Raw genomic sequence first — 57,671 nt, 5'->3', positions numbered from 1 at the left:
CGATGTGCAATTGGATGAGGTTTCCACCGCAGCCCGCACGCTGCTGACTTTGGTCGGTGCTGAGCTTTGGTATAACGACACACCTGCCGCCGCCGGATCGGTCGAACGGCGGCGTCACAAGGCGCTTGAACTGTTGTCTGTGTGGAATGGTGCGATGAATGAACATTTGCCTGAACCGCTGCTCTATGCAACATGGATGCGCCACCTTCAGGATCGTCTAATTCGGGACGAACTTGGGGATCTCGCAGATGAATTCACAAGTCTCGAACCCCTCTTCATCGAACGGGTTTTCCGCGACATCGATGGTGCATCTCGCTGGTGCGATGTGGTACAATCCACCGTGATTGAGACCTGCCCTGAAATCGCTCAAGCCGCATTAGACGAGGCCCTTATCTGGATTGACGAGAACATCGGCGGTACGCCTGAAAGCCAGCGTTGGGGTGACCAACATGAGGCCCAGCAAGATCATAAGGTTTTGGGAACAAACCCATTCTTAGGTTGGGTGGTCAATATCAGGCAATCCACCAGTGGTGGCGACGAAGCATTGATGCGTGGCCGAATGATTGGCAGTGGCGAAACCCCCTATGCCAATATTCATGCGGCGGGATATCGTGGTGTCTATGATTTCGCAGATCCAGATAGCTCTGTTTTCATTCTGTCAACCGGCCAGTCCGGCCACCCATTTTCCCGCTTTTATGATAATCTTGGGGAATTGTGGCGGCGCGGCGAATACATCCCGATGTCACTGGATCCAGCCCTGGCGCGCGCCGCAAACGCAGGCATTATGACGCTAATACCGAACGTTTCGCCATCAGAATAACGCATTTATTAGAAAGGGTTATCGCGAGGCCTTAAAGCTCGCGATAACGTTTCTTTTGACGCGCTGTCCAGAGAAGATCGAGATGAAACCCGTCTTCTTCCTGACGCTCAGCCTCAATCACGCCCTGATCAAACAACCAAGCCCGCTTACGCCCATCAGCCCAGGGCAGCACGATTGTTTCCTCGGTCTTTGGATCGGTAAGCCTGTTTGAAATCGTCTCAAGCAGCGCGTCCAAACCTTCCCCGGTTAAAGCCGAGACGGCGAATGTTTCCTCGGATCGGTCTGCACGGATCTCAAGGGCATCTCGAACCGCATCCTCAACAAGGTCAAGCTTGTTCCAGACTTCAACGCGTTTCACATCCTGCTGGATCCCAAGCGTTGTCAAAATCTGTTCAACATCCTTGGCTTGGGTCTCTGAATCTGGATGAGATATATCGCGTACATGCACGATCAAATCTGCGCTCAGCACCTCTTCCAACGTTGCACGAAACGCAGCAACCAATTCGGTCGGCAGTTCAGAAATGAACCCAACGGTATCGGACAGAATTATGTCGCGCCCGGACGGCAGCTGGACAGACCGCATGGTTGGGTCAAGCGTGGCAAAAAGCATGTCTTTCGCCATGACCTCGGCACCGGTCAAGTAATTGAAAAGGGTCGATTTCCCGGCGTTGGTATAGCCAACCAAAGCCACAATCGGATAGGGCACTTTTGCCCGCGCCGATCGGTGTAAGTCACGGGTTTTCACAACCTTTTCCAACTGACGCCTCAAACGCACGATTTGGTCATCAATCGCGCGACGGTCAGCCTCAATCTGGGTTTCACCCGGACCACCAACAAATCCCAAACCACCACGCTGGCGTTCCAAGTGGGTCCAAGCGCGCACCAAACGGGTTCGCTGATAGGATAAGGCGGCCATCTCGACCTGTAACACACCCTCGCGGGTTTGCGCCCGATCAGAGAAGATCTCTAAGATCAGACCCGTGCGATCCAAGATCTTGAGGCCCCAAGCCTTTTCAAGGTTGCGTTGCTGAACTGGGGTCAATGGGCCATCAATCAGGACCAACTCGACCTCGTTCTCAGCCAAAAGGTTTCCAAGTTCATTGGTTTTACCTGACCCAAACAAAAAGCCCGGCCGCGTTTTCGGCAGAGGCACAATTGTTTGACCGATGACTTCAAGTCCTGGCAAGGCAGACGCAAGCGCGACACCTTCGCCAATGGCGTGCTCAGGACTGCGTCGTCCGCGCCGTAAACGCGAGTCAGATGATTTTATATCGGGATGCAAAACCCACGCGCGCGTGGGCTGTTCCTGGCGATCAATGGTCAAAAGTTATTCTTCTTCGCCTTCATAGAGACTGATCGGTTGGGACGGCATGATTGTAGAAATTGCACCTTTGAACACCAACTGTGATTGCCCGTCGCGACGTAGCAACACACAAAAATTGTCAAACCAAGAGATAACCCCTTGAAGTTTAACACCATTAATCAGGAAGATGGTCACAGGCACTTTGGATTTGCGCACATGATTCAGGAAGGTTTCCTGGAGATTTTGCTTGTCGGCAGCCATAGGTTTTTACCTTTTTATTTTTCTCGCCGGCCTAGCATCAAGCAACATGTTGATACGAAAGGCACATATTTCTGGTCGTTACGGCACACGCACAGGAAGCGTTTTTGCCACATGTTGCAATTCAGCCTGAAAACAACGTGATATGCAACATACTTTTACAGTTTTTCTTCACAGGTTCGTGCTATCGGCGCCAGAAACCGGGGTTCAGCAGCGCGATAACTGCAAGGGTTTCCATACGCCCAAGGACCATGGCGGTTCCCGCAATGGCTTTGCCAATCCCTGACATATCGGCCCAAGACAGCGGCTGGTGCATCGCAACGCCAGGCAATGGGCCGGTGGTCGACAGGGAAGAGACCGCAAATATGAACGAGGTTTCAAAGTCCAACCCCGTCAGCGCAAGACCCAAACTGGCCAGCGCAATACTAACGGCCATAAGCATGAAAAATATCCACGCCATATAAGCCCCCTGACGCCCAAGGTGGCGTGAGTTCTCGCCTGAACCAGAGACAATATGCGGATGAACCAAGGTTTCCATTTCCTGGACGCCGTGGCGATAAAGCGCAAATACCCGCAGTAATTTCACGCCGCCAGCAGTTGTTGCGACCCCCCCACCCACGGTCGCCAATCCCACCATAATCAATCCCGGCGTGGGAAGCCCAGACCACCCGCGCGCATCTGACCACGCGGTGCTTTCAAAGCCAGTGGTGGTTAGAAAGGACAAAACCGTAAAAGCTGCGCCCCAAAATGCGTTGAATGCCGCAGTGGTGTTTTCTTGGTCATTAAATTCGAATGCCCCCCACCAATGGCGTAGGAACAACAGTGTTGGCACCGCAAGAACCAGCAAGATCCCCATGAGGAATTCTGGATCAGATGACAGACGTGTCAGGCTGTTACGTTGTGTTTCTGGTGCGAACGTAAGGCGTGAAATCGCGAAGAACAAAAAGATGAAAATCAACGCTTCGCTTGCAAAACTGTTATTGCCACCTGCAAGCCCCCCGACCGGTGATATCCCACTGGTCGAAAGCGTTGCCATCGCGTGGCAAATCGCGATGAAGGCGTTCTCTCCGCTGACGAATAGAAAGAACGCGAGTGCTGCGGTTAAACCGCCGTAAATCGGTGCGAGATGTGCCGCATGATGGGACAGTCTTTTTGCCGGAGACGCCTCGCGACCGATCCAGTTGAAGTAATTTCCGGTCCGACTAAGTCGGGATCGTGCAGTGACTTCAAAACCACCTAAATTCAGCGGCGCAAGGATCGAGATTGCAACAACCCAGATGAAAAAACCGCCCATCCAGCCGACAAGACTGCGCCAAAAATGCAGAGTTCGTGACAGGCGGTCTGGATCGTCAAACAGCGTTGCTCCGGTGGTCGTGAAGGCGGATAACATCTCAAAATAGGCGTTCAGAAAGGCCGTGTTGCGCAAGGATTCGTAGAATGGAACCGCCAACATGATGGGCAACAACGTCCAAGCACCAGCCAAGGCCAGAAGGTGACTTTGCAACACGGATCGGGATTTGTTGTGTTCCGTGGCGATCGCGATCAAAGCGGTCAGGATCAGGAACAAAATGCCGCCGTAAAGGAACACGCGGGCCTCGCGACTGTCGTTAAAATATACGCCAACCATGGCCACCGGAAACATCAGTAACGATGCGATCCCCATCAGGATGACCATAAACGGCAGGGATAAAATGCGTGTCATCATAATTAGAAGAAATCAACCGAGACCTGCAGGAGCCTCTCAACCTCTGAAACATCTGCAGACATCGCAAATAACACAATAACGTCGCCTTCATCAATGCGGGTTTTTCCGGTTGGGCGTTGCACATTGTTTCCTTTGCGCAACGCGCCAATCAACACCCCCTCAGGAAAGTCGATATCCCGGATGCTGTGGCCACAAATCGGTGATGTTGAAAGAACTTGTGCTTCGATAATCTCGGCTTCGGCATTGCCAATCGAATAAATCTCGCGCACGCGCCCATGCCGAATATGTCGCAAAATTGAGCTAACGGTGGTGACACGCGGGTTGATATACGCATCAATTCCAAGTGGTTGCATCAAAGTTGTCAAGGTTGGGTCATTGATCAAGCAGACGGCCATTGGGCAGCCTTCGGCCTTTGCACGCACCGAGGTCAACAGGTTCACTTTATCGTCGTCGGTCACGGCAAGGATCGCGTCTGCAGATGAAATATTCGCTTCCGCCAGCAAATCGGCGTTCATACCATCGCCGTTTAATACGATGGTTCGCTCTAGGGCGTCAGCAGCGATTTCCGCGACCTCCCGGTCCATTTCAATCATGCGTGCGCGGACCCGGCTTTTGTCCTGTTCCAAAGCATGCGCAACCGCAAGTCCAACATTGCCACCACCAACGATCACCACGCGTTCTTGTTTGCGCGATGATTTACCAAAAACATCCAACGTACGGGCAAGATCGCTTTGCAGTGTGAACAGATAGATCTCGTCACCCGCGAACAGCTGATCCCCCGCTTCTGGGGCGAATAATGTGCCTTCACGGCGCACCCCCACAACGGTCGCGGCGAGCGTCGAAAACAGATCCGTTAGCTGGCGCAATGGCGTGTTTAGAACCGGGCAATCTTCATCAAGGGTGATGCCAAGCATATCCACAGCGCCGTCAAGGAAGCTTTCGCGATCAAACGCGGATGGTGCTGACAAACGTTTAAGCGCCGCTTTCGCGACCTCACGTTCCGGGCTGATCACAACATCAATCGGCATGTGATCACGCCGGTATAAATCAGAATAAATCGCGTCCAAATAGGACTGACTGCGCAGTCGAGCGATCTTACGAGGGATGGCAAACACGGAATGGGCAACCTGGCAAATCACCATGTTCACCTCGTCCGAATAGGTCGCCGCGATGATCATGTCAGCATCGCGCGCCCCTGCCCGCGTCAAAATATCAGGATATGACGCGGAACCATAAATACCCTGTACATCCAGTGTTTCTGTTGCCCGATGCACAAGTTCTGGGTTGTTATCAACAACCGTTACATCATTGTTTTCACCTGACAAATGACGTGCAATTTGCCAACCGACTTGCCCTGCTCCGCAGATGATAACTTTCATGTCTCATTCCTTTGTGCACAGCAGATCCCTGCCCGTTTCACAGGCATATCACCCCACGACAGTAAGCAAAAGCCTCGTCGTTTCGTTGGCAAAGCTGTCATAACTGATCTGCCCAAGATTACTCGGACAGCTCATCTTCGCTTACATGGGCAACACGTGCCCCTGCTTTGCTTGAAGTGACCACATTTAGGGATTTCAATTTACGGTGCAGCGCGGAACGTTCCATGCCGACGAAATTCGCAGTTTTGGAAATATTGCCGCCGAAACGGTTGATCTGCGTCATCAGATATTCACGTTCGAACAACTCACGGGCTTCGCGCAATGGCAGTGTCGCCAAGGACCCAGACAGGATTATACGCCCGTTATCGGCAGGCTGATCCGCGCTTTGGGGCAGTTCAGAGGGCGTGATCTCGCCAGTGTTTTCACCAAGAATAAGAATGCGTTCCAGCAGGTTTTTCAACTGTCGCACATTTCCCGGCCACAGGCTTGTTTGCAACAAGGCAATGGTGTCGTCCGACAGCGTGCGTAACGGGAGGCCTTGACTCGCGTTTAGGCGCGCAATGAAATAATTGGCCAGTTCGGGCACGTCTTCGCGACGTTCTTCCAGCGATGGAACCACAATCGGCACAACGTTCAAACGATGGTAAAGTTCTTCGCGGAACGTTCCGTTTTGGATTTCCATCTCAAGGTTTTTATTTGTGCTCGACACAACGCGTACGTCAACCAGAACCTCTTGAGATCCCCCGGTACGAACGAATTTCTGATCGACCAAAACACGCAAAATCTTTGACTGCGTCCCCACAGGCATATCCGCGATTTCGTCGAAAAACAGAACCCCACCATTGGCTTGTTCAAGCAGGCCTTGCTCAATGCTGCCGTCGGGATTTTCATGACCAAATAGCACCTCTTCCATCCGGTCAGGCTCAACCGAGGCCGAGTTCACCGAGATAAAGGGCGCATCACTTCGGTTGGATTCAGAGTGGATATAACGGGCTGCGATCTCTTTTCCTGATCCCGCAGGTCCAGTCAACATCACGCGTCCGTTCGATTTCGTCACTTTGTCGAGCTGTGATTTCAGGGTTTTGAACGCCGTACAGGACCCGACCATTTCGTCAACGCTGTCGTCTTGGCGCTTCAATTCTTGGTTTTCATGACGCAATTGCGAGGCTTCCATCGCGCGACGCACAACCACCATCAACTGATCAATATTGAAGGGCTTTTCAATGAAATCATATGCACCCTGTTTGATCGCGGCGACGGCAATTTCAATATTGCCGTGACCCGAGATAATCACAACTGGGATGGTTGGGTTTTCCCGTTTGATGGTCTTGAGGATATCAATCCCATCCATATTGCTGTCTTTCAGCCAAATATCCAACACCATCAATGCTGGCGGCTGTTCTTCCACCAATTTCATACAGTCATCGGAATTTCCGGCCAACCGGGTGGAATATCCCTCGTCCTGTAGAATGTCGGATATCAACTCGCGAATGTCACGTTCATCATCCACAATAAGAATGTCGCTCATAGGAACCTCATCTGTTTGTCTCTTTTTTTGACGCCGCATTTCCGGCCAGTGGAAGGCTTAGAATTGCCATCGCACCTTGGTGTGTGCAGCCGCTGAATTCATTCGCATCGGTCAGCACAAGTGTGCCGCCGTGCTCTTCAATTATCTTTTTCACGATCGGCAGACCTAGGCCCGTTCCGCTGTCACGTGTCGTCACGTAGGGCTCAAACAATCGAGACCGATCTTCTGGCAGACCATTGCCATTATCACTAATCTGAATCTGAACATGATCCGCTTCACGCATTATCTCAACATGTACGCGTGGCTTATAACCGGAGGTGGCACGCCCATTTTCCACAAAGGTTTCCGTGGCTTCACCGGCATTTTTTATCAAGTTTGTAAGCGCTTGCGAGATCATCGTATGATCAATCATGATCTCAATCGGGTCGCTTGGAATGTCAGCCGTGATTTCGACCTGTTCTTGCCCGGCTTGTTGCAGCGTGACAGCGTCGCGCACCAGCGTGAGAACATCTGTCTCACGACGAACGGGTTCTGGCATGCGTGCAAATTGCGAAAACTCATCAACAATGCGTCGCAGATCACCCGTTTGGCGGATAATAACATCCGCCAATTGCCCCAATGTGTCACTGTCATCCTGCGCCAATTTGGGTTGATATTTCCGTTTCATGCGCTCAGCTGACAGCTGAATGGGGGTCAGTGGGTTCTTGATTTCATGGGCAATGCGCTGTGCAACATCCCCCCAGGCGGCCATCCGTTGCGCTGCAACTAGATCGGTCACATCGTCAAAGGCCAACACATAACCTTCGCTTTCATCCCGGTCGTTCCGACGCACCGCCATTCGAACCAGAAGATGTTCCTGTTTGCCATCACGCGTGACGCGAATTTCGTCTTGGACCACATCGCGGCCACTGTCGCGCAGCTGGTCAAATAGTGACGAGAACTCAGGAACGGCGACAGCAAGCGCATCCGGTGCGGCATCTTCTGCGTCACTAGGGTCCATAGATAAAATACGGGTCGCGGCGCGGTTCACAAAAGCAATATGCCTATCACTGTCGAGACCAATAAGCCCCGCCGTGACCGACGACAAAACAGAGTCAAACAACCGACGTCGACGTTCAATCTGTCGGGTGTTTTCGACGAGGTTTTCGCGCTGCCCCTGCAACTGCGTGGTCATTTGGTTGAAAATGCGACCAAGCATAGCGATTTCATCATCACTATCGATTTCGCGCACATGAACATCAAAATCCCCGGCACCCACCTTTTGGGCGGCCGCAGCCAACTGGCCCACTGGCCCCGACAGACGTTCCGCAAACCACAGGCCAAGCCAAATCGCGGCCAAAATCATGATGACGGAAAACCCAAGGTACAACAGACCAAATTCGAACAACAGCCGGCCTCGATCGCTTTCCAACTGTTGATAAAGCACTGCGGTTTCGCGCGTGTCATCCAGCAATGCGAGAAGTTCGCCGTCAACCACACGGCTGACGTATAGGAAATGATCGGGATAGTTGCGCAAAGCTACTAAGGCGCGGAATTCGTTATTTTCCCAATCCTGAATAACAGGTACTTCATCCGTCAGCGCAATTTCCAGCACTTGTGGGGGAATGGGTTCAAAGTCGAACAAATAAGATTGATTGCCCCGACTGCGCAACTCACCGTTACCACCGACAACAAAAGCTTCTTTCAACCCCCGCTGCACTTGCGCCTGCCCACGCGACAATACCGCTTGTATCTCGCCGTCCGACAGCAACACGCCGACGCGCCGACGTTCGTCTTCAAGAAAACGCCCCAGCGCACGGGCATCGCGTGTCAGATCACGGCGATGTTCTGCTTCATATGCTTCGGCAGCCCCAAGGGACGTGCCAATGACGGTCCGCACCCGTTCGGAAAACCAGCCCTCTAGGCCAAAATTAATGGTAAGGGCGGCAAAAACCGCAACCAACACAGTGGGAAGAAGGGCAACAAGGGCGAAAACCCCAGTCAGTCTAAGGTGTAAACGAGACCCCGCAGATTGCGCACGCCGCGCCGAGATCATCTGCGCAATGCGCTGCAAGATCATTGTCGCAATCGAAAGGACATAGATGAAATCAAGCAAAAGAACAGGACGCAACCATCTATCGTTGCTTAGAACCTCAAGTGGGCCCAACACAAGAAATGTAATAATTGCCAGAATTGGGCCAAGAATAACCAACCCAAGCGTCGCAATGGTTTGCACCTGACGTCGCTTGCGCAGTTTGTTCAATCTCTCCAGCGTTGCGCGTTTGCCCCGCAGCCGCATATTCAAACCCTATTCATGATGGGTCATGCAGGTAGATCCCACATGACAACCGCATAGACCAAAGGCTTCCATGGTAACAATGAAACTTTTTGGCCACTCTCTGTTGCGGTATTACATCATTTTCCGACCGCGTGTCACGCGAATATCGAGTCCGGTAAGCTTCTTGCGCAAGGTATTGCGATTGATCCCCAGAAGTTCGGCACATTTTGCCTGATTTCCTTGGGTTGCCTCTAAAGCGATTTCGAACAGTGGGATTTCCACCTCTTTCAGGATCCGCTGATACAATCCGGGCGGCGGCAAAGAATCTTGGTGCAAATCAAAGTACCTACGCAAATGATACCCCACGGACTCTGCCAGTTTCTCTCTCTGTGGCGCGGGTTGCTCGGCGTAATGCGCTGGGGGCGCAAGCCCCGTCGATCCAGGCGAAACATTGCCGACACCGGCCACATTAGGCATCGCGTCGCCTGCAACCATGGCGCCCCGATCCCCCATGTAGCGATCCAGTGGCAGTTTCAACGTCAATCGCACATCAACATCTGTGATGATCGTGCCACTGCTGACGGCGACCAGCTGCCGAACCACGTTTTTCAGCTCGCGCACGTTTCCAAGCCAAGGGTGTTGACGCAACAAGGCCTCCGCCTCAGGTGAGAAAGCACGCGCGGTTCCGTTGCTTCGTCCAAGCCCTGGTCCACGTTCATCGAACTCGTCGCTGCTGAGGAATTCTTGCGCAAACACCAAAATATCAGAGGGGCGCTGCGCCAAATTGGGCACATGCAATTCGATCCCTGCGAAGCGGTAATATAGATCCTGGCGGAGCTGCCCCGATGACATCACCTGCATCAGGTTCTTCTGACTGGTCGTCACAATGCGCGGCGCAGTGTTCTGGGTTTCCGCCCCCATTCGCCCCAACAAACGGTTCAGGCGTGTCTGTTCCTCATCGGAATAATCGGCGGGGTCCTCAATCACCAATGTGCCGCCTGCCAGTTTGGCCAAAAGCTGGTCTTCATTTTCCTGCCGCCCCAGAAGGCTTGGGTCCAACACAGCCCAATTCCGATTGCGCCGCTCCCCCAGCTGATGCACCGCACGCGCAATTTGGGTTTTACCGCATCCACTGTCGCCGGTGATAAGCACCGAGATATCAGAATTCATAACGCGTGCGATCGTCTGATAGATGTGCTGCATTTCGGGTGATCGGCCAGACAAGGCAAACTCGGCGCCATCCGTGCGTTGAGGCATCACATCCATAGGTGCGCTCGTGGCCGCCGCAGACGCAACGACCGATGTAACCTGACGGGTTTCTTCCAATGCACGCGCGGAACGACGCATAAGTTCAGGAAGATCAAAGGGTTTTGGCAGGTAATCCCAGGCTTCAGCTTCGGTGGCACGAATGGCGGTCATTACGGTGTTTTGCGCTGAAATCACGATAACCGGAAGACCCGGGCGCAATTCTGAAATACGCGGGATCATTTCAATACCGTTGCCGTCAGGCATGGCAACATCCGTAATCACCAAGTCCCCGCGTCCCTCAGCCACCCAGCGCATCAATGTCGTCAAAGACGAGGTCGCGTGAACCTGCATCCCTGCCCGCGTCATGGCTTGGCTCAGAACGGTTCGGATTGTGCGATCATCATCGGCGATTAAAACTGTGCCATCCATTTATCGTTCTCCTTCTTTGGGGTTCGCCACAGCTGCGGCGTCATCCATGGGTGCGACCGGCAAGGAAACCCTGAAACTGGTTTTTCCAGGGCATGACGTCAGGCGTACAAGCCCGCCATGTGCCTCAATAATATGACGAACCAGCGGCAAGCCAAGCCCGGTGCCATTGACCCGGCCCGATACAAATGGATCGAAGACCTCGTCGTTGATATGCGCGGGAATACCGGGACCATTATCAATCACCTCAACGTGAAGCGGCAGGTTTTCCACGCTTCCATCTTGGTTTTGACGACGCAAGCCCTGTTCATAGAAACTGCGCAACACGATCTGTGGCACATCCGTGTCGGGTGCACGTCCAAGCGCCTCTGATGCGTTTTTCAGCAGGTTCAAAAACACCTGAACCAAACGGTCACTGTCACCAAAGGTCATCGGCAAAGAAGGATCATATTCCCGCTTGATCTCGATGCCGGTTGCAAAGCCAAGACTGGCGGATTGAACCGCGCGATCCAGCACATCATGCAGGTTGACAGATAATGTTTCTGGCGGCTGCAAATTGCCAAAGTCTTCGACTTGTGACAGCAGCTTTACTATTCGTTGGCATTCCTCAACGATCAAATCTGTCAGTTCCTTCGTGTCACGATCCGGCGACATTTCAATAAGTTGCGCCGCGCCTGAAATCCCCGCGAGTGGGTTCTTAATCTCATGCGCCAACATATCAGCCATGCCGACAGCAACCCGCGCAGCACTGTCTGGGCTGGAAATAATATGAGGCAGGCTTTCGGTTTCATCGGGTTGAAACACCAATATAAAATCAGCGCCAACCCGATTGATTTGCAACCGACAAAAGATCGAAGACCTGTTGCGAAATGACAGACGCAGATCATTCACAGCGATTGATGGCCGCCCGTCTGAGAACCGGGCCAGCAAATCTGAGACTGACGGCGCAATTTCCATGATTTGATCTGGATTTGCATTCTGAAGGCCGCGTTGGGACTGGTGAAAACAGGCCTGCGCCGCAGGATTGCTTCCGATGATCTGCCCCGCTTCATTCAACATCAACAAGGGCAAAGGGAATATGTCCCAAAGATCACCGTGGATCACGGATGGTGTCTCAGCCATGTGGCACCTCACAATGGTCCGCAGACATCGCATCAGGCAGCAGATCTATCACCGCATTCGGATCGCGTTCTGTCAACACAGCGCGGCGCAAATCCATGGGCGTATGCGCTTGATCCATGTACCAACCCAAATGTTTGCGCGCGGTTCGGTTTCCCAGGTCTTTGCCATAGAATCCCAGCATGTCTTGATAGTGACCAGAAACCATCGCCGCGAGGTCGGCCCCCACAGGAACTTTGGGGGCTGCGGTCCCGAACAGCTGTGATGACACTTGGGCCAAACGCCAAGGTTGCCCCTGAGCGCCACGACCGATCATTACGCCATCGCCAGAAGAAAGTCTCATTGCATCAATGGCATCTTCTGCATTCTTAATGTCACCGTTGGCAATAACAGGAATAGAAACTGCGTCTTTCACCAGTTTGATCGCAGCCCAATCTGCATGACCTTTATAGAATTGACAGCGGGTTCGACCATGAATGGTGATCATCTGAATGCCCGCGCTTTCGGCCCTTTTTGCAAGCTCTGGTGCGTTCAATAAAGCGTCGTCCCACCCAAGCCGGGTTTTCAATGTGACGGGCAAAGACGTTGCCGCGACGACTGCCTCAATCAAGTGCAATGCGTGATCAAGATCTTTCAACAAAGCCGAGCCAGAATACCCATTCACGACCTTCTTTGCAGGGCACCCCATGTTGATATCGATGATCCGCGCGCCATTGTCTTCAACAACTTTCGCGGCTTCTGACATCCAATGGGCCTCGCGTCCGGCCAGTTGAACTGCGGTGTTGGCAAGTTGAAGTCCAAGCTCTGCCTTTTCGCGCACGCCTGGTTTTTGCTGTACCATTTCTTGGCTTGCAACCATTTCACTGACAACCAGTCCAGCACCAAACCCAGACACGAGATTGCGAAACGGTAGATCTGTGATCCCCGCCAACGGCGCCAACAGCACCGGAGCTTCAACAGTTATATCGCCGATTGTAAACGTCACAGTTCATCCCTTCCGCCCGTCAAGACCACTCTGCCCCCATCTGAGGCAATCACCCACTAACGCAAATACCTAGAAACACCACAGTATGCATAATTTTAATGCAGTGACGACAGTTCTTGCACAATAATTGTGCGACACATGGAAGCCGATTGCCCCGCGCGTTCAAAATGCCTAAAGGTAATGCATAGTTTTTCGACAACGACAGCGGCCCTAGGATGCAGAACCAAAAAACCGCGGCGATCATCGTTGCTGCAGGCACTGGCACCCGCGCCGCCTCGGGCCGATATCGTATATTGCCGAAGCAATATCAAACACTTGCATCGAAGTTGGTGATCGATCACAGTTTGCTACAATTTGCCCAACACCCGGATATCGATCATATCGTCCTGGTTATACGCCCGCAAGATCGTGAATTTGTTTCGACCGAAGTTACGTTGCCAGACAACATCCCTGTTCAGATCGTGGACGGCGGCGCTGAGCGTGACCAATCCGTAGGTGCAGGTTTACAGGCCATCCCAGACGAATTTAGTCGCGTTTTAATTCATGACGGCGCGCGCCCGATGCTTACATCTACTTTGATTTCTAGGGTTTGCGACGCATTGAATACATCTGCCGCCGCCGCACCAGCGGTGCCCGTCACTGACGCATTATGGCGTGGCTGTGATGGGGTCGTGCGGGAAACGGTTGATCGCAGCGGCCTGTGGCGCGCGCAAACCCCGCAGGGATTTCACCTTTCGGTGATCCGTGCGGCACACGCCAATAACACAACCATTGCCGCGGATGATGTCGAAGTCGCCCGGGCAAATGGCGTTGAAGTCCAAATCGTTCTGGGCGATGAAGATAATATCAAGATCACCCATCCCCAAGATTTTCGGCGTGCCGAGACCTTATTAAGCAAAGCAAAGGACGAACCGATGGATATTCGTGTTGGCAATGGCTATGACGTGCATCGTTTTGGCCAACGTGATGACGGCGCAAATGATCACGTCGTGATTTGTGGCGTTAAGGTTCCCCATGATCAGGGCATGCTTGGGCATTCTGATGCAGATGTAGGTATGCATGCCCTGACGGATGCGATCTATGGGGCTTTGGCCGAAGGCGATATTGGCCAGCATTTTCCTCCGTCTGACATGAAATGGAAGAACGTCGAAAGCCATATATTCCTATCACATGCTGTTGAATTGGTTGCTAGAAAAGGGTTCTCGATCAGCAATATGGATTGCACCCTTGTCTGCGAATTTCCCAAAATCGGCCCCGTCTCCAACGCAATGCGGGAACGCTTGGCCGAGATCTGCGGCATTGACGTTGATCGCGTTTCAGTCAAAGCAACAACTTCAGAAAAACTTGGTTTCACAGGGCGCGGCGAAGGCATCGCAAGCCTTGCAACGGTTTCCTTGATCAAACAATAAGATAAGGTCCAACACCCATGCAAAAATTCATTGCCAGATCAATCGCGGTCTTTTTTGGCGCGGGCCTAATCCGCCCCGCACCCGGCACTTGGGGGTCATTGGCGGCCATTCCAGCGGGATTGGGTCTGCATGTGCTTGGCGGGCCAGTCTTGCTGGCGATTGGGGCTTGTGTGGCCTTTTTCGTTGGCTGGTGGGCGACGCTTGTGTCAACGCACGGACAGGATGATCATGACCCATCAGAGATCGTAATTGACGAGGTCGCCGGACAATGGATCGCCCTTATCCCTGTTGCAATTGGTGCAACCCATTCCGGCGCATCGATCTTGGCCCTTTGGCCCGGTATTCTGACTGCCTTTGCCGCATTTCGGTTCTTTGATATCCTCAAGCCAGGCCCTGTTGGTATGGCGGATCGGCGACATGATGCGTTCGGCGTGATGCTGGATGATGTCATTGCCGGTATTTTGGCCGCATTCGTTGTTATGGGGGCCGCTTGGATCAGTCACGGACTGATCGGCGTATGACAAACGCCTCAGACATTGACGCAATACTGCGACTTGCAACAGAACAAAACCTGGTGTTGACCTGTGCAGAAAGCTGCACCGGTGGCATGGTGGCTGCTGCCCTAACCCATGCACCTGGATCATCAAAGATGTTTGAATTTGGTTTCGTGACCTATTCAAACATGGCCAAGATCAAGCTGTTGAACGTTGCGCCAAGCACCGTTGATACTTTCGGCGCGGTCTCTGAACCGACCGTTCGTGAAATGGCATTGGGGGCGCTAGCACAATCCGGGGCGGATATCAGCGTCGCGATCAGTGGGATCGCAGGGCCTGGTGGGTCAGATCACAAACCAGAGGGGCGCGTGTGTTTTGCCCTGGCTCGGCGTCAAAAACATGCCCCAGCTTCCGTATCCGCCGAAACCAAAGAGTTCGGCGCCTGTGGTCGCGACAAGGTACGCTTACGTGCACGCGACTATGCCTTACGGTTGTTGCGCTGTGAACTGGCCTAACCGCACGTTTCTAAGGCAACTAAGGCCAAAAACTGCACATAAATTATGCAAAGACCAAAAAACGCTTGGCATTCTCATACATTCTGGTCCTTCATAGAGAAACGAACAGTGTGTGGTGAATTTCAGCGGTTGTTAACGCTTTTTCCGACTTCATCGGATCCTCTCCTGCCATATAATCTATCGTCACTTATGCGCGTCTCGACGTTCCGTCGGCCCTTCTCTCTCTCTTGGGCGCGCGACGGGTCTTCTTTATCGCTTTGAAGAAGGCCCGTTTTTCTTTCAGATCAACCGTATAGAACCTTTGCGCGTGCCTCATAGGCGCGCACGATACGTTGCATCGCTTCGTTAAAAACCACACCGATCAGCTTTTGCAGCACGATGTTCTTAAACTCAAAATCAACATAGAATTCAACGTTACAGCCTGCATCCCCTTGATCTTGAAATTGCCAATAGGATTTAAGGTAGCGGAATGGGCCGTCAAGATATTCCATCTCAATCCGGTGTTGGTCAGGGTAAAGATGCACACGGCTGCCGAAACGTTCGCGAAACAGTTTGAATGAAATCACAAGGTCCGCCTCCATCACCTCGGCGGTTTCATCGCCGGGCAAAGGTTTACGGCTGCGAATGCGCGCGGCGGAACACCAGGGCAAAAACGCGGGATAAGAGGCAACATCAGCGACCAGATCATACATCTGATCGGCAGAATATGGCAGGAATTTTGTTTCACTGTGCTTAGGCATGGCCGATGTTTAAAACCACAATGAAAAAGATACCAGGACAAAAACGCCGCATTGCGCCAGAATGGTTGACCCTGGCCCATGTGAATGGCTAAACCGGGCCTGATCAATACAGCAATCCTTTGGAAGGACGAAATGTGACCAACCCTGCCCCCGAATATGTCATCGATCAGATGATTTCAGCCAAGTCCATTGCCGCACGGATCGAAGACCTCGCGTGCGAAATTCAAGATGAGTTCAAGGGCACGGATAAACTGGTTGTGGTTGGTCTGCTGCGGGGGTCCTTTGTGTTCATTGCCGATCTGGTACGTGAACTTGATCTTCCGGTAGAGGTCGATTTCCTTGAGGCATCGTCTTATGGCGATTCCATGGAAAGTTCGCGCGAAGTGCGTATTCTAAAAGATTTGCGCGGCGAAATCGGCGGGCGTGATGTGCTGTTGGTTGAAGATATCGTCGACACGGGTTTTACGTTGAAACATGTAACCGCCCTGCTGCATACGCGTAAACCCAACAAACTGCGTACAATCGCCTTGCTAGATAAACCGTCTCGGCGCGAAGTTGAAATTCGTGCGGATTGGACAGGCTTTGAAATCCCTGATGAATTCGTAGTCGGTTACGGCATTGATTACGCTCAGAGAAATCGCAATCTTGGGTATATCGGCAAGGTGCGTTTCACCGATACCTAAGCCCCTATCAAAATGATAGCCATGATGAATCGCATGGTAAAAAGCACGCATGGGAATATGTCTTGCGTGCTTTTTACTGTTCCCCTTAAGCTTTGCCGAGCTTTTCCAACCGTGCCGCACGCAATTGCGCAAAATCATCGCCCGCGTGATAGCTGGATCGCGTCAAAGGCGTGGCAGAAACCATCAAGAACCCTTTGCCATAAGCGGATTTTTCATAGGCTTTGAATTCATCCGGTGTCACAAAACGGTCAATCGCGTGGTGTTTCGGCGTTGGCTGTAGATACTGACCGATGGTTAAAAAATCGATGTCAGCCGCACGCATGTCTTCCATCACCTGCATCACAGATTGACGGTTTTCACCCAGCCCCACCATGATGCCAGATTTTGTAAACATCGTTGGATCAAGCTCTTTCACCCGTTGCAACAAGCGCAATGAATGGAAGTAACGCGCGCCAGGACGCACTTCTGGATACAGGCCAGGCACGGTTTCAAGGTTGTGATTGAATACATCAGGTTTGGCGGCGACCACAACTTCCAAAGCTTCCGGCGCACAGCGAATAAAGTCAGGTGTCAGAATTTCAATGGTCGTGGAGGGCGATTGTTGGCGCACGGCGCGAATGGTTTGCGCGAAATGTTCCGCGCCGCCATCTTCAACATCATCACGATCCACAGATGTAATCACCACGTGATTCAAGCCAAGTTTTTTAACCGCACTTGCCACACGACCAGGTTCAAACACATCCAGATCTTCTGGTGGTTTACCCGTGGCAATATTACAGAAAGTACAGGCGCGCGTGCAAACCTCGCCCATAATCATCATAGTCGCATGGCCCTGAGACCAGCATTCGCCAACATTAGGACAGCCCGCTTCTTCACAGACGGTCACCAACCCATTGTCACGCATGATTTTATGGGTTTCGGCATAGCCTTTGCCACCAGGGGCCTTTACCCGGATCCAATCCGGTTTCTTCACACGCGCGGTGCTTGGATTCTTGGCTTTTTCCGGGTGGCGTTCGGCTGGTACTTTAAGATCACGCATATCAGGCATCCTTGTCAGAATTGCCCTAGTGCTAGCGAATTATTGCCCGATTGGCCACCCCCGCATCAAAGCAAATCGATATCGATACAGATGAGATTGATCAGAACTTAGAATCGTTTTAAGTGCATTCAAGAATGACATGGTCAGCCACCGCCAGACCGTACAAAACACAAAGGATATCGATATGAAAGCCGGACAAAAACTGCCCGAAGTTACCTTCAAAACACGTGTACGCGACGAAAGCATCGGCGGCGACAACCCATTCCGTTGGGAAGACAAAACAACTGCTGACTATTTTTCAGGCAAACGCGTTGTTCTTTTCTCTTTGCCAGGCGCGTTCACACCAACCTGTTCCACATACCAACTTCCAGGCTTTGAGAACGGATTTTCTGATTTTCAAGCTGAAGGCGTTGATGAAATCTATTGCATGTCCGTCAACGACAGCTTCGTGATGAACAAATGGGCGCAAGCACAAGAGATCAGCAACGTAAACGTTATCCCAGATGGTTCCGGTGAATTCACCCGTAAAATGGGCATGCTGGTTGAGAAGAATAACCTGGGCTTTGGCATGCGTTCTTGGCGCTATGCCGCTGTCATCAAAGACGGCGTTGTAGAAGCATGGTTCGAAGAGCCAGGCCTTGCAGACAACCACGGCGAAGATCCATACGGTGAATCTTCACCAGAAACAGTTCTGAACTGGCTCAAAGAAACCGCATAATCTAAGCGCCTTCGTTTCTAAGCAATAAAGAAAAGGCCCGCCATTTGTGCGGGCCTTTTCTCATTTCTCATTCAGCCGATCATTGGGCCAAATTTGCCATGTGTTTCGTCGTAATGACGCTTTAGACGTTGCAAGGCGATGCGCAGAACAACTTTGCCTGATCGTGCCGACCAGCCCATGCGTTTCTCGGCCGCTTCCATGCCCTCAAGGTAACAGCAGCACCGCAGAACAACGTCCCCCAACCCCGGCCCTAGATGTTCCAGTGCGCCCGAAACGCGACGCCGGGCCTCTTCTGGACCATGCCCAACGCCACTGTCCGCCGCAAATCCACCACGACCACCACCGGTCAAGAACCGTTCCCAATTCTGTGCAACACGCGGGCCCATTTGAGCCAATTCAAAATCCTCGCGCAGACGTTCTCCCACATGCACAAGATCATCGCTTAAAAAGGGTTTTCCATCCTTATCCCGACGCCTTGCAAGGCCCGCCAATGGGCTTTCAGCAATGTTGTAACGGATGTGTTTTGGCTGCTCTTGCTCGCATCCGCTGGCCAGCTGTTTCTCACCCCACACGCGGTGCTGATCCCCAAAACTGGCTTGCATATCAGAAAAGCCCGGTTGCGCCGGATCACCTGTGCTGATCATTCTTTTCAGCGCAGCACGGCCCGCCGTTGTAATCTTATACTGCGTAACTTTGCCTTTGGCCGCGCAACTGATCAAATCCTTCAACGCCATAGATTGCGCGACTTCCCGTTCAACGACCGCAGTTCTTGCGGATTTGCCCCCAGGCAAGCTGCGCACAACAACAGCCTTGTCCAAATCGCCAGCAACCACAAGCACCGCGCCGTTTTCAGACAAGCGCGTCAAAACACGACGTTCGTCTTTCTCACGACGCAGCTTCTTAGGATTTGGCGCTGTGGTAGATTGATCGTTGCAGGCAGCAAACTGAGATTGGTCGTCGGCATCAGAGTTGCGCATTTGGGCGGAGGTTGAGTGCGGAATAGTCATTTTAGTGGCATCCTTTTTATTTTGCTCAGCAGATGAGCGGGATACCTGAAGATATGTCTGGCCCAGTCGACTTAGGGCTTCGTCAACCAAGATGTCGTCACGCTGACTTTCGATACGGTGTACTTGCCGCATCACAGTGGACGCGTGACAGTCACAGATACGAGCAAGCTTACGAATTGAAACGCCCGTGACCGTATGTAACAGGTAGTTCCTTGCAGCCCCGGGAACCCATTGGGGGAGTTCAGCAACACCAACATCAATCGTATCAGCCTGCTTTTTCATTCCCTTTGCGCCCTTTCTTTCTAACCCTATAGGACATCAGCTACACACAACTTAAGATTGCATTGGTTACTTGTTGATTAACATATTCAGGTGTCACTATCATTGATTTCAACTGTTAAACAGTTAAGTAACCCATCGAACGGTGCCTTAGGCAACACGCAACACCCGCATAAGTAGTGTCACCCTTGATCACGCCATAACCAAAAAAGGGGCTCAGACATGACCGACCTTATGACATTTCTCAATACACTTCGCCGACCACGCCTGCTTATCCGTGCAGCACGTTTTGGCTTAACCAGCTACAGCCGAGAACGTGACCTTTTGCGTCTTGTGAACGACGAAAAACTACCTGGGCCCGGACGTGCCGTGACGCAGCTTATGAATGTCGAAGGCGATATGGAGGAACGACGCAAAACGGGCGATGCTTCCTATAGCATCGCCCGTCATGTTGAATTGTTGATTGCACTTATGGCCGAGATTCAGATCCTGCGGACCCGATGCGCGTCATAGGCAACATCTGTTAATCACATAAACGCGTCAGGCTCTGCCGCTTTTTTACGGGCGACATATTCGTCCAATGCGTCTTTAATTGCAGGGTCCATCGCTGGTTGCTGATAGTCGTTCAACTGTTTTTCGACGCGAGCTTTGGCCAATGCGACGGTGTCACGTGCACCTTCTTCATCCCAGGTTTCAAACGGTTTGTAGTCCAGCAAATCGGTACGCCAAAACGCGTCTTTATAGTTGGCCTGGGTGTGTTCACATCCAAGATAGTGACCACCTGGCCCGACCTCACGCATGGCGCCCATTGCTTGGCCATTCTCTGACATGTCAACGCCCGCAGCCAAATGGTGCAGAACGCCAAGCTGATCGGCATCCATGACGAATTTCTCAAAGGATGAAACAAGCCCGCCCTCAAGCCAACCGCAAGAATGCAACATGAAGTTCACACCACCAAGCAAGGCGGCATTATGCGTATGCGCAGTCTCATATGCTGCCTGTGCATCAGGCAATTTGGACCCACAAAGGCCGCCACCAGATCTAAACGGAAGCTTAAGGCGACGGGCCAACTGCCCTGCCCCGTAAAGGATTTGGGAAGCTTCTGGTGTGCCAAATGTTGGCGCGCCTGAATTCATATCGATGGATGTCACGAAGCAGCCAAAGATCACTGGCGCGCCTTTGCGCACAAGTTGGCTATATGCGATGCCCGCGAGAACCTCAGCGAGAACCTGCGTCAACGTGCCAGCAACCGATACCGGCGCCATCGCACCGCCAACGATAAAGGGTGAGATGATGCAGCCCTGGCCCGCTTTCGCGTAGATATCCAAAGCGCCAACCATGATCGGATCAAATGTCAAAGGCGAGTTAATGTTGATCAATGACGTCATAACCGCATTCTGATCAACGAATTCGTCACCAAACAGGATCTTCGACATCTCAACCGAATCCTGCGCACGAGAAGGCTCAGTAACGGAGCCCATATACGGCTTGTCGGACAAGGTCATATGGGAATACAGCATGTCCAAGTGACGTTTGTTCACGGGGATATCTGTAGGTTCGCACACTGTACCACCGGAATGGTGCAGCCATTTGGACATATAGCCCAGTTTTACGAATTTGTTGAAATCATCCATGGTCGCATAGCGACGGCCACCGTCGGCATCACGCACAAAGGGCGGGCCATAAACAGGTGCAAGCACCAGATTATTGCCGCCGATGACAACGGATTTCTCTGGGTTGCGTGCATGTTGCGTATAGCTTTGCGGAGCGGTTTTGATCAGCTCACGGCACAGACCACGTGGGATCCGTACACGTTCGCCGTCGATCTCAGCACCCGCTTCACGCCACAATTCAAGCGCCTCCGGGCATTCAACAAAGTTAACGCCGATCTCAGCGAGAACGGTTTCCGCGTTTTCTTCGATGATCGCCAAAGCCTCTTCATTCAGAATCTCTAGGTTCGGAATGTTGCGTTCAATGTATTTCGCGGTCTCGATGTTAACGGCTGTGCGTTCTGCACGGCGCGCCGCACCACCACCACCACGAGCACGTCTGCGAGCTGTTTCTGCCATGGATCTTCCCCTGAATGTCGTTTGATCCATGTTTAGACCGGGAAAATGTCGCGTATGAGAGAAAATACGGCCTCTGACAGGCGAAAGCGACATTTGCGGCTTGGTTTTCAATAAATGTTGAAAACTATTCGCCTATGATGCCATCTCGAATGGCATTTCAAGGTCATGGGCCTTGGGAGAGGACAAGCTATTTAACACGATTTGTGCTTCAAACGGTTTCATCACAGGCAACACAGTTGGTCCATAACTGGCGTCATCGGTTTCAAGGTCTGGGAAAAGCTCAAACAGCTCTGCGCGAACATCATTCGAAAGTGCGTCCATTGACACTGTACCTGGGTAAAAGGATTCACACATCAAACCACACACATTTAGCATCTCGTGCTGATCAAACATCATGTGAAAATAAGTGACCTCTTGAACATCTTGGTTCTGTTCCACCCCCGTGCGGCCCAACACCGCCTTGGCAGAAGTTAACATCACGGGGTGTTCCATCAACATCTCAAGTGCGCCAGACGTCACGGCAATCCGATGCTGCGGTGATAGGTGAACATCTTGTGTGGGGCTGTTGCGGCCAAAACTATGGGCGCCAATCCGTATCGGGCGTAAATGCGGCGCGTCTTTCAGATCATCTGGCGACAGCACGCGCTTGCCGATCCAACGAATAGGTTTGACACTGCCATTTGCCAACACAACTAAATCGCCCGAGGTTAATGTATCAATGCGTCGTGCCCCAGCAGGCGTTTCGATAAGCGTTTCCGCCGCAAAGCAGACAAAGTCAGGAAGCGTCGAATAATCAGTTGGGCCGGCGTTGGGCGCGGGTCCGTTTGCTGTGCCTGTAATAGTTTGACCGACGCTGACCGAACCGCCGGTCAGCACCATATAATCAATGCCGCTCCATTGCAGCAGAGTAAAGGTCACAGGCGAACCGTTCACAAAACCAGATCTACTCTCAAACACTTGAAAGTTAACAGAGTTGTTTAGCCCGGGAACCGAACTTACATCCAGCTGAGCGGAGCCACTTGGAAGTCCATTGTCATCTGAATGCTCAAGTAGATTGTCATCGTCAACGATATCTACCGTATACGCATTCGTTACGGTAACGTTGGTCAAGCCAAAAGGATCGCCGCTGAGGGCGTATAGGACAATAGTATTCAATTTTTCCGCCCGCCTTCCGCTTCCCCTTTCTGGGGTAAGCAAAAATTGCTCATTTTTTTTAATTTAGGGAAAACTAACTCAAAAATCAAATTAATTGGGTGAATTTGGTTAACGGAATGCAATTTGTGATTGAATTGTCATCATTTTCATACCCCAAGCGCCGCTTGGTCTTTTTTACTGTGAAACGTTTTGCACCTTGCTTCACCCCGGCGCACAATTTACAGGATGCACATGACACAGCACCATGAAAACCTCCTGATCATCGACTTCGGCAGCCAGGTCACGCAGCTTATTGCGCGTCGCCTGCGTGAGCTCGGGGTTTATTGCGAAATTCATCCTTACCAAAGCGTCGACATGGCGTTTGTTAAGGAATTCGCCCCCAAAGCCATCATCTTTTCTGGCGGCCCAGACAGTGTGACCCGCGAAGGGTCGCCGCGCGCGCCGCAGGAAATATTTGACTATGGCGTGCCGATCCTAGGGATCTGTTACGGCCAACAGGTCATGATGCACCAGTTGGGCGGCAAAGTAGAAAGCGGTCATGGCACCGCTGAATTTGGTCGTGCTTTTGTCACGCCTGGAAATACGCTTGATATTCTGGACGGTTGGTTCACCGATGGTGATGAACAAGTCTGGATGAGCCACGGCGACCATGTCTCTGAAATCGCACCTGGCTTTGACGTTTACGGCACATCCCCGAATGCCCCTTATGCGATCACAGCAGATGCGTCGCGTCATTTCTATGCGGTGCAATTTCACCCTGAGGTTCACCACACCCCGCGCGGTGCGAAACTATATGAAAACTTCGTTAAACTCGCTGGATTCTCTGGCGATTGGACCATGGGTGCTTATCGCCAGCAAATGATCGACAAGATCCGCGAACAGGTTGGCGACAAGAACGTGATCTGCGGCCTGTCCGGTGGCGTTGACAGTTCTGTTGCGGCTGTTTTGTTGCACGAAGCAATCGGCGATCAGCTGACCTGTGTTTTCGTGGACCATGGCCTTTTGCGTCAGGGTGAAGCGGAAGAAGTTGTCGCCATGTTCCGCGACAATTACAAAATGAAGCTGATCCACGCGGATGAGCAAGAATTGTTCTTGGGCGAGTTGGACGGTCAATCTGATCCAGAAACCAAACGCAAAATCATCGGCAAATTGTTCATTGATGTATTCCAGAAATACGCCAATGAAATCGAAGGCGCTGAGTTCCTTGCTCAGGGCACGCTTTACCCAGATGTGATTGAATCTGTGTCCTTTTCTGGCGGTCCAAGCGTGACCATCAAATCGCACCACAATGTTGGCGGCCTGCCCGAAAAGATGGGTCTGAAACTGGTTGAACCCCTGCGTGAGTTGTTCAAAGATGAGGTCCGCGCCCTTGGTCGTGAACTTGGTCTGCCGACATCATTCATCGGTCGTCACCCCTTCCCAGGACCTGGCCTTGCCATTCGTTGCCCTGGTGAAATCACCCGTCCAAAATTGGAAATCCTGCGCAAAGCTGACGCGGTTTACATCGACCAGATCCGTAAACACGGTCTGTATGATGAGATCTGGCAAGCTTTTGTCGCGATCCTTCCGGTGAAAACCGTTGGCGTGATGGGCGATGGTCGCACCTATGATTACGCCTGTGCCCTGCGCGCGGTGACATCTGTCGACGGCATGACCGCGGATTACTACCCGTTCACGCATGAATTCCTTGGTGAAACCGCAACGCGCATCATCAATGAAATCGAAGGCATCAACCGCGTGACCTATGACATCACGTCGAAACCTCCCGGCACGATTGAATGGGAGTAATCCTCAAAGCCCTTTGAGGACCACAGAACGAAGGACCTGCGCCATGAAAATCCAACTCAACGGTTACATTCTTGTTCCCGATGATCGTATGGATACTGTGCGCGCGGGTCTTGTTGACCATATCCGTCTGACCCACGCGGAACCTGGCTGCATTTCCTTTGACGTGACCGAAGATCCTGAGATTTCCGGGCGTTTCAACGTCGCAGAAATATTTACGGATCAATCATCATTTGACGCCCACCAGACCCGCACGAAAGCATCTGTCTGGGCAGAGATCACAGCAGGCATCCCCCGTGAATATAGCATCACTGAGGTCCCTGATTGATTAAACTGTTCCGCCGCGTTCTGGCATTTTGTGTTCTTACATTTGTATGTCTTCTGATTTTCATTCCGACATTTTCCTGGCTCCAAGATATTTCTGAGCCTAGAGAATTCACACAGGCTGACGTGATCATGGTCTTTGGCGCGGGCATGGATGCCGATGGCACACTGCACCAATCCACAATATTGCGCGTTGAAAAAGGCGTCGCCCTCTACAATCAAGGCACGGCCCCCCAAATGCATATGTCCGGTGGCATGGCACGCGCGGGCGGCCCTTCTGCTGGGGATCAAATGCGCGATCTTGCAGTCTCGCTAGGAGTGCCCCGCGACGCAATTACAAGCGAAACGCGATCACTTTCCACACTGCAAAACGCTTTGTTTTCATTGCCTGATCTTCCTCAGACAGGGCGCATCATTGCCGTATCCGAAGGGTTTCATTTGCCGCGTGTTTGGGCCTCGCTTAAATGGGCTGGTTGGAATGATGGGCGCAGTTTTGATATTGCGCTCGCCAATTCCGAACTCTTTCGCAGCACCAGTCCGCATCTGACGTGGCCCCAAGGTAAAATGGTATGGCGCGAAGTTCTTGCCACGGGTTTCAACAGTCTGCGCGTCATTGCCTGGCAATCCGGCAAGCTGTTCGGGGCGGAAAATCTGGATGCTTGGCTCGAATAGGCTTGCAACCAGGCCTTAAAACATCACTCATGCCGCTATGACACAAACACCTCAACGCCCCGCCATTCTGACCGCCGCTTTGTGGATGTCCGGTTCCATCGTCTCATTTACCTTGATGGCTATTGCCGGGCGCGCGCTGGCCAGCGACATGGACACATTTGAGCTGATGTTATGGCGTTCAGTCATCGGCATGATCATCGTTCTCAGCATCGGCGGCGCGGCGGGCACTTTAAACCAGGTCAACACACGTGATTTTGGCAAACATATGCTACGCAATATTGCGCATTTCATTGGTCAAAACCTGTGGTTCTTCGCCCTGCCCTTGATCCCGCTCGCGCAGGTCTTTGCCCTTGAATTCACCGTCCCGGTTTGGGTCATGATTTTGGCGGCGCTGTTCCTGGGCGAAAAAATGACACAAACGCGCATCATGGCGGTGCTTTTAGGGTTTTCGGGAATTCTTTTGGTTGCACGACCGGACACAGCAACGATTTCACCAGGCTTTATCGCCGCTGCATTTGCCGCGATCGGTTTTGCGGTCACCACCATTTTGACAAAACAGATGACCAAAGGCGACAGCATCACAAAGATCATGTTTTGGCTGGTGACACTACAAACCGCTTTTGGTCTTGTGACCGCGGGCTATGATGGGCAAATCACGCTGCCATCACTGAACACCGCACCCTGGCTGATTTTGGTTGGCATTTGCGGCCTTCTGGCCCATTTTTGCATTGCAAGGGCCCTTGCCGTCGCACCTGCCATGATCGTGTCGCCCATCGATTTTGCACGCCTCCCCATCATCGTTGTGGTCGGAATTGTTTTATACAATGAGCCCCTGCAATGGACTGCAATCCTAGGTGCGTTAATCATATTTGCGGCGAACTACCTGAATATATTGTCAGAATCTCGAAAAATGACCTGAATTGTGTACATTTTGTTACGTTCAGGCAACTTTCTTAGGTTACGTTTGGTAAAGAATTGACCGATAGGATGTGATCGGCAAAACTTTGCTTAATCATAAAAAACAAAACAGGGATGGAAAAATGAACAAATTGATGAGCACAGCAGCCTTGCTGGCCCTGACCTCAACCGGAGCCCTCGCTGGCGGAATTGATCGTTCGGGCCAAGGTGTAGGTATCATTTTTGAAGAAGGTAACCGTGTTGAGCTTTCTTTCGGCACAGTTAGCCCCACTGCGTCTGGTGTCGATGTCGCTAATCAACCAACGGGTAATGTTGCGTCTTCCTTCACTCAGGCGAGTCTTGCATATCGTCGCCAATTGACAGATTCCTTGTCACTTTCACTGATTGCAGATTCTCCTTTTGGCGCAGATGTGTCCTATGGTCCGACAAGCCCTGTTTTGGGTGGTACATTCGCCCGTGCTGACTCAACCTCTGTGTCCGGGATTTTGCGTTACAAAATGTCAGATCGTTTCAGCGTCCATGGGGGCATACGTGCACAGCAAGCCTCGGCTGAAGTCACCTTAAACGGTGCTGCATATGGTCCTGTTGCCGGATACAATGTCAAAATGGATCAAGATATTGCCTATGGATATACGATCGGCGCTGCGTATGAAATTCCAGATATCGCGTTGCGTGTTGCATTAACCTATCATTCTGAAATCGACCATAGCTTCCAAACAACAGAAAGTATTGGGCCGTCTTCTGTTACCAAAGTCACCACCCCCAAATCAATCAACCTTGATTTCCAAAGCGGTATCTCGCAAAATACCTTGCTGTTTGGTCAGATCCGTTGGGTGGATTGGTCTGCTTTGCGCTTTGACCCAGCGGCGTTCGTAGGCGCAACGGGAGGGGGCCTTATTGATCTTGAAGATAGCACCACATACACTCTTGGTGTCGGGCGCAAATTCAATGATAGCTGGTCTGGTGCGGTATCCATTACATACGAAGACGCAGGTAAGCCACTGGTGTCGCCTCTTGCTCCGACCACCGGAAAACTAGGCTTAACACTTGCTGGTGTCTATACCGAAGGCAACACCGAACTGACGATCGGTGTCAATTACACTAAGCTTGGCGATGCTCAGCCCGAAACAGGTACGCCTGATGTTGCACGGGCCAGCTTTTCTGGAAACTCTGCGATTGGTGTAGGTGTAAAACTTGGGATAGCTTTCTAAACAAAATTCACTAACGCAAGGAAAAAGCCCCGCATTCATGTGGGGCTTTTTCTTTGGCGTGTTGACGCCCGCCAGCCCGCTGGTTACCAACGGTAAAAGACGTAATGAGGTTCAGATGCAGTATTCTTCCGGTCAGGACTGGCTGAAATCCGACAATAAACAGGCGATGCTTTTTGCCATGTCGGGACTTGGAAAAACTTATATTTCCAATATGTTGCGCGAGGCTGGCAACTGGTTTCACTATTCCGTCGATTACCGCATCGGCACGCGATACATGGGCGAACATATCGTTGATAATTTCAAACGCGAGGCGATGAAAACGCCGTTTCTGGCGGAACTTCTGCGCTCAGATTCCATTTATATCGCGTCAAATATCACATTCGAGAACCTCGATCCGCTGTCAACCTACCTTGGCAAACCGGGAAACAGCGACCATGGTGGCATTGCGATTGAAGAGTATCTAAAGCGTCAAGAACAACATCGCCATGCAGAAGTCGCATCCCTGTTGGACACGCAACATTTCATTGCCCGCGCTCGCGAGATCTATGGTTATAAAAACTTCATCGGCGACAGCGGCGGTTCCATCTGCGAAGTTGTGGATCCCCATGACGACGATGATCCGGTACTGAAATCTCTGTCGGAAAACCTGTTGATGGTCTGGATCGAGGGATCTGATGCCCATACACAGGAACTGACCCGTCGGTTCGATAAATCACCAAAACCGATGTATTATCAGCGAGATATCCTGAAAGATGCATGGTCAACATATCTTAATGAAAACAACACTCAACCGGGTGATGTTGATCCAAACGCGTTCATCCGATGGGCATATAAACGTGCCGTCAGTCATCGCCAGCCGATCTATCGCGCAATGGCTGATAATTGGGGTGTCACCGTGTCCGCGGATGACGTCTCCAAAATCCGCAGTGAAAGCGATTTCAATGAATTGATCGCAAAGGCAATAGACGCGCGAATGTGATGGGGCTGCGACTTGTTCGTAACGCCCCCGTTGCTTATCTATCGTCTATACATGCCTGAGGTCACATAATGCCTATAAAACTTCCATCCACCCTGCCCGCATATAAAGTCCTTTCCGAGGAAGGGGTTATGGTCATTGGTGAAGGTCGTGCTGCCAACCAAGACATTCGGCCGTTGAAGATTGCTTTGCTCAATCTGATGCCGAAAAAGATCCAAACGGAAAATCAATTCGCCCGTTTGATCGGTGCCACCCCCTTGCAGATTGATCTGCATCTTATTCGCATGTCCGAACACCAAACACGCAATACCGCCGCCGAGCATATGGAAGAATTTTATCGCCCCTTTAGCGAGATGAAAGATCAAAAGTTCGACGGGCTCATCATCACCGGCGCACCGATCGAACATATGCCCTTTGACGATGTCACTTACTGGCAAGAGCTGACCGAAGTCATGGAATGGACCCAAACCAATGTGCATTCAACATTTGGAGTGTGTTGGGGCGGCATGGCGATGATTAACTATTTCCATGGGGTGCAGAAACACAAACTCGATCATAAGGCATTTGGCTGCTTTAAACACCACAACCAAGCACCGACCTCGCCCTATTTGCGTGGGTTTTCCGATGAATGTGTGATCCCGGTCAGCCGCTGGACAGAGATGCATCAGGCCGAGATCGACGCCAATGGCCGTCTTCGCACGCTACTTTCTTCAAATGTATCAGGGCCTTGCTTGATTGAAGACCCTGACCATCGCGCGCTGTATATCTTCAACCACTTGGAATATGACAGCGGGACACTGAAGGAAGAATATGATCGCGATGTCGCCAATGGCACCCCGATCAATGTGCCAGATAACTACTATCCGGATGATGATCCTGCCAAGCCACCACACAACAGATGGCGCAGCCACGCCCATCTTTTATATGGCAATTGGATCAACCAAATTTACCAAACCACATCCTATGATATGTCGCTGATTGGGACAGATCAAAGCTAGCCCCAGATGTTGCCATTGACCAAATTGCGCCGCATAAAGGGTAAAGTGACGGAGATTAACATGACCAACTTGCCCTTTGATGGCGCTATCAGCACATTTTTCAATGATGAAGCGCCCAAAGACCTGCGCGATGCCATCAATAATTCTGGCAAAAAAGATATCCTGTCGGACAGTTATCCATACAAAACCCAGATGAAACGCGCCGAATACGACAGTAGAATGGAAGCGTTACAGGTCGAACTGGTTAAGCTTTTGGCGCATATTAAAGACAGTGGTGAACGCATTGCTGTGGTGTTCGAAGGCCGTGATGCTGCCGGAAAAGGTGGCACAATCAAACGGTTGCGCGAAAACCTTAATCCTAGAAGTGCGCGCGTCGTCGCCTTATCCAAACCCAGTGATCGCGAGGCCGGTCAATGGTATTTTCAACGCTATGCCAAGCATCTGCCGACCGCTGGAGAAATGGTGCTCTTTGATCGATCTTGGTACAATCGCGGCGTCGTTGAGAAAGTCTTTGGCTTCTGTGAAGATGAAGACCGGGAACGTTTCTTTGATCAATTGCCAGGATTTGAACATCAGATCACCTCGGAAGGCATCCACTTGTTTAAATTTTGGTTGAACGTCGGGCGCTCTGAACAGTTGAAACGCTTTTTAAAGCGTGAGGAAGACCCGCTAAAGCAATGGAAATTAAGTTGGATTGACGTTGAAGGCTTGAAGCGGTGGGATGCGTATTCCCAGGCGATCAAAGAAACATTTGAGCGCAGCCACACCGAGGCAGCGCCTTGGACCGTCATCAGAAGCGACGACAAAAAACGCGCGCGCCTCGCGGCAATCGAGTGCATCTTGCAAGCCATAGATTACAAAGACAAAAACCTGAATGTCATTCAGAAACCTGATGACAAAATCTGTGGCTCTCCCGCATTGTGGGATATGGGGTAAATGGTCAAAAAACGCGGCTATCACCACGGGAATTTGCGTGCCGCCTTGGTTGAGGCCACCCTATCGTTGATCGAAGAAAAAGGGCCAACGGGGTTCACACTTTCAGAAACGGCAAAACGCGCGGGCGTAACGCCGGCCGCCGTTTATCGCCATTTCGAAGGGCGCGAAGATCTAATCGCAGAGGCAGCTCGACAAGGATATGAGATATTCGCTGATCTGCTCGAATATGCTTGGACCAAGGGTGATGTCACAGATCTCGCACGTTTTGAAGCAACGGGACGTGCCTACTTGGCATTCGCGCGGCGCTATCCAGGCCATTATGTTGCGATGTTTGAAAGCGGTGTACAGGTGAACCGATCACCAGCTTTGGCAGAAGTCGCCAATCGTGCGATGGGTGTTATGGAATCCGCGGCGGACAAATTAATTCAACAAATTCCAGCAGATAAGCGACCTCCTTCACGTATGTTTTCCGCACATATTTGGGCGATGTCCCATGGGGTCGTTGAACTTTTCGCCCGAAATGCACCTGGAACCGCATCACCATTTTCGCCAGAAGACCTGCTGGAAAGCGGGATCGGTGTATATCTGCGCGGCCTGGGTTTGATCACCCCCGATCAGTAATCATCCAAATCATCTAGATCGCTTGGATCCAACGGATCAGGTCCTTTCCTTTTACGGAACTTTCGAAAAAAGCCAAAGATCGCACGCCCGGCATCAACGGGTTGAGGAAGACCAAACCATGCTGAAATGCGCTCGGTGCCGCGCCCAACCCCCCAGACCAACATGACAATAACGCTGATAATAAAATAAGCTAAGATCATCGACCTAGGGCCAAGATTTGGCGTCAACAGAAAAAACTGTAACGAGATGCCAAGCAAAAACCCCCCAAGGAAGTATGCCAAAACCTGCATAGGTTTGCGCTTTTGCATGATCGCAGTGATCGGTTGCGCCATTAATATCGCGGCAAACACGCCGGAACGGATACCATAGGACAATCGAACAGCGAGCTCGGGGTTTTCAATCATGGCCAACCGGATAAACACTGCATCTGCAAGCGTTCCCCCGACCACAGCCAACACCAAAGTCACAAAGTGACGGGCAAAACCATCCTGACGCACCGTGCCAGGTTCCTTGGTTTCCAGGATCATATCATCGTTAAACATGCCAAATTTATAATGCCGAAATAAGGAGAAATTTGGTCCATCGTTCAAAAACCTTACGAGACCGCGTGATTATTATACGAACCATATCAGGCCTTTAAAGCGAAAGGTATTTCGGACAGGTCATTTGACCTGCCTTCACAGGGAACAACACCCACCGTCGGTGAGACTATGCCAAGCTTAAAAACCGAAAATTCAAATGGTGGTCCCAGCTGGATTCGAACCAGCGACCTCTCGCTTCGGAGGCGAGCACTCTATCCAGCTGAGCTATGGGACCCCCGGTTTGCTTGCATATGAATGCAACCAACGCTGCGGGCTTATTACGAATAAGTCCTTCACCCAATCCGACGTCTTTATATGCCCTTTTGCAGACATCCAACACGGACGGGATGCGCTGGTTTTAGGGCAAAGATGTGAGGGCTGCAATTGCTAATTTGCGCGATCATCAGCGGAAGCGGCACCAAACGCAAACCCCGCCGTTTTCCATACCAACTGGACGTCGCACCTTACGGTTTCAATCCCCCGGAAACAGCCGCCCCTTTCACCAGCATTGCGACGGTTCAGGCGAATAATTCGTGGCAAAGCTCTAGCGCGCTGACAAGGGTGTCGACCTCAGCCTTTGTATTATAAAGACCAAATGAGGCGCGTGCGGTCGCGGGAACCCCGAGATGTTGCATCAAGGGTTGCGCACAATGGTGACCTGCACGCACCGCAACACCACGCTTATCGAGAACCGTAGACAAGTCATGCGCGTGGGCAGCCCCTTCCATGGTGAAGGAGAAAATCGCGCCTTTGGTCGCGGAATTTCCCTGCACATTCAACCAGTTCAGCCCATCAAGCTTGGTCCGGGCATAATCACGCAAATCACGTTCATGTTGGGCGACATTGTCCATTCCCAGATCCATTAAATATTCAAGCGCGGCGCCAAGGCCAATCATTTGAACAATGCCTGGTGTCCCGGCTTCGAACTTCATCGGTGGATCATTATAGGTGATCACATCCTTGGTCACTTCCCGGATCATGTCGCCACCGCCCATAAAAGGCTGCATTTCAGCCATGCGTTCCTTGCGGATGAACATCGCACCGGAACTGGACGGACCATAGAGCTTGTGCCCTGTGATCGAGAAGAAATCACACCCGATATCGCGCATATCTACGGGCATATGAACGGATGATTGTGATCCATCGACCATCACAGGAATGCCCCGGCCGCGTGCGAATTCACAGATCGATTTCACATCCACAACGCTGCCCAACACATTGGACATCTGGGTGATTGAGATCAATTTTGTTTTTTCGGTCACGGCATCAATGACACGTTGCGGATCCAGATCACCATTGCTGTCAATGTCGACCCATTTGATCACCACGCCCAGTCGTTCGCGCAGAAAATGCCATGGTACAATATTGGCGTGATGTTCCATGACCGACAGGATGATCTCATCACCGGCGCGCAGGTTCGCAGCCCCCCAACCATAGGCAACCATATTGATGCCCTCAGTCGTGCCCGAATTCATGACGATTTCGTCTTCATCCGCCCCTAGGAAACGCGCAATGGTGCCCCGTACGGCTTCGTATTTTTCAGTCGCCAGGTTGGACAGGAAATGCAGACCGCGGTGCACATTCGCATATTCTTCCGCATATCCACGTGTCACCGCATCAATCACAACTTGGGGTTTCTGGGCCGATGCGCCATTATCCAAGTAAACCAACGGCTTACCATTCACTTCACGGGACAAGATCGGGAAATCACCCCGGATTTTTTCGACGTCATACATCTGTTCAGATACCTTCTAGCGGGACCAGCCCAAGGGAGATCAACACAATACTTAGGACAATGCTGATCACAAATATTGCGGCAACGCCACCAAAGAACACTTGCAGCGCGGACTTAAAGCCATGAATCTCTGCTACGAAATGGCACAGCTGCCATGTCACGATGATCATCGCGCCAAGGCCAAATAGACCAGCCCCCGCCGGAAGCACCAACGCGATACCGAATTGAATGAGGTTCAGCGCAAGCAAGATGATCTGTTGGAGGATCACCAATGCAAGAACATCATCAAAACTGCCCTGCCCGCCTGCGATATTTCCGGCAAAAAATGACGCCAAAAAGATGAGGATCGCCTGGCTGACAAGCATCAATCCAGCCAGAAAGAACGGGCTTGGGCGAAAGATCTGTGTGTTATCCGCAAGTTCAGGTGTTGGCAGCAACAAACCAGTGACATAACTGACGATCACCGATACCGCGCAGCTGAGAGCAAGCAAAAGCCACAGGGTTGGACGTGGCAATTGAAGGGATGTCACCTCGGATATTGCGCCGCGTGGATCCTGAAAGCTGCGCAAAATCAACGACTTTAAGCCATTTATCGAACGTTCCATCAAGCTGTTCCCATGTTGCGCGACGCGATGCGAAGGCCGATTGTAAAAAAAGCCAAAAACGCGATGAACCACAACACAAATACCAAATAGGTTTCCGTGCCCGGCCCAATCAAGCCTTGCGTCAATCCAAGCAACAACCAAAGCGGCATTGCAGCCAGAAGCGACCAAAACATGCTGAGACGAATATCAAGGCCGCTGACCCCCGCCAATGCCCGAAGCGGGAACCAAATCAGCGCCGCCAATATGTAGAAAAATAAGGGAAAAACAAAGACCAACACAAGAAAGCCACTATAAACAAGGCTGGCAAAATTTCCCAGTTCAGGCAGCAATTCGGCCTGACGGGACCAAACCGGAAGCTGACCAACGAAAGCCAGCAAACCAGCGATAATCGCATAGGTCAGCACCAAGCCTTCATCGCCCGACATGCGGCGTTCAAACACCTCACGCGGACGACGATAGCAAGCAAGAATATCGCGTGTAACGGACATTGTAGTTCCTTATGCGCGACGGCGCGCCAGCCAAGATTCAAGACGCACAGTCAACAGGTCACGAATGGCTTCATCCGCGACTTCGTCAATTGCTTCCGCCAAAAACGCCAGAACCAAAAGATCCTGCGCTTCGGCCAAAGGTACACCACGCGAACGCAAGTAAAACAAGGCCGCATCGTCAATTGCGCCACAGGTGGACCCATGGGAACAAATCACGTCATCCGCGTAGATTTCCAGTTCGGGTTTGGCAAGAAAGTTGCTGTCATCATCCAACAACAAACCCTGAGAAATCTGATAACCGTCGGTTTTCTGGGCATCAGCTTTCACCAAGATTTTGCCTTGGAAAACCCCCGTCGCACCATTGCGCAACACCTTTTTGAACACCTGACGACTTTCGCCATTCACCGCATCATGGGTGATAAAGATGGTGTCGTCGTGATGGAAACCTTGATCCGTCGCCCCGTCACCCGCAACAACACCTGCGATATGGGCAAGTGTGTTGTCACCGTTGATCTCTATCACCGCTTCATTGCGGGTCAGTGTACCGTTCACAGTCATGGTAAAGCTGCGGAACTGGCTTTCCTCACCAAGACGCGCAAACATATGGGTGACAGCATGGCGCACATGTTGACGGCCTTGCGTGCGCATATGATGGAATGACGCGCGATCCCCAACGTCAACTTCCATCACCGTATTGAAACGCGCGGCTGCTGGTCCGTTCTCAAGAATTGTGATTTCCGTATCCTCAGCAAGTTTCACAACATGGTGTAACATCGCATCGGAATTATTTGATTCATAAAGATAAATCATGGATACGGGCTTTGACACTTTACCCGTTACATTCAACAGAATACCATCTGTCGCAGCAACGGTATTGGCCGTGGCAAGGGGGCGTGAAACCGGGGTTTGCCCATTGGCTTCAAGCACACCATACAGACCTTGTGCCCAATGAATGTCTTTATCGGCAACCCCAGCAAGACGTTCAATTGTAACGCCTTCTAGGGACAAATCATCAGATTGATCGGCGTCAAACACACCGTCAACAAAAACGATTTTCAGGCGATCAACTTCTGAAAAAACCGGGGTCTCTTCATAAGAAACGAACTTGCCTTCTGGGGCTTGGGCTTGGGTCAGCGCATCGGGACGGGTGTATTTCCAATACTCATCGCGACGCCCTGGCAAGCCAGCAGCATTCAGCCGTGTCAGCGCATCTTCGCGTGCCTTCAAAGACCAACCACCAGAAACAGGCGCGGTCACAGCAAGCTGTGCGTTCTTCTGTTCTGCAACAGCCATTATGCATACTCCGCCAACAGGTCGGCATAGCCGTTGTTTTCAACTTCAAGCGCCAACTCAGGGCCACCGGTTTTGATAATGCGACCTTCCGCCATGATATGCACAACGTCAGGTTTGATATGGTCCAGAAGGCGTTGATAATGCGTGATAACCAGGAAAGAACGCCCCTCGTCACGTAGGGCGTTCACGCCTTCAGACACCAGCTTCATCGCATCCACATCAAGGCCGGAATCGGTTTCATCCAAGATGCACATCTTTGGCTCAAGCATGGCCATTTGCAGGATCTCATTGCGTTTCTTTTCACCGCCAGAAAAGCCAACATTCACCGGGCGCTTCAGCATATCCGCGTCAATTTTCAGGGTTTTCGCCTTGGCGCGAACGACTTTCAAAAAATCAGCTGCGGACATTTCATCTTCGCCGCGTGCTTTGCGTTGTGAATTCACAGCGGTCCGCAGGAAAGTCATGTTGCCCACACCTGGGATCTCAACCGGGTATTGGAACGCCAAAAACAGGCCTGCGGCGGCGCGTTCTTCAGCTTCCATATCAAGGATATCTGCACCGTCAAGTTGGGCTGTGCCTTCGGTCACTTCATAACCCGCGCGGCCTGATAAAACGTAAGACAATGTGGATTTGCCAGAACCGTTTGGCCCCATGATCGCGTGCACTTTGCCGGCCTCAAGGGTCAGATCGACACCTTTCAGGATCTTTTTGCCGTCATCTTCAAGTTCAGCGTGCAGATTTTTAATTTCAAGCATGGTTTTCTCTTTTCGTCAGCGTGTGTTCACGCGGGGTTATTAGAAAAGTAAAGATCCGGCGCGCAGCAATGCGACCGGATTTACTGTGAAGCGGAAACGCCGATTGCCCGCGAAACGGGCTAAGCAGCATTCGGTTTTCTATGGTATTTAAAGGTTTTGCGCCGCCACGATGGGTTGTACGGGATCCGTGCCCTCGGTCGGTATGACCGGCGCAGGTGTTGACAGTTGTGGTGCGTAAAGCTGTGCCCAGATCGTTGGATATCGATCCTGCAACAGGCTTTCGCCATAGATCATTGCCCCAAACCCCAGTGCGAAGGCCATCAAGCGCGTCACTGAGAAGATTTTGAACATCAAGATCGCCAAAGTGGCGACGGCCAAAGCCGCCCAAAACGGGCCGTTTGCGCTTTGCAACGATGAAGCGATCTGAACTGGCAGGTCGAACAATGGCGCGCGCCCTGCAGAATACATCTGGAACACACCGATATTGGCGATCAAGACCGCGCCCGCGCCCAAGATCAACGCCAAAGGCGCGCCCAACAGACGTTCGATCAGCGGTGCCTTTGGTTTGCCCACCGCAGAGCGTGACAGAACCAATCCGCGTTTCACATGTTTCTTGCTGGAACGTTTGCCGTGCTGGCTTGTGTCCGCAGCCCCGACCAACATTTGCCCCATCAAATTTGGCCCCGTGCCTTTGTTGATGCGCGAAATTCGTTTGCTGAAGATATCGTGTTGATCGGCCATTGCCATGATGTTTGTTCCCACTGCTCACCCTTGAGGCGTAACTTTCAGTGAAAACATGGCGCGAAAAAGGCGTGATCGGGGTAATTTCAGCGCAGGCACTGCCCCAATTGCATTCCCTAACATCAACCAGATCCAGGTTAACCTTGTCACAGGAAAGAGATATGTCCGCCCACTGCTTCATGAATTACACAGTCACCGCAGTGCCAGAGGCCGAAACCATCAACATGGATGATCCGACAACTTCATAGTCAAGATCAACGCCCACCACCGCATTTGCACCCTTTTCATGGGCGCGTTCTTCAAGTTCGCGCAGGGCCGTGTCGCGGGCATCTTGCAGCTTGCTTTCATAAGCACCAGAGCGCCCACCCACGATATCGGTGATCGACGCAAACACATCACGCACAACATTCGCCCCCATGATCGCCTCGCCCACGACAATGCCGTGGTAGCTGCGAATGGGTTTGCCTTCGATAGAGGGTGTGGTTGTGATGATCATTGCATTAGACCCAAGAAATATGCGCTGCCCATCAATGCGTAGAAGAATCCGATGCAAAAGAACCCAAATGCAGAGAAAAGCCGCCCGAAAAAGCTCCCCAAAGTGGTCCAGTTTTCTCCCAAAAGCCAAACTCTCTTTTCACGCGACAATACAACAGCCAAGCAGCTTAACACCAGCCACATATGAGCCGGGAAGTATAACAAAAGGGCAATTGCAACACTGACCTTTGCGCCAACAAAAGATCCGAAAAGTGAAATCAACAATGCTAGAGATATCCCCAACAAACAAGACTTCAAACGGCCAAGGTTACGAAACCGATCTTCCCACTGAGAGATAAAATCAACCAACGGATCCCTCCAGAGAAATCGCCACAAGCGCTTGGGCTTCCAAGGCAAATTCCATTGGCAGAGCTTGCAGAACGTCCTTCACGAAGCCGTTGACCACAAGGGCCACGGCCTCTTCCTCGCCAATGCCACGTGAGCGGCAGTAGAACAGTTGGTCGTCATCCACTTTGGATGTCGTCGCTTCATGTTCCACGCGGGAAGAATTGTTTTTGACTTCAATGTAAGGCACCGTATGCGCCCCGCATTTATCGCCAATCAGCAAGCTGTCACATTGGGTGAAATTGCGGGAATTCTTGGCTTTTGGATGCATCGAAACCAGCCCGCGATAGGTGTTTTGTGCCTTACCAGCTGAAATCCCCTTGGACACGATGCGTGACTTTGTATTCTTGCCGAGATGCACCATTTTCGTGCCAGTGTCGGCCTGCTGCATGTTGTTGGCAATGGCGATGGAATAGAACTCGCCCTGGCTGTCATCGCCGCGCAGAATGCAGCTTGGGTATTTCCAGGTCACCGCAGACCCGGTTTCAACCTGGGTCCACATGATTTTCGCACGATCACCGCGACAATCCGCACGTTTCGTCACAAAATTATAGATGCCGCCCTTGCCGTCTTCATCGCCAGGATACCAGTTCTGAACGGTGGAATATTTCACCTCGGCGTCTTCCTCGATCACGATTTCAACCACGGCGGCGTGCAGCTGGGCCACATCACGTTGCGGCGCGGTACAGCCCTCAAGATAGGACACATATGACCCTTTTTCGGCAACGATCAAAGTGCGTTCAAACTGGCCGGTGTTTTCAGCGTTGATGCGGAAATAGGTGGACAATTCCATCGGGCAACGTACGCCTTCAGGGATGTAAACAAACGACCCATCGGAAAAGACCGCCGAGTTCAGCGTCGCGTAGAAATTGTCGGTCACGGGCACAACAGAACCGAGATATTTTTTCACAAGCTCAGGGTGGGTTTTGATCGCTTCTGAGATGGAACAGAAAATCACGCCGGCTTTTTCCAGGTCCTTCTGGAAGGTCGTGCCAAGGGAAACTGAGTCAAACACAGCATCCACCGCAACTTTGCGCTCATTCGGGTTGTAATCTTCCGCACCTTCAACACCGGCCAGAACCATCTGTTCTTTCAAGGGAATCCCGAGTTTCGCATAAGTCGCCAAAAGCTTTGGGTCGACCTCATCCAAGGATTTTGGCTTCACTTCCATGGATTTTGGGCGGGCGTAATAATAGATGTCCTGGAAGTTGATCTCAGGGTAATCAACCATCGCCCAATCCGGTTCAACCATCTTAAGCCAACGATCAAACGCCGCCAGACGCCATTCCAACATCCATTCCGGTTCTTCATTCTTCTCAGAGATCAAACGCACGATGTCATGGTTCACGCCAAGGGGCGCATATTCCATTTCAATATCGGTTTCCCAACCGTGCTTATAGGTCCCAGCAAGGGTTTTCACCGCTTCAACAGTTTCTGCTTCGACGCCATCTTTGGCAATGAAATCGTCCTTGGACATGTGCTTTCCCTTCAGGCCGCGCGCGCTTTTTGGCGACGGTATTCTTTGATCCAGGCCTCGGCGAACGCCAGGACCTCTTGTTCTGTGTTATCGGGGCCAAGTGACACCCGAATGGCCGAGGATGCGACATCCGGCCCGTAATTCATTGCGCGCAAAACCCGGCTTTCACGGACTTTTCCAGAGGAACAAGCAGAGCCAGCCGAGACAGCAAAGCCAGCCAGATCCATCTGCATAACCTGGGTTTCGCCCTTCCAACCCGGAATGGCAAAACATGATGTATTGGGAAGCCTTTTCGCGCGCTTCCCGACTATAATAATATCTGGCGCAGATTCTTCCAGCGTTTTTTCTAGAATGGTTCTAAGTTTCGCAACTTCATCCCAGACCCCGCGTTCAAGATCGCGTGATGCGGCCTCAGCAGCCGCCCCCATGCCAACAATCCCGATCAGGTTTTCCGTGCCCGCACGGCGCCCCATTTCCTGACCACCCTGTGCTGGCATTGGCAAATCAGTGCCACGTTTCAACACAAGCGCCCCAACGCCCTTTGGCCCGCCAAACTTATGCGCTGACAACGCTGCCGTCGTCGCACCAGACCAATTAAACGCCCAAGGTGATTTGCCCGCAATCTGAACCGCATCACAAAACCAGGTGCCCTCGGTCACCTCCTGCAACACCCCAGTTTCAGAATTCGCCGCCTGCATAACAGCACCCGCCTGCCCGGCAATCACGCCGTTCTCATCCACATCCAAAGACGCCGTGGTGTGGACAACGATGCAATCATGCTCAACGTCAGAACCCGCAAATGCACCACCAATCAACGCCAAACGCGCAGCTTCCGTTGCGCCGGATGTAAAGACAATCTCAGCCCCATCCGCACCAAAAGCCGCAGCAATCTGCCCACGGGCGTTCTCGATCACTCGTTTAGCCGCACGCCCTTCGCCATGCACAGAAGACGGATTTCCAAACACATCCATCGCCGCAATCATCGCGTCGCGCGCCTCAACCCGCACAGGCGTTGTGGCGTTATGATCGAAATAAACGCGTTTCATTTAATCATTCCCACGGTTCTGGCTTTGCATGTCGATTGTGCGTTAAGCCGCTCAGCATGATCCGCCCGAAGTAAATACTTAAACCCGCGCTCAAATTCGGGTGGCAAGGGTTCTTCAAGGAAACGATAAATCCCGGCAAGAACCTTTCCAGTTACAGAAATATAATCTGGCGTGAAGCCGCAAAGCCGATTGTATATTCGTCCGACGATCCACCTGCTACGCTTATACGCCACAAGCATATCTTCAACCTCCCCAGCCAGTACCATAACGCAAACCTCAGGCTCTTCAGGTTGATTATCAGTCGTAATATGATAAATTGGCTTTCTGTGGAGACCAACGTAATACGGAACAATAGATAGCAGATGCTTCCTGATCGCCGCCGTTGCGCGGTATAGCGCATCAAAGCTGTCAAACGTGCTCCCGCTATCGACAACAACAATCATCGGCAGCTGAAAGAATTCAGTCGGGCGCGAGTCAATCATCCACAACCTCAAACAGGCCAGGAACGGCGGGGCATGGAACGAGGTCATTTTGCACAACATCTGACAAGCGGGTTTGGTGTAGAAATACATATACATGGGCAGAAAGGCCTTCCCACAGACGGTTGGTCAGCGATTGTGCGCGCGATCCTGATACCGCACCGGATGCCCCGGCCCCTTTGTGCATCGCAGAAACGGTTTCGTCCACAGCGCCCAGAATATCAACGACACGAATATCGGATGCAGAACGCGCCAAGCGGTATCCACCACCAGGACCACGCACGGATTGCACCAGTTCAGCGCGGCGCAATTTGACGAATAACTGTTCAAGATACGGCAGTGAAACACCCTGACGCTCAGAGATTTCTGCAAGCGTCGTCAACTTATTGTCCGGTTGCAGCGCCAAATCTGCAAGCGCCACCATTGCATATCGGCCTTTTGTACTCAGTTTCATCGCTTTTCCCGCATCACTTTAAACCAAAAACGTCAAACAGATTGACGCCCGCGCGCTTGCACCCTATTTCCATTGGACCAGATACCGACATGAAAACGCATGCCATATGACAAAGCGTCACCATCCGGTTTAGAACCGTTCTAATATGCCCGAGGGAATTCGTCAACTATTCCCAGGCCCAACAAGGCAGGATTTAAATGCCCGAAGTAATTTTTCCTGGTCCAGAGGGCCGTCTCGAAGGCCGTTACCACCCGCAAAAGAAAAAAGACGCGCCAATCGCGATCGTTTTGCATCCGCATCCGCAATTCGGCGGCACGATGAACAACCGCGTGGTTTATAACCTTCACTATGCGTTCCATAAAATGGGCTTCACAGTGTTGCGGTTTAACTTCCGTGGCGTTGGCCGCAGCCAGGGTGAATATGACCAAGGTGTGGGCGAATTGTCTGATGCGGCAAGCGCGTTGGACTATCTACAGTCTATGAACACCAATGCGAAACATTGTTGGGTCGCTGGGTTCTCCTTTGGGGCTTGGATTGGCATGCAACTTTTGATGCGTCGTCCTGAGATCACCGGATTTGTGTCCGTGTCCCCCCCGGCCAATATGTACGACTTCAGCTTCCTTGCCCCTTGCCCAAGTTCCGGATTGGTGATCAATGGCACCGCTGACCGCGTCGCCCCACCGGCTGACACGCATACGCTTGTGAACAAATTGCATGAGCAAAAAGGCATCACCGTCACCCACCAAGAAGTTGAAGGCGCTGGCCATTTCTTTGAAGAACCTCACATGGATACCATGTTGGATTCCGTTGACACTTATGTGCGTCGTCGCCTGACAGAGACCACACGCTGATGGCAACACTTGACGATATTGCCGCGCAATTGGCTGATGATACCGTCAAGCTGATGAAGAAAACCGGTGAAGACCGGATGTATTATGAAGTCGCCAAGGTTCTTGGCGCTTCATCACAAACCTTGGAAGAGGCCTTTCTGACCGAAATTCGGGTTCGGTTGGCCGGCGAACAAGCCCGCGCCTTCCTGAAACAAAAGTTTGACGCGATTGCGGCGGCGGAAGCCAGGCAAACTGCCCCGCAGCCACCTGCGCCGACAGCGGCAGTTCGTATTGATCCAGCAGTGAAAGCCGCGAGCATCCAAGCGATCACGGGGCGACCACCCGCCAAACCGACTGGTCGCTGATGGATCGTTTGACCGCGCAGTTCGCTTTTCTTGACGAAATTGACCGCCTTAAATCAATTGATCGATCAAATTGCCTGATCGATCTGTCCCGGCACGAGAACTCAGCCGAACATTCATGGCATTTGGCGTTATTTGCACTGATCCTTGCGCCAGACGCAGGCCCCGATGTCGATATCAACAGAGCTATTCTAATGCTTTTGCTGCATGACATCGTCGAAATCGACGCGGGTGATCACCCGATTCATGAAAAACATGATTGGGAACAAGTTGCGATAAACGAACGTCTGGCAGCGGATCGGATCTATGGGCTTTTGCCGGATGATATTGCCCTCAATTTTCGCGCGACTTGGACTGAATTCGAAGCCTGCGCGACGCCCACAGCGCAATATGCGAAAATGTTGGATCACATCCAGCCCGTGTTTCAAACCGTTGCGCCGGACACACCGATTGACTGGCATCGTGACATCGCGAATGAAACCTTAAGCACAGGGCGGGCATCTTGGCTGCGCGAGGCATGGCCCGCACTTTGGCAATATGCGCGCGACATGACCGATGGCACCCTAACTGCGACGCAACGCGCGTCCGACCTTGGCCAGCGTTTGGCGTTTTTGCTTGAGGCAGATCAGCTTAAGTCTGTTTTGCGGGCCACGCCGATCGCGAATAACAGTCGGCGCGAGAATTCTGGCGAGCATTCCTGGCACATCGCGCTTTATGCGCCGACCCTTGCGGATCAGTCCGCGGCGAATGTGAACATCAACCGCGTCACGCAAATGCTTATTATCCATGACATTGTCGAAGTTGACGCAGGCGACGCCCCCATACATGGCGACTTTGATGCGGCGGCACAGAACGCTAAGGAACAATTGGCTGCGGCACGTTTGTTCGGCCTTCTTCCTGACGCGCAAAACCATGAAATTCGCGCGTTGTGGGACGAATTTGAGGCCGCTCAAAGCCCGGATGCGGTTTTTGCGAAATCTATCGACCGCGTTCAACCCTTGTTGCAAAATATGGCGGCAGGTGGCGGATCATGGAAGGACTACGACGTCACCATGGATCAGATCGACCGACGGGTTGGCGTGAAGGTCGCAAAAGGTGCACCAGAGCTGTGGAAGTTCATCCGTTCTCGCACGCAAAAATGGTTTAACAGAGTAACCTAAGTTATTGATTAAAAGGGTTTGAAACAGCCTTTTCGCAGGCCATAGCCAGTTCTTTACGCCCCGAAAAATCCCGAACATGCAACGGCGTGTGGCAAATCACAGTTGCAGTGCCTCTGCTGAGCGTTGAAAGCACTTTCAACAGATGCGGACCAAGGTCCATGTCACCCCACCATCCATAGAAATCATCTGGCTTTCCCGCCGGCGCATTGTAGAGCACCGTAACCGGCTGAATCGCCATTTGTTCGCGCAATTCCTGCGCAAAGAACGCCTGAAAAAGCGTTGATTTAAAAGGCAAAACTCGCAAACCATCTGTTGACGTTCCTTCCGGGAAAAACAACAATCTGTGGCCTTGGCTTAACCGATCATTGAATGTTTTGGTTTGCACCGCCGAATCCCTTGCGTTGCGGGATATAAATACGGTGCCGGTCAATCGCGCCAGAAATCCAATGCCAGGCCATGCGGACACTTCAGACTTGGACACGAAAAAGATGCGTTTGCGTGCATTTAGCACCAAGATGTCTAGCCAAGACGCATGATTGGCAACAACTGCACCGCCTTGCTTCATCACCGCTCCACGAAAGATAAAACGTAGGCCAATCACCACCAGAACTGCACGACAAACCAATGTGGTAATTCCTGGCGTGACGGGGCGACCCGCGCCAAATAACAGCTTTTCTGGAAGCCGTAAAATCACCGTAAGGACAACACCAGAGAGCAAAATCAACGCAACGAAAATACCCCGGACCAAGGCAAGCGCCCACCCCCAAAGCGGGATTGTGCCCATCACATCATTTAGATCGCCATCGGTCTCTTTTTCCCAGCGCGCCATTAGGGCGCCCTGCGATCATACAGACCTGTTTTACGCGCATTCATACGTTTCGTGTCCATCAATAAACACACATCTGTGGTGTTGAATTCATGGTCGATATACGCCCCCTCACCAACAAAACCGCCCAATCTTAGGTAGGCCTTAATCAACGCGGGAATGGATAACATCGCTTGTTTGCGGCTGATCTCATCCGCTGCCATCAAATTCATAGATTGGAACGCAGTCGGTTGTGCACGTACCCGCAAATCTTCTGGTGCGAGATGATTGTGATGCAGCAAAGACAATGCTTCTTTCAAAGGGTCAATATCCACACCATGAAAGCTTGCGACGCCAAACAGCACCTCTATTTCGTGTTCATGAACATATGCCGACAAACCGTTCCACAGATGATACATAGCCATCCCGCCACGGTATTCTTCATGCAGGCAACTACGCCCCAATTCCAACAGTTTACGCCCGGATGACTTCAATGCAGCCAGGTCATATTCGCTTTCTGAATAGAAGCTGCCTGCACGCTTGGCGGCCTCGCCTTGCATCAAGCGGTAAACCCCAACGACAGGGCCATCTGGGTGGTTATCGCGGTTGTGATCCAGCAACAGCAGATGATCAAAGAACGGGTCAAATCGATCACGCTCGAGCTTTTGTTCGTGATCAACCAGCGTGCCATCACCGCCCAACTCATCGACAAAAACGCGATATCGCAAGCGTTGCGCTGCTTCGAGCTCACCGGGTGTTTGGGCAAGACGACATTCAAACTGTGTATTCTTCGTACCCATACTTGAAACTCTATCCTGTTCAGAATGTCAGCTGTTTTTAGTGCGACTGGCGGAAATTGGCAAGGGCGCCTAGATGTCACCACCCCCATTCCCGCGCGGCACGAAAAACCTTCACATGGGAACAAAACCTTGCGTTTCCCGGTCATCCATTAACCATTAATTTACACTCTGCAAGGAATTTGGGGAATGCAACACGTCACCTCGTTTTACGCTCAATCAAAAGTCGGTATAAGAAAGAGCATATACAACCTAATCCTGAAGGGCCCCTCATGACACAATCAGATGCCACCCTCGCTGATCTACTTGGATCGCGTATCTGTCACGACCTGATCAGCCCGATTGGCGCGATCAGCAACGGCGTGGAATTGTTGGAAATGGCTGGACAATCTGGCACGAATGGCAGCGCTGAAATTATGCTGATCTCGGAAAGTGTTGCCCACGCCAATGCGCGCATCCGATATTTTAGACTAGCATTTGGCACGGCCACCCGGGGGCAAGGCATTTCCAACAGCGAGATCCAAAACATATTAAAGGATTATTCTGCTGCGTCTCGCGTACAGATCGATTGGAGAATTGGCGCTGATCCCGATCGCTGTGATGCAAAATTGGCTTTTCTGCTGTTGCAATGCCTTGAAACAGCAATGCCATTTGGTGGCACCATCAGCATTACAGAAGATGCGTCTGGTTGGAAAATTTCTGGACGCGCCGAGAAAATGAAAATCAATCCCGAGCTTTGGGAAGTCATTTCAAATCCTTCGGCAGATTTCCCTCTCAAACCGTCCGAGGTCCAATTTGCACTTGCGCCGCAAGCCGCCGGTCAAGCGGGACGCGTTCTTACGCTTGAGGTCGGCGAAGATGTTGGGATCGTTGTTCAGTTCTAAACTTTACCAGCCCCTTACGCCCGAACAGCGCCATCGCTGCGGACCAAATATTTGATGCTGGTCAATTGCGCGGCACCAACGGGGCCGCGTGCATGCAACTTTCCTGTCGCAATGCCGATTTCCCCGCCCATGCCAAACTCACCACCATCAGCGAATTGCGTGGATGTATTCTGCATCAAAATAGCACTGTCCAGCTGGGCAAAGAACTGCTGTGCGACCGCCTCGTCTTCAGCGATTATGCTTTCCGTATGACCCGATCCAAATTGACGAATATGCGCAATCGCGGCTTGTGCGTTGTCGACAACCTTCGCGGCTATAATCATATCAAGGTATTCTTTCCCGAAATCATCTGCATCCGCTACGCGTGACCCATCCAGCCCTTCTGCACGCACCTCAACGCCCTGATCTTTCAAGGCATCAACAATCGCCTGCCCTAGGCCATCCGCGATATCCTTATGGACCAACAAGCATTCCGCCGCGCCACAAATGCCGGTGCGACGTGTTTTCGCGTTTAATACAACATCAATGGCTTTTTGTGGGTCAGCCGAGGCATCCACGTAGATGTGGCAAATCCCCTCAAGATGGGCAAAAACAGGGACGCGCGCTTCGCGTTGCACAAGCCCCACGAGGCCTTTGCCCCCCCGTGGCACGATGACATCAATGGTATCGGTCATGGTTAACATTTCAGAAACAGCGGCACGATCACGTGTCGGCACCAGTTGAATTGCGTCTTCAGGCAACCCAGCGGCCCGCAGCCCTTGGGCCATCGCATTGCGAATAGCTGTCGCCGAATGCAAGCTTTCTGACCCGCCACGCAGAATGACTGCATTGCCAGATTTCAAACACAATGCCCCCGCATCTGCCGTGACATTTGGGCGACTTTCATAGATCACACCAATCACACCAAGCGGCGTGCGCACACGTTGAATATTTAGCCCGGATGGCTGGTTCCATTCGGCGATCACCTCGCCTACGGGGTCATCTTGCGCCGCGATTGCACGCAAACCATTCGCCATCGCGGTGATGCGATCAGCGTCTAGCAGAAGTCGATCCATCATTGCGTCAGGCAGGCCTTTATCACGTCCAAAAGCCAGGTCTTTCGCATTGGCGGCAATCAGATCGTCCATATTCGCGATCAACGCATCCGCAGAGAAATTCAGTGCCTTTACTTTGGCATCCGATGTCGCCATCGCAAGTACCGTTGCTGCATCTTTGGCGCGGTGGCCAATCTCGGCCATCAAAGCGGGAATATTATCTGTTGTCATCTGCTTATCCTTCTGTTCCCGTCTCGGGCCTTATTGCAATGCCATATCATCACGATGGATCAAGGCAGCGCGGCCATCATATCCTAAAATCTCAGAAATTTCGGCGCTTTTATGGCCTGCAATCTGTTCCGCTTCCACGGCAGAATATCCAGCAAGCCCAACACCAAGTTGTCGCCCATCAGATGTGCAAATTTCGACGGGATCCCCACGATGGAATCGACCTGAAACCTTGCTGACACCCGCGGGAAGAAGACTTTTCCCCGACGTGAGCGCATTGGCAGCCCCCGCATCGACCGAAATGACGCCTTGGCATTTCATCGACGCGATCCACGCCTTGCGCGCGGCTTGCGGTGTAGTCTGCGGAATAAACCAACTGGCCCGCGCGCCGTCCAAAATGGCCTGTATCGGCCGCAAAGCAGCACCCTGGGCGATCAACATCGCGCAGCCCGCTTGCATGGCGGTCTTGGCAGCCATGATCTTTGTTTTCATGCCGCCTTTTGACAGGCCGGACACACCTTCACCTGCAACGGCTTCAATTTCGGGTGTAATTTCCCGCACGATTTCAAAGTGTTCTGCGTCACTGTTGATCTGTGGATTGTCGGAATACAGCCCGTCCACATCAGACAAAAGTATCAGATGATCCGCACCGACGGTCACGGCGACCTGCGCCGCCAAACGATCATTATCACCAAACCGGATCTCATCCGTGGCGACGGTGTCATTTTCATTCACAATCGGCACAGCCCCTGCCGCCAGTAATTGCGCCAAAGTGGCACGAGAATTGAGGTAACGGCGACGATCTGCGCTGTCTTCCAACGTGACCAGAACCTGCGCGGTTGTAATTGCATGCGTTGCAAGCGCTTCTTCCCAGGCGCGGGCCAAACGAATTTGACCAACCGCCGCCGCGGCCTGCGCTTTCTCTAGCGAAAGCGGCCCCCTAGGCCAGCCCAAAACTTGGCGCCCCAAAGCGATTGATCCAGACGACACAAGAACAACCTGACTGCCACGTGCGTGTGCTGCCGCGACATCCTCTGCCAAACAGTGCAGCCATGCCGCTTTCAGGCGGCCAGTGGTTGCATCCACCAACAGCGCTGAACCAATCTTAAGAACAAGGGTTTTCGCCCCGCGTAGACCGTCGAGGCGTTCAGTTAAGGACGCCATGCCTCGGGTTCCCCTCCTTCTTCCTCTTGCTTAATGCGCAGGCGATCCTCTTCGATCTCGCCACGCACGGCACGCAAAACATCAAGCAGGCCTTCTTGGCTGACGCCCGACATTTGCATCACTTTTCCGCCAGACGCTTTTTCAAGCGCGGCAAGCTTTTCAGCGCGTTCTTCTTCATCAAGCGCGTCGACCTTATTCAAAGCTGTCACGCGTGGTTTATCCGCCAAATGACCGCCATAAGCTTCAAGTTCGCCGATAATGGTTTCGTAATCGGAAACCACATCATCAGAGGTGCCATCGACAAGATGCAAAAGCATGGAACAACGTTCAACATGGCCCAAGAAACGGTCACCAATCCCGCGCCCTTCCGAGGCGCCCGCAATCAAGCCTGGGATATCGGCCACAACGAATTCAGCGTTATCAACGCCAACAACCCCGAGGTTTGGGTGCAATGTGGTAAACGGGTAATCCGCAATTTTTGGACGCGCATTGGAGCTTGCCGCAAGGAACGTGGATTTACCGGCATTAGGCATGCCCAAAAGACCCGCATCCGCGATCAATTTCAGGCGCAGCCACAGGGTGCGTTCAACGCCTTCTTGACCAGGGTTTGCGCGGCGCGGCGCTTGGTTGGTCGAGGATTTGAAGTGCAAGTTGCCAAAGCCGCCATTGCCGCCCTTGGCCAGCAGAACTTTTTGACCAACCTCAGACACATCCGCAATCATGGTTTCTTGATCTTCATCTAGGATTTCAGTGCCAACGGGCACTTTCAAGATAATATCCGCGCCATCCGCACCAGTGCGTTGTGCGCCCATGCCAGGGATGCCACTTTTGGCAAAGAAATGCTGTTGATAGCGGAAATCGATCAATGTGTTCAGGCCTTCAACGCCCTCAACATAAACGGAACCACCTTTGCCGCCATCACCGCCATTGGGACCACCGTATTCAATGTATTTCTCTTTACGGAAGCTGACACAGCCCCCGCCACCACCACCAGAACGGATGTAGACTTTGGTAAGATCGAGAAACTTCATGACGTGGCCCTTTTGTTCAGCGCATTCAACCGCTGCTTGGTCTGGCGATAAAGGACAAGTGCCCCGGGTTCAAGCCGTGCAGCGCTTTTACCTTGATCTGTACCATATTCTTCGAGCCAGATTTACGTATAGTCTGGCTTGAAACGTGAATACCAGAAAAATGACCCGTGGCGCAGACAATTTAGGTCCGCGATATAGGCAGTTCCCCCTAGTGTCACGCTGCCACCAAGGCACCCGATCAATGTAATATCGTCTTTGCTGCGACTTATTTCAGCTTTTTGACATAGGTCCAGGTGGCGACATTGGCCATACGGGCCACGGAATAGTTTTCCGCATCGCCAATATAGGCAAAGCCAGCATTGGTTAAAACGCGTGCCGATGCGGGGTTATCCTGAAACACAGCTGCAAAAACAGTGTCACAGTCCTGGGGGTTGGCTTGTAAAATCGCGTTCACGGCCTCGGATGCCATACCTGAATTCCAAAAAGCGGGTGCGATCCAATAGCTAATCTCGGATTGTTTACCCATACGGGTGCCCATATCTTGGCGCGTCGATGAAATGACACCGATCACTTCTGCGTGGCCAGACTTGCTGCCATCGAGAACCCATAAATCTTCTGTGCGATCTGCGGCATTGGCGCGCGCAACAAACGCATCCGCTGCACCAGGCGGGTATGGATGAGGAATGGACGCCGTATTGCGGGCCACGCGAATGTCGGATCCATGCATCTCGATCAAGCCCGTGTCCGATTTCTGTGCCGGGCGCAGAGTAAAACGTTCAGTTTCGATGATCATTTGCGTTGTCGAAACTTCCGCCGACGTCGGGATCTCAATATTCATATCTCTCCTCCTTCGGAAAGCGCTTGATGCACATAGCTTTCATTCGAAAAGCTCTCCATCCATGCAAACGCGTATTTTCCATCCATCTGGTAAATATTTGGTAACAATTTTCACAACTACAAGAAGTAAAACCGAATACGTCATATTCTTTAATAACTATACGCCCCGCGCCCTGCTTACCCTCCGCAGTGAAGCCCGAAACACTCACTCTTTACGCCCTCAACATCAAGGCCCCGTGATCCATTCCCCAATGGATGATCAAAGCCTGATTTAATTTTTGTTAAGGGAAACAATTTCACAACAAAAAAGGGACCGGCTCTGAAAGCCGATCCCAATATCTTAACCTGAAAGGTTCGGCTTATTCAGCGGCCTCCGCCACTGGAAGAACCGAAATAAAGGTGCGGCCTTTGAAGCCTTTTTTGAAGGATACGGTGCCTTCAGTAACAGCGAAAAGCGTGTGGTCTTTGCCTTCGCCTACGCCAACACCTGGCCACCATTTGTTGCCACGTTGACGGGCAATGATGTTGCCTGGGATGACAGCTTCGCCACCATATTTTTTAACACCAAGACGACGACCGGCTGAATCGCGACCGTTTCTGGATGAGCCGCCTGCTTTTTTATGTGCCATGAGGTTCTCTCCTTAATCCGATTATTTCGCGAGCTCAGCGGCTTGTGCCACCCAGCCTTCACGTTCGATGCGGCCTTTAAAGGACAGTTTTTCGTCCATGGCAGCGATATCGTCAGCATTCCAGCCAGCGATTTGTGCGAAAGTTGTGACGCCAGCTGCGTGCAGCTTTTTCTCAAGCGCCGGGCCTACACCAGACAGAACCTTAAGATCGTCAGCGCCCGCAGGTGCTTCAACTTTAGCAGCTTTCGCTTTTTTCGGTGCAGCAGCTTTTTCAGCAGGAGCAGCAGCTTTTGCTTTCTTAGCAGCAGCGCCTTTCTTGGAAATCGCAGGTGCAACAGCCGCGTTCATTTCAGCAACAACAGCCGCTGGAACAGAACCGGTACCGATCGCAGCTTTAACGCCGGATTTGTCAGCGCCTTTCTCGAGGATCTCAGTGATCCGTACGAGAGTCAGCTTTTGACGGTGGCCTTTGGTGCGCTTGGAAGAGTGCTTACGACGACGCTTTACAAAGTGAATTAGTTTTTCACCTTTGATCTGGTCGATAACGTCAGCTTGAACAGCAGCGCCTTCAACAGTCGGGGTGCCAACGGAACCACCAACCATGAGAATCTCGTTGAATTGGACAGTTTCGCCCGCAACAGCAGCAATACGTTCAATACGCAGGACGTCGCCTGACTGAACTTTATATTGCTTGCCACCGGTTTTCATAACCGCAAACATTTGATATTCCTTTGTTTTCCGCGTCATCCGGCCCATGGGTCTGCCCCCATATGTTTCTGCGTTACCGCACCTTAAACTGCGCGTCCCTTCGGACGTTTGTCATAAAAAACCCCGAGCGAATGCCCGGAATGAAGCGCGCTTATCGACGGGATGGGGAAAGAAGTCAAGCGTTCATGGGGCATATGTCGCTGAATATATGGCCCTTGATCCGCTATTGGCCCTTTTCGTAGCCCATTGAAGGCGATAGGACAATGGAAACCAAAGTTTGAGGTCCCAATGCTTCCGATCAATCCACAGCAGATCCCTACCCTTTACAAGCAAGCACTTGTACTGAAGTCAAAAGGCGACGGAGATGGGGCCCGCAAGCTTTTGAACCAGATCATTGTGACCCGCCCACAAACAGCTGAGGCACATTTCCAGCTGGGCGAACTGTATTTACTGGCGCTCGATTTTCGCCGCGCGTCTGGCGCTTTGGCCACCGCGGCCAAGCTGAAACCCCGCGAGGGTGCAATTTGGACACGCTGGACAGAAGCGCTTATTCGTCTGGATGATGCCGCAACGACGACGAGCGCCCTGAAGCAACTGGCGGCATCAGGCCTGCCGAAGAACGTGCAAAGGCAAATTTCTGCGCGTATTTCATCCTCTGCTAAATCCTCAAAAATTGACACGGGCGGCATTGCCCCCGCAAAGCTTCAGGCAATTGTCGCAAAGCTAAACACAGGGAACTTTTCTGACGCCGAGGCATTGATACGCGCCCTTCTCGGGAAACATCCTAACGTCGCGGTACTATATAATATGTTGGCAACGGTTCTGAAGGACACCAACCGCCTTGACGACGCGATTTCTGCGGCGAAAAGATCCACGCAGCTTGATCGCAACTACGCTGAAGCCTGGGCCACACTTGGCGACATCTGCCTACGCCACAATCGAAACCAAGATGCTGTGCAAGCATTGGAACAAGCGCGCTCGCTCACCCCAGCCGCACCCGGTGTTTTGCGCAACCTTGCAGCGGCCTATTTCGAACAAGGGCAGACCAGGCTTGCCTTGGACACGCTTGAGATGGCGTTGAAACACGATCCAAAGTCGCCCGACGCCTTTTATCTAAAAGCGCGCATCCAATCCGATGTGCAAGACCATAAGGCGGCCATGGACAACATCCAGAAGGCGCGCAGCGCAGGGATGAACACTCCTGCGGTTATCAATCTTGAAGCCTCAACCCTGAATGCATTGAACGACGCAGAATCCGCAGTCGCCCTGCTGGATGAGGCCCTAAAGGCCCAACCTGATACTGCGTCTTTCCATCGCAATCGCGCAACAATCCTGCAAAGCATGGGGCGTTTTGAAGAAGCCCGCGACAGCTTGTCCGCTGCAATTCGGTTGGAACCAGAAAACGGTCAAAACTACCGTGCGCTCAGCGCGTCTCATATGTTCACCCAAGATGACCCGCTGATTGATGAATTGAAAGCCGTTTGGGCCCGCGACACGTTGAAACCTGACGACCGGATGCAGCTGGGATATGCGCTATCCAAGGCGATGGAAGACAGCAAACAATATGACCAAGTCTTTCCATATCTCAACGCTGCCAGCGCGATTGTACGTGAAACGCACCCCTATGACATCAAGATCCGGCGCAAGGAAATTGATCAGGTCAAAAAGATTTTTGCCAATTTCACCCCCGACGATCATCCACTGACCAATCATGATGAAGACTATGCGCCGGTCTTTGTCACCGGCATGCCACGATCCGGCACAACACTTGTGGAACAAATCATCGCGACCCACAGCACCATGACCGGCGCTGGCGAACTTGGGCGGTTCTCGCGTTCTGCATTTGAAACATCGATGATGCCCACAAGCCCTGCGCATGTTGACGAGGTAGGTGCAGAGAAGATCACAGCGCTTGCGGAAGATTACAAAACCTACATTAACGGTATTCTGCCTGAAGCAAACCAAATCACCGACAAATCCATTCAAACCTATTTGCTGATGGGCTTGGTCTGGTTGGCGATGCCTAAGGCGCGTATCATCGTTGTGCGCCGGGATCCGCGTGACAACCTATTGTCAATCTATAAGAACCTATTTTCAGAGGCGCGGCACCTGTACAGCTATGATTTGGAAGATCTGGCAGCCTATTACTTGATGTTTGATGAACTCATTGCGTTTTGGCGCGACATCGCACCGGATCGGTTTTATGAAGTTCACTATGAAGACCTCATTTCTGACCCAGAAGCCCAAAGCCGCGCCCTGATTGAAGCGGCCGGCCTTCCTTGGGAAGATGCATGTTTGAACTTCCACCAGAACAAACGCCGCGTCGATACTTTGTCTGTCTATCAGGTGCGCCAACCCATGTATAAGTCGTCAATGGCAGCTTGGAAACGCTACGAGGCCGATCTACAGCCACTGATCGACGCGCTTGGTGATCACGCCACCTGAGGCCCGCGTGGGAATTCCGCCAATAGACACAGGATGACACAGCGGGTTAACCTGTGCTCAAACGGGGGTTGTGCCAATGCTGGGGATCCAACGGAAAAGTGTCTTTCCACTCAGGGGACCCACACGTGTCACATCTGTGCGCAGCAACCCTCGGTGTGCCGGGTAAGGCATCACTGCGCCTGTCAGATCTTGGCTTTGCATCGCGTAACGCCAGGCCGTTGGCGCCGCGTCGCATTGCAAAGTCACTGTGCTTCCCGAAATGACGGTGGCATTGATCGATGCCCCATCCACTTCAAATCCAAGGTCCTCAATCCCCTCGCCGCCATATTTTGCGGGGTCATGCGCGACGAGCCCCTCATCCGCGTTTAAATTGAACGTCAGCGTAAGTGTGTTTCCCAGCAGTGTAGAAACAGGCTTTACGATGTTCCAATGCCCTCCCATTTCGTCACATGAAATCGCCCAGGCAAACACCTCAGAAAATTCAAGCGTTGCTGCGGCGTCCGGATGAATGGCATTCACATCGTCCGTTTCATAGGCATACAACGGCACCATCAAAGCCCCAGTGTCCGTCGCGTATTGCAATTGTTCCGCTTTTACATGCCAGGTCTCAGGCCCGGTGTTCAAATCTCCATTTGCCTGACTGAATACAAGTTTTGGCGATACGCCGGGGATCTCGCTTTGCAATTGGGCCAAATGATCCACCAGAAAACGCTCGATCCCGTCACGCCACACACCAGGTGATCGGTCCTTGTCACCCTGCCCCTGTACCATCAACGTATAACGGCATATCGCTTGCTGCCCCTGCGAGGCGATTACAGACGTGGCTTGCCCAAGCCAATGCGCGTTATTGTCATGAATGACCAGGCTATTGCTTCCTGTTGTTGGATCCGCATCCATATTGTCGATGCGCTCTCCAGCATATCCCGAAAAGCCAGTCAAAATCGCGGGTGACCCAGGTTGGCGCATCTTATTAAGCGCTGCTGCAATCGGATGCCCCACCATAAGGTTTCCCGCGATCTTTGACGGAACCATCCCCGTGGCACTGATTGCGGGATTAAAACCCACGTCCCGGGCACCTATCACACCAGCTGAGATCCCATCCAGACGTTCAAGCCCAGACAGCATCTTCACACCGCGACGGTCTGCAAAATTATGAAACTTCTTTTCTGCCGCAGTCGCCATCGGTCCCAACCCAAGGGATTGGCCGTTGACAGGCAGCATCTCAGTTTGCCCCACAGCATACACGCGTGGCGCATTCGTCAGCCTTTGCTTCCACAATGCTTCGACGGTTCCCGGCAATGTCCTATCCGGTGACAAAGGATATAGGGCGAGATCATGCAAAACCATGTTTGCATTGCTCCCAATCTGTACGTCATCAAGGGACAGTGTGGTCATTGCAGTCGCGCCTGCGCCCCCCGTTTCAAAGCCGTCTGCGTTCATCAAACGAAACTGACTTCCCGCAGACATCCCCTCAGTCGCCGGTTCGACCAAGAATGCCAGCACTTGGCGTGTCCCGTAGTCATTCACCTGGTCAAAAGTGCCACCGGTGTTCCCCGGTCCAAGCCCACTTACAAAACCACCATGAAGATAACGCAAGTAGAAACGCCCTGCGGTCGCGCTGCTTAGTTTCAGGATGAAACCCGTTTGAACAGGATCATCCAACAAAGTCATATCGGCAACGACCAAAGCCCCATACCAATCCACCGCGTCACTTTGCCAACGAAGATACTTTCCAGCAGAAAAATGAAACCCAACGGGGTTCATTTGAACAGCGGGTCCGCCACCTTCAACGGTTAAGTTTGCGCCCAAATCACCCAGTGCTTGCACCGACGTCAGTTCACCATTTTCCTCTAGGGTCACACAATCAGTGTTCAAGCGCAGCCCTGCCATCGGTGGCCCTGAAAGCACCGCCTGCCTTTTCCCGGCAATCGCTGGAATTGAAATTTCGAAACCTGGCATATTTTGCTCCCATCCTGCATTGGCCGCAATTGCCCCTGCATTTTTCGGGCGCTCTGTTGCCCATCACTTCAAGACCTACCCAACCCTGCCCCTAGCAAAATTGGCTGTTGCGCATATCTTGAGACGCGTGTCTTCAAGACAGGTAACACCACAGAACGCGGCGTTATGGCCTCGTAAAACATGGGTTTAGTGGGATTTCATCTCAGCAATGCATATCAGTTTTTGAGAAACTTAAGACGTGTCAAGCACGGGGCGACAACGCCGCTGCTTGACGAATTATCAGACCATTTCCAAGTCGTTTTGGAGCTGTAAAATTGTCGCGTTCTCGACAGTAAGCATATCACCACTGCCAAAGTCGAAGACCACATCCACCCCCACTTGTGTTGCAAAGGTGAACGCATCCTGGCCCGCGCCAAAGGTGAAATTGTCCAGTTGAATGGTGTCAACGTCATCTTCAAAGTCTTTGATCGTGTCGTGATCGTCGTTCTTATCGAAATGAAACACATCCGCCCCGCTGCCGCCGAACAACAGATCAGTGCCCGTCCCGCCTTCAAGTCGGTCCGCGCCACCGCGCCCGTATATCACATCATCGCCCCCAAATGATTTCAATGTGTTTGAACCAGATGTGCCATAGATCGTGTCGCCGCCCGTTTTGGAACCAGATACGCTTTCGAAACCGTCAATCGTA

At 52.0% G+C, this 57,671-nt stretch carries 57 protein-coding genes and 1 tRNA gene (2 of these 58 cut by a window edge); 21 read left to right on the top strand and 37 right to left on the bottom strand.

Annotation, left to right across the window (positions count from 1 at the left end; translation table 11 throughout):
* Window positions 1-820, top strand: the 3' portion of a protein-coding gene (locus RJ38_RS06570; protein ID WP_039018074.1) for a penicillin acylase family protein. The gene continues 1,742 nt to the left of window position 1, outside the view; the window shows 820 of its 2,562 coding nt (coding positions 1,743-2,562); its start codon lies off the left edge, out of view; it ends in the stop codon at window positions 818-820.
* A 31-nt stretch (window positions 821-851) separates the two neighbouring features.
* Here the strand turns inward: RJ38_RS06570 and hflX are convergent, their stop codons facing one another.
* The 9 genes from hflX to dusB form a co-directional block, all read right to left on the bottom strand.
* Complete coding sequence (gene hflX, locus RJ38_RS06565; protein WP_039018119.1) at window positions 852-2,138, bottom strand: GTPase HflX; 1,287 nt, start codon at window positions 2,136-2,138, stop codon at window positions 852-854.
* 9 nt (window positions 2,139-2,147) lie between these two features.
* Complete coding sequence (gene hfq, locus RJ38_RS06560) at window positions 2,148-2,384, bottom strand: RNA chaperone Hfq (protein WP_039018073.1); 237 nt, start codon at window positions 2,382-2,384, stop codon at window positions 2,148-2,150.
* Between the two features lie 181 nt (window positions 2,385-2,565).
* Complete coding sequence (locus RJ38_RS06555; protein ID WP_039018072.1) at window positions 2,566-4,086, bottom strand: TrkH family potassium uptake protein; 1,521 nt, start codon at window positions 4,084-4,086, stop codon at window positions 2,566-2,568.
* A 2-nt stretch (window positions 4,087-4,088) separates the two neighbouring features.
* A complete protein-coding gene (gene trkA / locus RJ38_RS06550; RefSeq protein WP_039018071.1) occupies window positions 4,089-5,465 on the bottom strand; it encodes a Trk system potassium transporter TrkA in 1,377 nt (458 codons plus the stop codon).
* 118 nt (window positions 5,466-5,583) lie between these two features.
* On the bottom strand, window positions 5,584-6,993 hold the full coding sequence (ntrX, locus tag RJ38_RS06545; protein ID WP_039018070.1) for a nitrogen assimilation response regulator NtrX: 1,410 nt from the start codon (window positions 6,991-6,993) through the stop codon (window positions 5,584-5,586).
* Window positions 6,994-7,000: 7 nt separating this feature from the next.
* Complete coding sequence (locus RJ38_RS06540; RefSeq protein WP_052245241.1) at window positions 7,001-9,271, bottom strand: sensor histidine kinase NtrY-like; 2,271 nt, start codon at window positions 9,269-9,271, stop codon at window positions 7,001-7,003.
* A 111-nt stretch (window positions 9,272-9,382) separates the two neighbouring features.
* Entirely contained in the window at window positions 9,383-10,927 is a 1,545-nt protein-coding gene (locus tag RJ38_RS06535; protein ID WP_039018069.1) for a response regulator, read from the bottom strand.
* Window positions 10,928-12,046 (bottom strand): two-component system sensor histidine kinase NtrB, encoded by a 1,119-nt coding sequence (locus RJ38_RS06530; protein WP_039018068.1) that lies wholly within the window; start codon window positions 12,044-12,046, stop codon window positions 10,928-10,930.
* Entirely contained in the window at window positions 12,039-13,028 is a 990-nt protein-coding gene (gene dusB, locus RJ38_RS06525) for a tRNA dihydrouridine synthase DusB (protein ID WP_039018067.1), read from the bottom strand. The genes RJ38_RS06530 and dusB overlap by 8 nt, the downstream gene beginning before the upstream one ends.
* Window positions 13,029-13,243: 215 nt before the next feature.
* Between dusB and RJ38_RS06520 the strand changes: the two genes are divergently transcribed.
* From RJ38_RS06520 to RJ38_RS06510, 3 genes are read left to right on the top strand one after another with little or no spacing between them, the layout of a single operon-like run.
* Window positions 13,244-14,437 carry a bifunctional 2-C-methyl-D-erythritol 4-phosphate cytidylyltransferase/2-C-methyl-D-erythritol 2,4-cyclodiphosphate synthase gene (locus RJ38_RS06520; protein ID WP_039018066.1) on the top strand — a complete coding sequence of 398 codons (1,194 nt, stop codon included), beginning with the start codon at window positions 13,244-13,246 and terminating at the stop codon, window positions 14,435-14,437.
* Between the two features lie 17 nt (window positions 14,438-14,454).
* Window positions 14,455-14,958 (top strand): phosphatidylglycerophosphatase A family protein, encoded by a 504-nt coding sequence (locus RJ38_RS06515; RefSeq protein ID WP_039018065.1) that lies wholly within the window; start codon window positions 14,455-14,457, stop codon window positions 14,956-14,958.
* Window positions 14,955-15,446 (top strand): CinA family protein, encoded by a 492-nt coding sequence (locus tag RJ38_RS06510; RefSeq protein ID WP_039018064.1) that lies wholly within the window; start codon window positions 14,955-14,957, stop codon window positions 15,444-15,446. Before RJ38_RS06515 ends, RJ38_RS06510 begins: the two co-directional genes overlap by 4 nt.
* 284 nt (window positions 15,447-15,730) lie before the next feature.
* Here RJ38_RS06510 and RJ38_RS06505 read toward each other — a convergent pair whose 3' ends face one another.
* The gene (locus RJ38_RS06505) at window positions 15,731-16,186 is read right to left on the bottom strand and encodes a type II toxin-antitoxin system RatA family toxin (protein ID WP_039018063.1); all 456 of its coding nucleotides are present in this window, start codon (window positions 16,184-16,186) and stop codon (window positions 15,731-15,733) included.
* A gap of 170 nt (window positions 16,187-16,356) precedes the next feature.
* Between RJ38_RS06505 and hpt the strand changes: the two genes are divergently transcribed.
* Window positions 16,357-16,869 carry a hypoxanthine phosphoribosyltransferase gene (gene hpt / locus RJ38_RS06500; protein WP_039018117.1) on the top strand — a complete coding sequence of 171 codons (513 nt, stop codon included), beginning with the start codon at window positions 16,357-16,359 and terminating at the stop codon, window positions 16,867-16,869.
* Window positions 16,870-16,954: 85 nt separating this feature from the next.
* On the opposite strand, the gene lipA is transcribed toward hpt, so the two are convergent.
* A complete protein-coding gene (lipA, locus tag RJ38_RS06495) occupies window positions 16,955-17,908 on the bottom strand; it encodes a lipoyl synthase (RefSeq protein ID WP_039018116.1) in 954 nt (317 codons plus the stop codon).
* Window positions 17,909-18,092: 184 nt separating this feature from the next.
* On the opposite strand from lipA, the gene RJ38_RS06490 reads away from it, so the two are divergent.
* Entirely contained in the window at window positions 18,093-18,626 is a 534-nt protein-coding gene (locus tag RJ38_RS06490; RefSeq protein ID WP_039018115.1) for a peroxiredoxin, read from the top strand.
* Between the two features lie 71 nt (window positions 18,627-18,697).
* Here the strand turns inward: RJ38_RS06490 and RJ38_RS06485 are convergent, their stop codons facing one another.
* A complete protein-coding gene (locus RJ38_RS06485) occupies window positions 18,698-19,915 on the bottom strand; it encodes a DUF6456 domain-containing protein (protein ID WP_039018062.1) in 1,218 nt (405 codons plus the stop codon).
* Between the two features lie 219 nt (window positions 19,916-20,134).
* Between RJ38_RS06485 and RJ38_RS06480 the strand changes: the two genes are divergently transcribed.
* Window positions 20,135-20,425, top strand: a complete 291-nt coding sequence (locus RJ38_RS06480; protein ID WP_039018061.1) for a DUF6477 family protein — start codon at window positions 20,135-20,137, stop codon at window positions 20,423-20,425.
* 14 nt (window positions 20,426-20,439) lie between these two features.
* Here RJ38_RS06480 and RJ38_RS06475 read toward each other — a convergent pair whose 3' ends face one another.
* Window positions 20,440-21,981 (bottom strand): trimethylamine methyltransferase family protein, encoded by a 1,542-nt coding sequence (locus RJ38_RS06475; RefSeq protein WP_039018060.1) that lies wholly within the window; start codon window positions 21,979-21,981, stop codon window positions 20,440-20,442.
* Between the two features lie 132 nt (window positions 21,982-22,113).
* Window positions 22,114-23,136, bottom strand: coding sequence for a Hint domain-containing protein (locus RJ38_RS06470; protein ID WP_156121780.1), 1,023 nt, complete (start codon window positions 23,134-23,136; stop codon window positions 22,114-22,116).
* A 231-nt stretch (window positions 23,137-23,367) separates the two neighbouring features.
* Between RJ38_RS06470 and guaA the strand changes: the two genes are divergently transcribed.
* The 9 genes from guaA to RJ38_RS06425 all read left to right on the top strand — a co-directional run bounded on the left by guaA (window position 23,368) and on the right by RJ38_RS06425 (window position 31,577).
* Window positions 23,368-24,924, top strand: coding sequence for a glutamine-hydrolyzing GMP synthase (guaA, locus tag RJ38_RS06465; RefSeq protein WP_039018059.1), 1,557 nt, complete (start codon window positions 23,368-23,370; stop codon window positions 24,922-24,924).
* 43 nt (window positions 24,925-24,967) lie between these two features.
* The gene (locus tag RJ38_RS06460) at window positions 24,968-25,249 is read left to right on the top strand and encodes a putative quinol monooxygenase (protein ID WP_039018058.1); all 282 of its coding nucleotides are present in this window, start codon (window positions 24,968-24,970) and stop codon (window positions 25,247-25,249) included.
* Window positions 25,246-25,917 (top strand): YdcF family protein, encoded by a 672-nt coding sequence (locus tag RJ38_RS18050; RefSeq protein ID WP_052245239.1) that lies wholly within the window; start codon window positions 25,246-25,248, stop codon window positions 25,915-25,917. The genes RJ38_RS06460 and RJ38_RS18050 overlap by 4 nt, the downstream gene beginning before the upstream one ends.
* A 37-nt stretch (window positions 25,918-25,954) precedes the next feature.
* Complete coding sequence (locus RJ38_RS06450) at window positions 25,955-26,836, top strand: DMT family transporter (protein ID WP_039018057.1); 882 nt, start codon at window positions 25,955-25,957, stop codon at window positions 26,834-26,836.
* Between the two features lie 121 nt (window positions 26,837-26,957).
* A complete protein-coding gene (locus RJ38_RS06445) occupies window positions 26,958-28,046 on the top strand; it encodes an OmpP1/FadL family transporter (RefSeq protein ID WP_039018056.1) in 1,089 nt (362 codons plus the stop codon).
* 115 nt (window positions 28,047-28,161) lie between these two features.
* Complete coding sequence (locus RJ38_RS06440) at window positions 28,162-29,025, top strand: hypothetical protein (RefSeq protein ID WP_039018112.1); 864 nt, start codon at window positions 28,162-28,164, stop codon at window positions 29,023-29,025.
* 68 nt (window positions 29,026-29,093) lie between these two features.
* Window positions 29,094-30,020 (top strand): homoserine O-acetyltransferase MetA, encoded by a 927-nt coding sequence (gene metA / locus RJ38_RS06435; protein WP_039018055.1) that lies wholly within the window; start codon window positions 29,094-29,096, stop codon window positions 30,018-30,020.
* 60 nt (window positions 30,021-30,080) lie between these two features.
* The gene (gene ppk2, locus RJ38_RS06430) at window positions 30,081-30,956 is read left to right on the top strand and encodes a polyphosphate kinase 2 (RefSeq protein WP_039018111.1); all 876 of its coding nucleotides are present in this window, start codon (window positions 30,081-30,083) and stop codon (window positions 30,954-30,956) included.
* Window positions 30,957-31,577 (top strand): TetR/AcrR family transcriptional regulator, encoded by a 621-nt coding sequence (locus tag RJ38_RS06425; RefSeq protein WP_039018054.1) that lies wholly within the window; start codon window positions 30,957-30,959, stop codon window positions 31,575-31,577.
* On the opposite strand, the gene RJ38_RS06420 is transcribed toward RJ38_RS06425, so the two are convergent.
* The 13 genes from RJ38_RS06420 to iscR form a co-directional block, all read right to left on the bottom strand.
* A complete protein-coding gene (locus RJ38_RS06420; RefSeq protein ID WP_039018053.1) occupies window positions 31,571-32,119 on the bottom strand; it encodes a hypothetical protein in 549 nt (182 codons plus the stop codon). The genes RJ38_RS06425 and RJ38_RS06420 overlap by 7 nt on opposite strands.
* Window positions 32,120-32,316: 197 nt before the next feature.
* A tRNA-Arg gene (locus tag RJ38_RS06415) sits at window positions 32,317-32,393 on the bottom strand.
* Window positions 32,394-32,676: 283 nt separating this feature from the next.
* Complete coding sequence (locus tag RJ38_RS06410; RefSeq protein ID WP_039018052.1) at window positions 32,677-33,894, bottom strand: cysteine desulfurase; 1,218 nt, start codon at window positions 33,892-33,894, stop codon at window positions 32,677-32,679.
* Between the two features lie 4 nt (window positions 33,895-33,898).
* Window positions 33,899-34,498, bottom strand: coding sequence for a YIP1 family protein (locus tag RJ38_RS18045; protein ID WP_052245238.1), 600 nt, complete (start codon window positions 34,496-34,498; stop codon window positions 33,899-33,901).
* Complete coding sequence (locus RJ38_RS06400; protein ID WP_039018051.1) at window positions 34,498-34,986, bottom strand: hypothetical protein; 489 nt, start codon at window positions 34,984-34,986, stop codon at window positions 34,498-34,500. The genes RJ38_RS18045 and RJ38_RS06400 overlap by 1 nt, the downstream gene beginning before the upstream one ends.
* A 9-nt stretch (window positions 34,987-34,995) precedes the next feature.
* On the bottom strand, window positions 34,996-36,279 hold the full coding sequence (locus tag RJ38_RS06395) for a SufB/SufD family protein (RefSeq protein WP_039018050.1): 1,284 nt from the start codon (window positions 36,277-36,279) through the stop codon (window positions 34,996-34,998).
* A complete protein-coding gene (gene sufC, locus RJ38_RS06390; RefSeq protein ID WP_039018049.1) occupies window positions 36,279-37,034 on the bottom strand; it encodes a Fe-S cluster assembly ATPase SufC in 756 nt (251 codons plus the stop codon). Before sufC ends, RJ38_RS06395 begins: the two co-directional genes overlap by 1 nt.
* Before the next feature lie 147 nt (window positions 37,035-37,181).
* Complete coding sequence (locus RJ38_RS06385; protein ID WP_039018048.1) at window positions 37,182-37,781, bottom strand: hypothetical protein; 600 nt, start codon at window positions 37,779-37,781, stop codon at window positions 37,182-37,184.
* A gap of 178 nt (window positions 37,782-37,959) precedes the next feature.
* Window positions 37,960-38,271: a heavy metal-binding domain-containing protein gene (locus RJ38_RS06380; protein ID WP_039018047.1), complete on the bottom strand. Its 312-nt coding sequence runs from the start codon at window positions 38,269-38,271 to the stop codon at window positions 37,960-37,962.
* A 339-nt stretch (window positions 38,272-38,610) separates the two neighbouring features.
* The gene (gene sufB / locus RJ38_RS06370) at window positions 38,611-40,131 is read right to left on the bottom strand and encodes a Fe-S cluster assembly protein SufB (protein WP_039018045.1); all 1,521 of its coding nucleotides are present in this window, start codon (window positions 40,129-40,131) and stop codon (window positions 38,611-38,613) included.
* A gap of 11 nt (window positions 40,132-40,142) precedes the next feature.
* Entirely contained in the window at window positions 40,143-41,177 is a 1,035-nt protein-coding gene (locus RJ38_RS06365) for a cysteine desulfurase family protein (protein ID WP_039018044.1), read from the bottom strand.
* Window positions 41,174-41,659, bottom strand: coding sequence for a hypothetical protein (locus RJ38_RS06360; RefSeq protein ID WP_039018043.1), 486 nt, complete (start codon window positions 41,657-41,659; stop codon window positions 41,174-41,176). The genes RJ38_RS06365 and RJ38_RS06360 overlap by 4 nt, the downstream gene beginning before the upstream one ends.
* Window positions 41,652-42,110, bottom strand: coding sequence for a Fe-S cluster assembly transcriptional regulator IscR (gene iscR / locus RJ38_RS06355; RefSeq protein WP_039018042.1), 459 nt, complete (start codon window positions 42,108-42,110; stop codon window positions 41,652-41,654). The genes RJ38_RS06360 and iscR overlap by 8 nt, the downstream gene beginning before the upstream one ends.
* 197 nt (window positions 42,111-42,307) lie before the next feature.
* Between iscR and RJ38_RS06350 the strand changes: the two genes are divergently transcribed.
* Genes RJ38_RS06350 through RJ38_RS06340 form a run of 3 tightly spaced genes read left to right on the top strand, consistent with a single transcriptional unit; the run spans window position 42,308 to window position 44,462 of the window.
* A complete protein-coding gene (locus RJ38_RS06350; RefSeq protein ID WP_039018041.1) occupies window positions 42,308-42,961 on the top strand; it encodes an alpha/beta hydrolase in 654 nt (217 codons plus the stop codon).
* Window positions 42,961-43,305, top strand: coding sequence for a hypothetical protein (locus tag RJ38_RS19505; RefSeq protein WP_420319411.1), 345 nt, complete (start codon window positions 42,961-42,963; stop codon window positions 43,303-43,305). Before RJ38_RS06350 ends, RJ38_RS19505 begins: the two co-directional genes overlap by 1 nt.
* Window positions 43,305-44,462, top strand: a complete 1,158-nt coding sequence (locus RJ38_RS06340; protein WP_039018040.1) for an HD domain-containing protein — start codon at window positions 43,305-43,307, stop codon at window positions 44,460-44,462. Before RJ38_RS19505 ends, RJ38_RS06340 begins: the two co-directional genes overlap by 1 nt.
* 1 nt (window position 44,463) lies before the next feature.
* On the opposite strand, the gene olsA is transcribed toward RJ38_RS06340, so the two are convergent.
* Window positions 44,464-45,291: a lyso-ornithine lipid O-acyltransferase gene (gene olsA / locus RJ38_RS06335; RefSeq protein ID WP_039018039.1), complete on the bottom strand. Its 828-nt coding sequence runs from the start codon at window positions 45,289-45,291 to the stop codon at window positions 44,464-44,466.
* A complete protein-coding gene (olsB, locus tag RJ38_RS06330; protein WP_039018038.1) occupies window positions 45,291-46,067 on the bottom strand; it encodes an L-ornithine N(alpha)-acyltransferase in 777 nt (258 codons plus the stop codon). Before olsB ends, olsA begins: the two co-directional genes overlap by 1 nt.
* A gap of 269 nt (window positions 46,068-46,336) precedes the next feature.
* Here olsB and RJ38_RS06325 point away from each other — a divergent pair, with 269 nt between their 5' ends.
* On the top strand, window positions 46,337-46,948 hold the full coding sequence (locus tag RJ38_RS06325) for a histidine phosphotransferase family protein (RefSeq protein ID WP_039018037.1): 612 nt from the start codon (window positions 46,337-46,339) through the stop codon (window positions 46,946-46,948).
* A gap of 14 nt (window positions 46,949-46,962) precedes the next feature.
* Here the strand turns inward: RJ38_RS06325 and RJ38_RS06320 are convergent, their stop codons facing one another.
* From RJ38_RS06320 to RJ38_RS06295, 6 genes are all read right to left on the bottom strand, one after another.
* Window positions 46,963-48,213, bottom strand: a complete 1,251-nt coding sequence (locus RJ38_RS06320) for a glutamate-5-semialdehyde dehydrogenase (protein ID WP_039018036.1) — start codon at window positions 48,211-48,213, stop codon at window positions 46,963-46,965.
* 30 nt (window positions 48,214-48,243) lie between these two features.
* On the bottom strand, window positions 48,244-49,374 hold the full coding sequence (proB, locus tag RJ38_RS06315) for a glutamate 5-kinase (protein ID WP_039018035.1): 1,131 nt from the start codon (window positions 49,372-49,374) through the stop codon (window positions 48,244-48,246).
* On the bottom strand, window positions 49,362-50,405 hold the full coding sequence (gene obgE, locus RJ38_RS06310) for a GTPase ObgE (RefSeq protein WP_039018034.1): 1,044 nt from the start codon (window positions 50,403-50,405) through the stop codon (window positions 49,362-49,364). Before obgE ends, proB begins: the two co-directional genes overlap by 13 nt.
* 265 nt (window positions 50,406-50,670) lie before the next feature.
* Complete coding sequence (locus tag RJ38_RS06305) at window positions 50,671-51,243, bottom strand: GNAT family N-acetyltransferase (protein ID WP_052245237.1); 573 nt, start codon at window positions 51,241-51,243, stop codon at window positions 50,671-50,673.
* Between the two features lie 358 nt (window positions 51,244-51,601).
* Window positions 51,602-51,871: a 50S ribosomal protein L27 gene (gene rpmA / locus RJ38_RS06300; protein ID WP_039018033.1), complete on the bottom strand. Its 270-nt coding sequence runs from the start codon at window positions 51,869-51,871 to the stop codon at window positions 51,602-51,604.
* Window positions 51,872-51,892: 21 nt separating this feature from the next.
* Complete coding sequence (locus RJ38_RS06295; protein WP_039018107.1) at window positions 51,893-52,591, bottom strand: 50S ribosomal protein L21; 699 nt, start codon at window positions 52,589-52,591, stop codon at window positions 51,893-51,895.
* A 276-nt stretch (window positions 52,592-52,867) separates the two neighbouring features.
* Here RJ38_RS06295 and RJ38_RS06290 point away from each other — a divergent pair, with 276 nt between their 5' ends.
* Complete coding sequence (locus tag RJ38_RS06290; RefSeq protein ID WP_039018032.1) at window positions 52,868-55,024, top strand: tetratricopeptide repeat-containing sulfotransferase family protein; 2,157 nt, start codon at window positions 52,868-52,870, stop codon at window positions 55,022-55,024.
* A 57-nt stretch (window positions 55,025-55,081) separates the two neighbouring features.
* Here the strand turns inward: RJ38_RS06290 and RJ38_RS06285 are convergent, their stop codons facing one another.
* Complete coding sequence (locus RJ38_RS06285; protein WP_039018031.1) at window positions 55,082-56,983, bottom strand: hypothetical protein; 1,902 nt, start codon at window positions 56,981-56,983, stop codon at window positions 55,082-55,084.
* Between the two features lie 279 nt (window positions 56,984-57,262).
* A protein-coding gene (locus RJ38_RS18040) for a M10 family metallopeptidase (RefSeq protein ID WP_156121779.1) crosses the window boundary here: on the bottom strand, window positions 57,263-57,671 show its 3' portion. The gene runs 1,961 nt beyond the window's last position; 409 of the gene's 2,370 nt are visible here — the last part of the coding sequence; the start codon falls outside the window, past its right edge; it ends in the stop codon at window positions 57,263-57,265.

It is taken from the genome of Halocynthiibacter namhaensis, from assembly GCF_000812685.1.
In the GTDB taxonomy this organism is placed as follows: Bacteria; Pseudomonadota; Alphaproteobacteria; order Rhodobacterales; family Rhodobacteraceae; genus Halocynthiibacter; species Halocynthiibacter namhaensis.
The sequence above is the reverse complement of the archived record's forward strand: the minus strand, read 5'-3'. Positions and strand labels throughout refer to the sequence as shown.

What these genes read in the sequence shown, in the direction of transcription:
- RJ38_RS06535 (WP_039018069.1), bottom strand. Translation starts at nt 10,927, where the DNA reads ATGGATGGCACAGTTTTAATCGCCGATGATGATCGCACAATCCGAACC.
- proB (WP_039018035.1), bottom strand. Translation starts at nt 49,374, where the DNA reads ATGGCGTCCTTAACTGAACGCCTCGACGGTCTACGCGGGGCGAAAACC.
- RJ38_RS06295 (WP_039018107.1), bottom strand. Translation starts at nt 52,591, where the DNA reads ATGTTTGCGGTTATGAAAACCGGTGGCAAGCAATATAAAGTTCAGTCA.
- sufC (WP_039018049.1), bottom strand. Translation starts at nt 37,034, where the DNA reads ATGCTTGAAATTAAAAATCTGCACGCTGAACTTGAAGATGACGGCAAA.
- RJ38_RS18045 (WP_052245238.1), bottom strand. Translation starts at nt 34,498, where the DNA reads ATGGAACGTTCGATAAATGGCTTAAAGTCGTTGATTTTGCGCAGCTTT.
- hpt (WP_039018117.1), top strand. Translation starts at nt 16,357, where the DNA reads ATGATTTCAGCCAAGTCCATTGCCGCACGGATCGAAGACCTCGCGTGC.
- obgE (WP_039018034.1), bottom strand. Translation starts at nt 50,405, where the DNA reads ATGAAGTTTCTCGATCTTACCAAAGTCTACATCCGTTCTGGTGGTGGT.
- RJ38_RS06290 (WP_039018032.1), top strand. Translation starts at nt 52,868, where the DNA reads ATGCTTCCGATCAATCCACAGCAGATCCCTACCCTTTACAAGCAAGCA.
- guaA (WP_039018059.1), top strand. Translation starts at nt 23,368, where the DNA reads ATGACACAGCACCATGAAAACCTCCTGATCATCGACTTCGGCAGCCAG.
- trkA (WP_039018071.1), bottom strand. Translation starts at nt 5,465, where the DNA reads ATGAAAGTTATCATCTGCGGAGCAGGGCAAGTCGGTTGGCAAATTGCA.
- ppk2 (WP_039018111.1), top strand. Translation starts at nt 30,081, where the DNA reads ATGACCAACTTGCCCTTTGATGGCGCTATCAGCACATTTTTCAATGAT.
- RJ38_RS06445 (WP_039018056.1), top strand. Translation starts at nt 26,958, where the DNA reads ATGAACAAATTGATGAGCACAGCAGCCTTGCTGGCCCTGACCTCAACC.
- RJ38_RS06325 (WP_039018037.1), top strand. Translation starts at nt 46,337, where the DNA reads ATGACACAATCAGATGCCACCCTCGCTGATCTACTTGGATCGCGTATC.
- RJ38_RS06395 (WP_039018050.1), bottom strand. Translation starts at nt 36,279, where the DNA reads ATGGCTGTTGCAGAACAGAAGAACGCACAGCTTGCTGTGACCGCGCCT.
- RJ38_RS06520 (WP_039018066.1), top strand. Translation starts at nt 13,244, where the DNA reads ATGCAGAACCAAAAAACCGCGGCGATCATCGTTGCTGCAGGCACTGGC.
- RJ38_RS06340 (WP_039018040.1), top strand. Translation starts at nt 43,305, where the DNA reads ATGGATCGTTTGACCGCGCAGTTCGCTTTTCTTGACGAAATTGACCGC.
- olsB (WP_039018038.1), bottom strand. Translation starts at nt 46,067, where the DNA reads ATGGGTACGAAGAATACACAGTTTGAATGTCGTCTTGCCCAAACACCC.
- lipA (WP_039018116.1), bottom strand. Translation starts at nt 17,908, where the DNA reads ATGCGTGATCTTAAAGTACCAGCCGAACGCCACCCGGAAAAAGCCAAG.
- RJ38_RS06555 (WP_039018072.1), bottom strand. Translation starts at nt 4,086, where the DNA reads ATGATGACACGCATTTTATCCCTGCCGTTTATGGTCATCCTGATGGGG.
- RJ38_RS06400 (WP_039018051.1), bottom strand. Translation starts at nt 34,986, where the DNA reads ATGTCCGTTACACGCGATATTCTTGCTTGCTATCGTCGTCCGCGTGAG.
- RJ38_RS06450 (WP_039018057.1), top strand. Translation starts at nt 25,955, where the DNA reads ATGACACAAACACCTCAACGCCCCGCCATTCTGACCGCCGCTTTGTGG.
- sufB (WP_039018045.1), bottom strand. Translation starts at nt 40,131, where the DNA reads ATGTCCAAGGACGATTTCATTGCCAAAGATGGCGTCGAAGCAGAAACT.
- RJ38_RS06485 (WP_039018062.1), bottom strand. Translation starts at nt 19,915, where the DNA reads ATGAAAAAGCAGGCTGATACGATTGATGTTGGTGTTGCTGAACTCCCC.
- RJ38_RS06420 (WP_039018053.1), bottom strand. Translation starts at nt 32,119, where the DNA reads ATGTTTAACGATGATATGATCCTGGAAACCAAGGAACCTGGCACGGTG.
- RJ38_RS06410 (WP_039018052.1), bottom strand. Translation starts at nt 33,894, where the DNA reads ATGTATGACGTCGAAAAAATCCGGGGTGATTTCCCGATCTTGTCCCGT.
- hfq (WP_039018073.1), bottom strand. Translation starts at nt 2,384, where the DNA reads ATGGCTGCCGACAAGCAAAATCTCCAGGAAACCTTCCTGAATCATGTG.
- RJ38_RS06505 (WP_039018063.1), bottom strand. Translation starts at nt 16,186, where the DNA reads ATGCCTAAGCACAGTGAAACAAAATTCCTGCCATATTCTGCCGATCAG.
- RJ38_RS06530 (WP_039018068.1), bottom strand. Translation starts at nt 12,046, where the DNA reads ATGGCTGAGACACCATCCGTGATCCACGGTGATCTTTGGGACATATTC.
- iscR (WP_039018042.1), bottom strand. Translation starts at nt 42,110, where the DNA reads ATGAAACTGAGTACAAAAGGCCGATATGCAATGGTGGCGCTTGCAGAT.
- RJ38_RS06285 (WP_039018031.1), bottom strand. Translation starts at nt 56,983, where the DNA reads ATGCCAGGTTTCGAAATTTCAATTCCAGCGATTGCCGGGAAAAGGCAG.
- RJ38_RS06440 (WP_039018112.1), top strand. Translation starts at nt 28,162, where the DNA reads ATGCAGTATTCTTCCGGTCAGGACTGGCTGAAATCCGACAATAAACAG.
- metA (WP_039018055.1), top strand. Translation starts at nt 29,094, where the DNA reads ATGCCTATAAAACTTCCATCCACCCTGCCCGCATATAAAGTCCTTTCC.
- RJ38_RS06480 (WP_039018061.1), top strand. Translation starts at nt 20,135, where the DNA reads ATGACCGACCTTATGACATTTCTCAATACACTTCGCCGACCACGCCTG.
- RJ38_RS06320 (WP_039018036.1), bottom strand. Translation starts at nt 48,213, where the DNA reads ATGACAACAGATAATATTCCCGCTTTGATGGCCGAGATTGGCCACCGC.
- rpmA (WP_039018033.1), bottom strand. Translation starts at nt 51,871, where the DNA reads ATGGCACATAAAAAAGCAGGCGGCTCATCCAGAAACGGTCGCGATTCA.
- RJ38_RS19505 (WP_420319411.1), top strand. Translation starts at nt 42,961, where the DNA reads ATGGCAACACTTGACGATATTGCCGCGCAATTGGCTGATGATACCGTC.
- RJ38_RS06305 (WP_052245237.1), bottom strand. Translation starts at nt 51,243, where the DNA reads ATGAATATTGAGATCCCGACGTCGGCGGAAGTTTCGACAACGCAAATG.
- RJ38_RS06460 (WP_039018058.1), top strand. Translation starts at nt 24,968, where the DNA reads ATGAAAATCCAACTCAACGGTTACATTCTTGTTCCCGATGATCGTATG.
- RJ38_RS06425 (WP_039018054.1), top strand. Translation starts at nt 30,957, where the DNA reads ATGGTCAAAAAACGCGGCTATCACCACGGGAATTTGCGTGCCGCCTTG.
- ntrX (WP_039018070.1), bottom strand. Translation starts at nt 6,993, where the DNA reads ATGAGCGACATTCTTATTGTGGATGATGAACGTGACATTCGCGAGTTG.
- RJ38_RS06350 (WP_039018041.1), top strand. Translation starts at nt 42,308, where the DNA reads ATGCCCGAAGTAATTTTTCCTGGTCCAGAGGGCCGTCTCGAAGGCCGT.
- RJ38_RS06360 (WP_039018043.1), bottom strand. Translation starts at nt 41,659, where the DNA reads ATGATTGACTCGCGCCCGACTGAATTCTTTCAGCTGCCGATGATTGTT.
- RJ38_RS06490 (WP_039018115.1), top strand. Translation starts at nt 18,093, where the DNA reads ATGAAAGCCGGACAAAAACTGCCCGAAGTTACCTTCAAAACACGTGTA.
- RJ38_RS06540 (WP_052245241.1), bottom strand. Translation starts at nt 9,271, where the DNA reads ATGCGGCTGCGGGGCAAACGCGCAACGCTGGAGAGATTGAACAAACTG.
- RJ38_RS06365 (WP_039018044.1), bottom strand. Translation starts at nt 41,177, where the DNA reads ATGAAACGCGTTTATTTCGATCATAACGCCACAACGCCTGTGCGGGTT.
- RJ38_RS06510 (WP_039018064.1), top strand. Translation starts at nt 14,955, where the DNA reads ATGACAAACGCCTCAGACATTGACGCAATACTGCGACTTGCAACAGAA.
- RJ38_RS06475 (WP_039018060.1), bottom strand. Translation starts at nt 21,981, where the DNA reads ATGGCAGAAACAGCTCGCAGACGTGCTCGTGGTGGTGGTGGTGCGGCG.
- olsA (WP_039018039.1), bottom strand. Translation starts at nt 45,291, where the DNA reads ATGGCGCGCTGGGAAAAAGAGACCGATGGCGATCTAAATGATGTGATG.
- RJ38_RS06380 (WP_039018047.1), bottom strand. Translation starts at nt 38,271, where the DNA reads ATGATCATCACAACCACACCCTCTATCGAAGGCAAACCCATTCGCAGC.
- RJ38_RS06515 (WP_039018065.1), top strand. Translation starts at nt 14,455, where the DNA reads ATGCAAAAATTCATTGCCAGATCAATCGCGGTCTTTTTTGGCGCGGGC.
- RJ38_RS06385 (WP_039018048.1), bottom strand. Translation starts at nt 37,781, where the DNA reads ATGGCAATGGCCGATCAACACGATATCTTCAGCAAACGAATTTCGCGC.